Source organism: Kitasatospora sp. NPDC034533 (assembly GCF_055575155.1).
In genome coordinates, this window is sequence record NZ_JBVITE010000011.1 from 114647 (window position 1) to 172317 (window position 57671).

At 73.4% G+C, this 57671-nt stretch carries 45 protein-coding genes, 2 tRNA genes, 1 pseudogene and 1 riboswitch (2 of these 49 running past the window's edge); of the genes and pseudogenes, 14 read left to right on the forward strand and 34 right to left on the reverse strand.

What is annotated here, in order from left to right; all coding sequences use genetic code 11:
- On the reverse strand, window positions 1-905 hold the 5' portion of the coding sequence (locus ACZ55U_RS11100) for an ATP-binding cassette domain-containing protein (RefSeq protein ID WP_465524802.1). The gene continues 160 nt to the left of window position 1, outside the view; the window shows 905 of its 1065 coding nt (coding positions 1-905); the start codon lies at window positions 903-905; its stop codon lies beyond the left edge, outside the window.
- 293 nt (window positions 906-1198) lie between these two features.
- The gene (gene ilvA / locus ACZ55U_RS11105) at window positions 1199-2410 is read right to left on the reverse strand and encodes a threonine ammonia-lyase (protein WP_465524804.1); all 1212 of its coding nucleotides are present in this window, start codon (window positions 2408-2410) and stop codon (window positions 1199-1201) included.
- Between the two features lie 122 nt (window positions 2411-2532).
- On the opposite strand from ilvA, the gene ACZ55U_RS11110 reads away from it, so the two are divergent.
- The gene (locus tag ACZ55U_RS11110) at window positions 2533-3015 is read left to right on the forward strand and encodes a MarR family winged helix-turn-helix transcriptional regulator (RefSeq protein WP_465524806.1); all 483 of its coding nucleotides are present in this window, start codon (window positions 2533-2535) and stop codon (window positions 3013-3015) included.
- Window positions 3016-3040: 25 nt separating this feature from the next.
- Here the strand turns inward: ACZ55U_RS11110 and ACZ55U_RS11115 are convergent, their stop codons facing one another.
- Window positions 3041-4195: a cystathionine gamma-synthase gene (locus ACZ55U_RS11115; RefSeq protein WP_465524808.1), complete on the reverse strand. Its 1155-nt coding sequence runs from the start codon at window positions 4193-4195 to the stop codon at window positions 3041-3043.
- 447 nt (window positions 4196-4642) lie between these two features.
- On the opposite strand from ACZ55U_RS11115, the gene msrA reads away from it, so the two are divergent.
- Window positions 4643-5308: a peptide-methionine (S)-S-oxide reductase MsrA gene (msrA, locus tag ACZ55U_RS11120; RefSeq protein ID WP_465524810.1), complete on the forward strand. Its 666-nt coding sequence runs from the start codon at window positions 4643-4645 to the stop codon at window positions 5306-5308.
- A gap of 57 nt (window positions 5309-5365) precedes the next feature.
- Here msrA and ACZ55U_RS11125 read toward each other — a convergent pair whose 3' ends face one another.
- The 5 genes from ACZ55U_RS11125 to ACZ55U_RS11145 all read right to left on the reverse strand — a co-directional run bounded on the left by ACZ55U_RS11125 (window position 5366) and on the right by ACZ55U_RS11145 (window position 10475).
- Window positions 5366-6148 (reverse strand): hypothetical protein, encoded by a 783-nt coding sequence (locus tag ACZ55U_RS11125; protein ID WP_465524812.1) that lies wholly within the window; start codon window positions 6146-6148, stop codon window positions 5366-5368.
- A complete protein-coding gene (locus tag ACZ55U_RS11130; RefSeq protein ID WP_465524814.1) occupies window positions 6145-6696 on the reverse strand; it encodes a SigE family RNA polymerase sigma factor in 552 nt (183 codons plus the stop codon). Before ACZ55U_RS11130 ends, ACZ55U_RS11125 begins: the two co-directional genes overlap by 4 nt.
- A 73-nt stretch (window positions 6697-6769) precedes the next feature.
- On the reverse strand, window positions 6770-8056 hold the full coding sequence (locus ACZ55U_RS11135) for a L,D-transpeptidase (protein ID WP_465524816.1): 1287 nt from the start codon (window positions 8054-8056) through the stop codon (window positions 6770-6772).
- A gap of 196 nt (window positions 8057-8252) precedes the next feature.
- Window positions 8253-8591 (reverse strand): hypothetical protein, encoded by a 339-nt coding sequence (locus ACZ55U_RS11140; RefSeq protein ID WP_465524818.1) that lies wholly within the window; start codon window positions 8589-8591, stop codon window positions 8253-8255.
- 483 nt (window positions 8592-9074) lie between these two features.
- Window positions 9075-10475, reverse strand: coding sequence for a cystathionine beta-synthase (locus ACZ55U_RS11145; protein WP_465524820.1), 1401 nt, complete (start codon window positions 10473-10475; stop codon window positions 9075-9077).
- Between the two features lie 322 nt (window positions 10476-10797).
- Between ACZ55U_RS11145 and ACZ55U_RS11150 the strand changes: the two genes are divergently transcribed.
- From ACZ55U_RS11150 to ACZ55U_RS11160, 3 genes are all read left to right on the forward strand, one after another.
- Complete coding sequence (locus ACZ55U_RS11150) at window positions 10798-11868, forward strand: SGNH/GDSL hydrolase family protein (RefSeq protein WP_465524822.1); 1071 nt, start codon at window positions 10798-10800, stop codon at window positions 11866-11868.
- A 63-nt stretch (window positions 11869-11931) separates the two neighbouring features.
- A complete protein-coding gene (locus ACZ55U_RS11155; protein WP_465524824.1) occupies window positions 11932-13158 on the forward strand; it encodes an acetyl-CoA C-acetyltransferase in 1227 nt (408 codons plus the stop codon).
- A gap of 291 nt (window positions 13159-13449) precedes the next feature.
- Window positions 13450-14388 (forward strand): hypothetical protein, encoded by a 939-nt coding sequence (locus tag ACZ55U_RS11160; RefSeq protein ID WP_465524826.1) that lies wholly within the window; start codon window positions 13450-13452, stop codon window positions 14386-14388.
- Between the two features lie 153 nt (window positions 14389-14541).
- Here the strand turns inward: ACZ55U_RS11160 and ACZ55U_RS11165 are convergent, their stop codons facing one another.
- The 3 genes from ACZ55U_RS11165 to ACZ55U_RS11175 form a co-directional block, all read right to left on the reverse strand.
- Window positions 14542-14910 carry a hypothetical protein gene (locus ACZ55U_RS11165; RefSeq protein WP_465524828.1) on the reverse strand — a complete coding sequence of 123 codons (369 nt, stop codon included), beginning with the start codon at window positions 14908-14910 and terminating at the stop codon, window positions 14542-14544.
- 83 nt (window positions 14911-14993) lie between these two features.
- Window positions 14994-15881, reverse strand: a complete 888-nt coding sequence (locus tag ACZ55U_RS11170) for a Bax inhibitor-1/YccA family protein (RefSeq protein ID WP_465524830.1) — start codon at window positions 15879-15881, stop codon at window positions 14994-14996.
- 141 nt (window positions 15882-16022) lie between these two features.
- A tRNA-Leu gene (locus ACZ55U_RS11175) sits at window positions 16023-16104 on the reverse strand.
- 291 nt (window positions 16105-16395) lie between these two features.
- Here ACZ55U_RS11175 and ACZ55U_RS11180 point away from each other — a divergent pair.
- Together ACZ55U_RS11180 and ACZ55U_RS11185 are read left to right on the forward strand one after the other, a co-directional pair.
- Complete coding sequence (locus tag ACZ55U_RS11180; protein WP_465524832.1) at window positions 16396-17169, forward strand: ABC transporter ATP-binding protein; 774 nt, start codon at window positions 16396-16398, stop codon at window positions 17167-17169.
- A gap of 41 nt (window positions 17170-17210) precedes the next feature.
- Window positions 17211-19769 carry an ABC transporter permease gene (locus ACZ55U_RS11185; RefSeq protein ID WP_465524834.1) on the forward strand — a complete coding sequence of 853 codons (2559 nt, stop codon included), beginning with the start codon at window positions 17211-17213 and terminating at the stop codon, window positions 19767-19769.
- Window positions 19770-19947: 178 nt separating this feature from the next.
- Here the strand turns inward: ACZ55U_RS11185 and ACZ55U_RS11190 are convergent, their stop codons facing one another.
- From ACZ55U_RS11190 to ACZ55U_RS11220, 7 genes and pseudogenes are all read right to left on the reverse strand, one after another.
- Window positions 19948-21315, reverse strand: coding sequence for an NAD(P)/FAD-dependent oxidoreductase (locus tag ACZ55U_RS11190; RefSeq protein WP_465524836.1), 1368 nt, complete (start codon window positions 21313-21315; stop codon window positions 19948-19950).
- Between the two features lie 428 nt (window positions 21316-21743).
- Window positions 21744-22679, reverse strand: a complete 936-nt coding sequence (locus ACZ55U_RS11195; protein WP_465524911.1) for a Ppx/GppA phosphatase family protein — start codon at window positions 22677-22679, stop codon at window positions 21744-21746.
- Window positions 22680-22849: 170 nt separating this feature from the next.
- A pseudogene (locus ACZ55U_RS11200) lies at window positions 22850-23377 on the reverse strand (DUF501 domain-containing protein); the annotation flags it as partial.
- Window positions 23349-23837 (reverse strand): FtsB family cell division protein, encoded by a 489-nt coding sequence (locus tag ACZ55U_RS11205; RefSeq protein ID WP_465524838.1) that lies wholly within the window; start codon window positions 23835-23837, stop codon window positions 23349-23351. The gene ACZ55U_RS11205 and the pseudogene ACZ55U_RS11200, both read right to left, overlap by 29 nt.
- A 138-nt stretch (window positions 23838-23975) precedes the next feature.
- A complete protein-coding gene (eno, locus tag ACZ55U_RS11210; RefSeq protein ID WP_465524840.1) occupies window positions 23976-25262 on the reverse strand; it encodes a phosphopyruvate hydratase in 1287 nt (428 codons plus the stop codon).
- Between the two features lie 326 nt (window positions 25263-25588).
- Window positions 25589-26488 carry a LysM peptidoglycan-binding domain-containing protein gene (locus tag ACZ55U_RS11215; protein ID WP_465524842.1) on the reverse strand — a complete coding sequence of 300 codons (900 nt, stop codon included), beginning with the start codon at window positions 26486-26488 and terminating at the stop codon, window positions 25589-25591.
- 5 nt (window positions 26489-26493) lie between these two features.
- Window positions 26494-26660: riboswitch (cyclic di-AMP (ydaO/yuaA leader) on the reverse strand.
- A 166-nt stretch (window positions 26661-26826) separates the two neighbouring features.
- Window positions 26827-28245, reverse strand: coding sequence for a cytochrome P450 family protein (locus ACZ55U_RS11220; RefSeq protein ID WP_465524844.1), 1419 nt, complete (start codon window positions 28243-28245; stop codon window positions 26827-26829).
- Between the two features lie 310 nt (window positions 28246-28555).
- On the opposite strand from ACZ55U_RS11220, the gene ACZ55U_RS11225 reads away from it, so the two are divergent.
- Entirely contained in the window at window positions 28556-28978 is a 423-nt protein-coding gene (locus tag ACZ55U_RS11225) for an SDR family NAD(P)-dependent oxidoreductase (RefSeq protein ID WP_465524846.1), read from the forward strand.
- A gap of 11 nt (window positions 28979-28989) precedes the next feature.
- Here the strand turns inward: ACZ55U_RS11225 and ACZ55U_RS11230 are convergent, their stop codons facing one another.
- The 5 genes from ACZ55U_RS11230 to ACZ55U_RS11250 all read right to left on the reverse strand — a co-directional run bounded on the left by ACZ55U_RS11230 (window position 28990) and on the right by ACZ55U_RS11250 (window position 40306).
- Complete coding sequence (locus ACZ55U_RS11230) at window positions 28990-30027, reverse strand: nucleoside triphosphate pyrophosphohydrolase (protein WP_465524848.1); 1038 nt, start codon at window positions 30025-30027, stop codon at window positions 28990-28992.
- Window positions 30028-30519: 492 nt separating this feature from the next.
- Entirely contained in the window at window positions 30520-34149 is a 3630-nt protein-coding gene (gene mfd / locus ACZ55U_RS11235) for a transcription-repair coupling factor (protein ID WP_465524850.1), read from the reverse strand.
- Window positions 34150-34866: 717 nt separating this feature from the next.
- Window positions 34867-36282, reverse strand: coding sequence for a hypothetical protein (locus ACZ55U_RS11240; RefSeq protein ID WP_465524852.1), 1416 nt, complete (start codon window positions 36280-36282; stop codon window positions 34867-34869).
- 267 nt (window positions 36283-36549) lie between these two features.
- On the reverse strand, window positions 36550-39201 hold the full coding sequence (locus ACZ55U_RS11245) for an SUKH-4 family immunity protein (protein WP_465524854.1): 2652 nt from the start codon (window positions 39199-39201) through the stop codon (window positions 36550-36552).
- A gap of 103 nt (window positions 39202-39304) precedes the next feature.
- Window positions 39305-40306, reverse strand: coding sequence for an SMI1/KNR4 family protein (locus ACZ55U_RS11250; protein WP_465524856.1), 1002 nt, complete (start codon window positions 40304-40306; stop codon window positions 39305-39307).
- Window positions 40307-40733: 427 nt separating this feature from the next.
- Here ACZ55U_RS11250 and ACZ55U_RS11255 point away from each other — a divergent pair, with 427 nt between their 5' ends.
- Both ACZ55U_RS11255 and ACZ55U_RS11260 read left to right on the forward strand, forming a co-directional pair.
- On the forward strand, window positions 40734-41195 hold the full coding sequence (locus ACZ55U_RS11255; RefSeq protein ID WP_465524858.1) for a YwqJ-related putative deaminase: 462 nt from the start codon (window positions 40734-40736) through the stop codon (window positions 41193-41195).
- 60 nt (window positions 41196-41255) lie between these two features.
- Window positions 41256-41783, forward strand: coding sequence for an SUKH-3 domain-containing protein (locus tag ACZ55U_RS11260; protein WP_465524913.1), 528 nt, complete (start codon window positions 41256-41258; stop codon window positions 41781-41783).
- Between the two features lie 69 nt (window positions 41784-41852).
- Here ACZ55U_RS11260 and ACZ55U_RS11265 read toward each other — a convergent pair whose 3' ends face one another.
- On the reverse strand, window positions 41853-43121 hold the full coding sequence (locus ACZ55U_RS11265; protein WP_465524860.1) for a sensor histidine kinase: 1269 nt from the start codon (window positions 43119-43121) through the stop codon (window positions 41853-41855).
- Window positions 43122-43380: 259 nt separating this feature from the next.
- On the opposite strand from ACZ55U_RS11265, the gene ppc reads away from it, so the two are divergent.
- A complete protein-coding gene (gene ppc / locus ACZ55U_RS11270; protein ID WP_465524862.1) occupies window positions 43381-46179 on the forward strand; it encodes a phosphoenolpyruvate carboxylase in 2799 nt (932 codons plus the stop codon).
- Between the two features lie 66 nt (window positions 46180-46245).
- On the opposite strand, the gene ACZ55U_RS11275 is transcribed toward ppc, so the two are convergent.
- The 6 genes from ACZ55U_RS11275 to ACZ55U_RS11300 all read right to left on the reverse strand — a co-directional run bounded on the left by ACZ55U_RS11275 (window position 46246) and on the right by ACZ55U_RS11300 (window position 51117).
- The gene (locus ACZ55U_RS11275) at window positions 46246-46569 is read right to left on the reverse strand and encodes a hypothetical protein (protein ID WP_465524864.1); all 324 of its coding nucleotides are present in this window, start codon (window positions 46567-46569) and stop codon (window positions 46246-46248) included.
- A 145-nt stretch (window positions 46570-46714) separates the two neighbouring features.
- Window positions 46715-47293, reverse strand: a complete 579-nt coding sequence (gene pth, locus ACZ55U_RS11280) for an aminoacyl-tRNA hydrolase (protein ID WP_465524866.1) — start codon at window positions 47291-47293, stop codon at window positions 46715-46717.
- A 106-nt stretch (window positions 47294-47399) separates the two neighbouring features.
- Window positions 47400-47987, reverse strand: a complete 588-nt coding sequence (locus tag ACZ55U_RS11285) for a 50S ribosomal protein L25/general stress protein Ctc (RefSeq protein ID WP_465524868.1) — start codon at window positions 47985-47987, stop codon at window positions 47400-47402.
- 279 nt (window positions 47988-48266) lie between these two features.
- Window positions 48267-49244: a ribose-phosphate diphosphokinase gene (locus ACZ55U_RS11290; RefSeq protein WP_465524870.1), complete on the reverse strand. Its 978-nt coding sequence runs from the start codon at window positions 49242-49244 to the stop codon at window positions 48267-48269.
- Window positions 49245-49447: 203 nt separating this feature from the next.
- A complete protein-coding gene (gene glmU, locus ACZ55U_RS11295) occupies window positions 49448-50902 on the reverse strand; it encodes a bifunctional UDP-N-acetylglucosamine diphosphorylase/glucosamine-1-phosphate N-acetyltransferase GlmU (protein ID WP_465524872.1) in 1455 nt (484 codons plus the stop codon).
- 144 nt (window positions 50903-51046) lie between these two features.
- Window positions 51047-51117 (reverse strand) — tRNA-Gln (locus ACZ55U_RS11300).
- Between the two features lie 247 nt (window positions 51118-51364).
- Between ACZ55U_RS11300 and ACZ55U_RS11305 the strand changes: the two genes are divergently transcribed.
- Together ACZ55U_RS11305 and ACZ55U_RS11310 are read left to right on the forward strand one after the other, a co-directional pair.
- On the forward strand, window positions 51365-52405 hold the full coding sequence (locus ACZ55U_RS11305) for an acyl-CoA desaturase (protein ID WP_465524873.1): 1041 nt from the start codon (window positions 51365-51367) through the stop codon (window positions 52403-52405).
- Window positions 52406-52617: 212 nt separating this feature from the next.
- Window positions 52618-53220, forward strand: coding sequence for a TetR/AcrR family transcriptional regulator (locus ACZ55U_RS11310; protein ID WP_224285115.1), 603 nt, complete (start codon window positions 52618-52620; stop codon window positions 53218-53220).
- A gap of 93 nt (window positions 53221-53313) precedes the next feature.
- On the opposite strand, the gene ACZ55U_RS11315 is transcribed toward ACZ55U_RS11310, so the two are convergent.
- A complete protein-coding gene (locus ACZ55U_RS11315) occupies window positions 53314-54105 on the reverse strand; it encodes a methyltransferase domain-containing protein (RefSeq protein WP_465524875.1) in 792 nt (263 codons plus the stop codon).
- Window positions 54106-54216: 111 nt separating this feature from the next.
- Here ACZ55U_RS11315 and ACZ55U_RS11320 point away from each other — a divergent pair, with 111 nt between their 5' ends.
- A complete protein-coding gene (locus ACZ55U_RS11320; RefSeq protein ID WP_465524877.1) occupies window positions 54217-54714 on the forward strand; it encodes a MarR family winged helix-turn-helix transcriptional regulator in 498 nt (165 codons plus the stop codon).
- Window positions 54715-54756: 42 nt separating this feature from the next.
- Here ACZ55U_RS11320 and ACZ55U_RS11325 read toward each other — a convergent pair whose 3' ends face one another.
- The 3 genes from ACZ55U_RS11325 to ACZ55U_RS11335 form a co-directional block, all read right to left on the reverse strand.
- Entirely contained in the window at window positions 54757-55767 is a 1011-nt protein-coding gene (locus ACZ55U_RS11325; protein WP_465524879.1) for a LuxR C-terminal-related transcriptional regulator, read from the reverse strand.
- Between the two features lie 323 nt (window positions 55768-56090).
- A complete protein-coding gene (gene galE / locus ACZ55U_RS11330; protein WP_465524881.1) occupies window positions 56091-57068 on the reverse strand; it encodes a UDP-glucose 4-epimerase GalE in 978 nt (325 codons plus the stop codon).
- Between the two features lie 248 nt (window positions 57069-57316).
- On the reverse strand, window positions 57317-57671 hold the 3' portion of the coding sequence (locus tag ACZ55U_RS11335; RefSeq protein WP_465524883.1) for a response regulator transcription factor. Its footprint extends 314 nt past the window's final position; only the last 355 of its 669 coding nucleotides appear in the window; the start codon falls outside the window, past its right edge; the stop codon is at window positions 57317-57319.

A 57671-nucleotide genomic window follows, 5' to 3' on the forward strand; every position in this document is an offset into this window, starting at 1 on the left:
TCGTCCAGGGTCGGGCGGCGCAGCCCGATGTCGTCGATCTCGATGCCCCGGGAGTCCAGTTCGCGGATCGCGTCGGCGAGCACCCGGGCGCCGCCGCTGACCGGCACGGTGATCCGGCGGGTGTTCTTCTCCAGCGTCGGCTCGTTCAGCGCGAAGCGGGACAGCGCCGCGACCGCGTCGGAGACCAGGCCGGGCTCGTGCACCACGACCTCGATCCGCTCGCCGCCGATCTGCGCCTTGAGGCGGTCGGCGGTGCCGCGGGCGATCACCCGGCCGTGGTCGACCACCGCGATGTCGTGGGCGAGCCGGTCGGCCTCCTCCAGGTACTGGGTGGTGAGCAGCAGGGTGGTGCCCTGCTCGACCAGGGTCTCGATGACCTCCCAGAGCGCGAGCCGGTTGCGCGGGTCGAGGCCGGTGGTCGGCTCGTCCAGGAACATCACCGGCGGCCGGACGACCAGCGCGGCGGCGAGGTCCAGGCGTCGGCGCATGCCGCCGGAGTACGTCTTGGCGGTGCGGTCCTTGGCCTCGGTGAGGTTGAACCACTCCAGCAGCTCCAGCGCGCGGGCCTTCGCCTCGCGGTTGCTCATCTGGTAGAGCTCGCCGACCATGGTGAGGTTCTCGAAGCCGGTCAGGTACTCGTCGACCGCCGCGTACTGGCCGGACAGGCCGATCAGGCTGCGGACCCGGTTGGGGTGCTTGAGCACGTCGACCCCGGCGACCTCGGCGCGTCCGGAGTCGGGCCGGAGCAGGGTGGTGAGGACCCGCACGGTGGTGGTCTTCCCCGCTCCGTTCGGGCCGAGCAGCCCGAGCACCGTGCCCTCGGGGACGTCGAGGCTGACGCCGTCCAGGGCTCGTACGTCGCCGAAGGTCTTCACCAGGTTCTCGGCTTGGATGGCTGGCGCCATGGCCTTGCCTCATCTCCTCGAACGTATGGGGCGATCTGTCCTACTCTGCCCCGTTTTCAGGCAGGCGGGCGACTCCACGGCGCGACCCACGGGACCAGAACGCGATGTATCGCGAGTCTTCCAGCACGCGATATATCGCGTCAAGGGAGAAAGCTCCGCCGCCTCCCGCCAAGGGCACCCGCCCGAGGGGCCCCTGGGACGCCCCGCCCGGGAGGCCACCTGGACGCCCACGCCCGGGGCCGCCCGGCCCCGCGCCCCCGCCCGGCCGCGCGCCCCTGCTGCCCGGCCGCCGCTCAGCCGGAGACCACGTACCCCGCGTCCCGCAGCTCCCCGACCACCAGCGCGCAGTGCTCCGGCCCCTTGGTCTCCAGGTGCAGGTCCACCTCGACCTCGGTCAGCCCCAGCCGCGGGTCGATCCGCACGTGCGCCACGTCCAGCACGTTGGCGTCCACCCTGGTCAGCACGGCCAGCAGGTCCGCCAGCGCCCCCGGCTTGTCCGCCAGTCGCACCCGCAGCGACAGGTAGCGCCCGGCCGCCGCGAGCCCGTGCCGCAGCACCCGCTGCATCAGCTGCGGATCGATGTTGCCGCCCGACAGCACCGCCACCACCGGGCCCTCGAAGGAGTCCGGCCGCTCCAGCAGCGCCGCGATCGGGGCCGCCCCGGCCGGCTCGACCACCAGCTTCAGCCGTTCCAGCCCGAGCAGCAGCGCCCGCGACAGCGCGTCCTCGGAGACCGTGCGGATGCCGTCCGCCAGCGTGTTGACCACCTCGAACGGGATGTCCCCGGGACGCCCGACCATGATCCCGTCCGCCATCGTGGCGTACTGCTCCAGCGACACCGGCCGCCCGGCCGCCAGCGAGGGCGGGTAGGCCGCCGCGCCCGCCGCCTGCACCCCGACCACCCGCACGTCCGGCCGCAGCGGCTTGACCGCCGCCGCGATCCCGGCCAGCAGCCCGCCGCCGCCCACGCCGACCAGGATGGTCCGCACCTCGGGGCACTGCTCCAGGATCTCCAGCCCGACGGTCGCCTGGCCGGTGACCACGTCCCAGTGGTCGAAGGGGTGGATGAACACCGCGCCGGTCGTCTCCGCGTACCGCTGCGCGGCCTGGAGCGCCTCGTCCACGGTGGCGCCGTGCAGCCGCACGTCGGCCCCGTACTCGCGGGTGGCCGCGACCTTCGGCAGCGGCGCCGCCACCGGCATGAACACCGTGGAGCGCACGCCCAGCAGCGAGGCCGCCAGCGCCACGCCCTGGGCGTGGTTCCCGGCGCTCGCCGCCACCACCCCGCCGGCCCGCTGCACCGGCGAGAGTCCCGCGATCCGCACGTACGCCCCGCGCAGTTTGAAGGACCCGGTGCGCTGGAGGTTCTCGCACTTCAGGTGGACCGGCGCACCGATCAGCCCGGAGAGGTGGCGGCTGCCCTCCATCGGCGTCACCCGGGCGACCCCGGCGAGCATCTTCTGGGCACCGCGGACGTCGTCGAGGGTGATCGGCCAGTCGTGCATGGCGCCAGACTACGGGGGCGGGCGACGGCGATCCGGGATGCCGGGCCTGTTCCCGGGCCCGCCCGGCCCGCGTACTCTGCTGCTTCTGAGCCTCCCTCACCGCACGACGATCGTGAGCCGCGATGACGACGACCTCGCCCCAGGCCACCGACCGCACCGACCCCGTGCACACCCAACTCCAGTACCAGCTCGCGGTGTTCGCGCGCCGGATGGAACAGGTCCGGACCTCCGGCGGCGGGATCGGGGCGCTCGACCGGGCCGCCTACCTGTTGCTCGACCGGCTGGAGCGGCACGGGCCCGCCAACGTCAAGGCGCTGGCCGAGGCCCTGGGGGTGGACTCCTCCACGGTGACCCGCCAGGTGGCCCCGCTGGTCGCGGCCGGGCTGGTCGGCCGGGTGCAGGACCCGGCCGACCGCCGTGCCGTACGGCTCGCGCTGACCTCGCACGGCACCGGCCGGCTCGCCGAAGTCCGGGACGGCCGGGCCGAGTTGACCCGCCGGCTGATGGCCGACTGGCCGCCCGAGGAACAGCGGGCGTTCTGCGCCCTGCTGGCCCGCTTCAACCTCGCGATGGAGTCGTACACGGCGGACCAGCAGGGGCAGTGAGGGGCCGCGCGGCCCCTCGGCTTCCTCAGCCCAGCGCCTGCTTGAGGTCGGCCAGCAGGTCGTCGATCGACTCGATGCCGACCGAGACGCGCACCAGGTCGGACGGCACCTCCAGCGGCGAGCCCGCCGCCGAGGCGTGGGTCATCCGGCCCGGGTGCTCGATCAGCGACTCGACGCCGCCGAGCGACTCGCCGAGGGTGAACAGCTCCGCGCGGTTGCAGACCTCGACGGCCGCCTCCTCGCCGTCCGCGACCCGGAACGAGACCATGCCGCCGAAGGCCTTCATCTGCTTGGCGGCGATGTCGTGGCCGGGGTGCTCGGGCAGGCCCGGGTAGAGCACCTGGCTCACCTTCGGGTGGCTCGCGAGCAGCTCGGCGACCTTCTCCGCGTTGGCGCTGTGCCGGTCCATCCGGACGCCCAGCGTCTTGATGCCGCGCAGCACCAGCCAGGCGTCGAACGGGCCGGAGACGGCGCCCATCGCGTTCTGGTGGTAGGCGACCTCCTCGCCGAGGGCCGCGTCGGCCAGCACCAGCGCACCGCCGACCACGTCCGAGTGGCCGCCCATGTACTTGGTGGTGGAGTGGACGACGGCGTCCGCGCCGAACGAGATCGGCTGCTGGAGGTACGGGCTGGCGAAGGTGTTGTCGACCACCAGCAGCGCGCCGGCGCCGTGCGCGATCTCGGCGAGCGCGGCCAGGTCGGTGATGCCCAGCAGCGGGTTGGACGGGGTCTCCACCCACACCGCGCGGGTGTTGGGGCGCAGCGCCTCGCGGACGGTGGCCAGGTCCTGGGTGTTGGCGACGGAGAACTCGACGCCCCAGCGGGTCAGCACCTTGGCGAACAGCCGGAAGGTGCCGCCGTAGGCGTCGTCGGGGATGACGATGTGGTCGCCCGGCTTGAGGATGGTCCGCAGCAGGGTGTCCTCGGCGGCCAGGCCGGAGGCGAAGGCGAGGCCGCGGGCGCCGCCTTCGAGGGCCGCGAGGCACTCCTCCAGCGCGGTGCGGGTCGGGTTGGCGCTGCGGCTGTACTCGTAGCCGCCCCGCAGGCCGCCCACCCCGTCCTGCTTGTAGGTGGACACCTGGTAGATCGGCGTGACGACGGCCCCGGTCTGGGGGTCTGCTTCCTGACCCGCGTGGATGGCGAGGGTCTCGAAGCCCTGAGGAAGCTGGTGCTCGGTCATGGGTCCGAGCCTAGTGGGCGAATGCCGTCAAGCCCTCACGAACCGGAAACCGGGGTGAACCCGCAGGTGGGAACGGGGGTGCCGGGAGTCGCAACTCCGGTGCGCCCGGCCCCGGCGACCGCTACGATCACCACCCGTCGTACACATGTTCACCACGCAACGACCGCGCGCCGCCCTTGCCGTCGCGCCCGGGGGGAGGACCACCGCATGGGCGCGCCCCAGCGTTCCACTGGCATGAGCACGCCGGCATGATCCCGCCACTGCTCGCCCGTGCCGGCCTGCCGCCCCCGCCGACGTGCGGATCGACGCGGTGCAGGGCGCCGTCGCGGCGGCCGGGCGGGATGCCTGACCGTCGCCGCGCACGACCTCGACGGCCGCTCCCGGAATCCGGGGGCGGCCGTCCGCGTTGGAAACGACACCACCTTCCCCGACCCGCTGGAGCAGGCCGTGTTGTTCGACCGCCACAAGACCTCGCTCGTCCCCGCCGACCAGGCGCTGCCCGGCCGGCCCGCCCCGGCCTTCGAGCTGCGCGAGCCGCACACCGTGCTGGGGCACCCGCTGGTGGGCCCGTACCCGCAGGGCCTGGAGGTGGCCGACTTCGGGATGGGCTGCTTCTGGGGCGCCGAGCGCGTCTTCTGGCGCCTGCCCGGCGTCTGGACGACGCTGGTCGGCTACCAGGGCGGGCACACACCGAACCCGACGTACGAGGAGGTGTGCAGCGGGCTGACCGGGCACACCGAGGCGGTCCGGGTGGTGTACGACCCGGCCGTGATCTCCTACGAGCGGCTGCTGAAGACGTTCTGGGAGGCGCACGACCCGACCCAGGGCAACCGCCAGGGCAACGACGTGGGCACCCAGTACCGCTCCGCCGTCTACACCCACTCCCCCGCCCAGGCCGAGGCCGCGGTGGCCACCCGGGACGCCTTCCAGCCGTCCCTGACCGCGCTCGGCTACGGCCCGATCACCACCGAGATCGCCCCGGCCGGCCCGTTCTTCCCGGCGGAGCCGTACCACCAGCAGTACCTGTCGGAGGCCAAGAACCCCAACGGTTACTGCGGTCTCGGCGGCACCGGCGCCTCCTGCCCGATCGGCGTGGCCCGCACCGGGGACTGACCTGCCGCCCCGGCCCGCGCCGGGGCCGGCCCGCGGAGCCGGTCGCCGCGAACCGGCTCACAGCCGGGCCGGGGCCCGCTCCCGGGAGCCGTCGGCCCTGACGCCCGGGTCCTCGGCCAGGAGCCTGCCGTCCGTGTCGTACGCCCCGATCGCGGGACTCACCGACGGCTGGTTCTGGACCGGGGTGTCCACCCGCAGCGGGGGCAGGACGACGTAGTAGCCGATCCACCCCCGCATCCCGGGCGTGGTGACCAGCGTGGCGACGGCCGGCCTGCCTTCCGTGAACGCCACGATCCTGGCCGGCGCGACCGGGCCCAGGTAGATGCCGGACTCGATCGCGTGGTCGCGGTCGCCGTACGACTGGGCGAGGACGGTGGGCCGGTCGTACCCCAGGTTGTCGCTGCGCACGTCCCGGCACCCGCTGCCGGAGTACCAGGCCTCGTCGACCAGGTACTCGTCGCACTTCTCGTTCTCGGTGACCCACATCCGGGCACCGGCGGCCATCTCGACCCGCTCCCCCGGGACGACCTTCCGCACCGGGGAGCGCGGCAGCCGGAGCGTCGGCGGGGTCCCCGTGGCGGTGGGAGCGGGCGTGGAGCCCGGCGCGGCCGTCGGGGTGAACGCCGCCCCGGCGGCGGCCGTCACCTCCCCCACGTGCCGGGCGCTACCCGCCGTCACCGCCGTCAGCCCGCAGATCAGGGCCACCGCGAGCGCCGCGGCCCCGGCCCCCGCCCGGCGGCGGGCCCGGCGGCGCCGGGCACCGGCGAGGACCGCCGACGGCTCCGGCCCGGCCCCGTCCTCCTCCTTGAGCAGTTCTCCGAGCCTGTCCTCGAACGTCATACCGTCACCTCGATGCGCGTCATGGGCTCGGCCGACCCTCCGCAGCGGTCGGCGAGTTCGGGATGTGCGCGCAGCTTCGACATCGCCCGGTGCAGCGTGCTCTTCACCGTGCCCTGGGCGATGCCCAGTTCGGCCGCGATGGCGGCCTCGGTGAGGTCCCCGTAGTACCGCAGCACGACGACCGTCCGCTCCCGTCGGGTGAGCGTTCCCAACGCCTGGTGCAGCAGGGCCCGTTCGGCGTGCCGTTCGGCGAGGTCCTCGGCCAGCGGCCGGTCGGGGGTGTGCTCGGTGGGCAGTTCGCGGTTGCGCAGCCGGCGCCACCAGTCCCGATGCTGGTTGACGACGATCCGCCGGACGTACGCGGTGGGGTCGTCACCGGTGATCCGGTGCCAGTGCAGGTAGGCACGCTCCAGCGCGGACTGCACGATGTCCTTGGCCCGCTCCGGGTCGCCGGTCAGCAGCTCGGCCAGCCTCAGCAGCTGGCGGCCGCTCCCGGCGACGAACGCGGTGAACTCGGCGTCCTGGCGCTGTCTCTGCTCGCGTTTCACACCCGTCCTACTCCTCGGGCGGACCGCGAGGTTCGGTCCGCCCGGGAGGTTTCTTCGGTACGGGTCCGTCGGGTCAGAGGGCGCTGCCGGCCTTCCAGGCGGCCCAGCTCATGTTCCAGCCGTTCAGGCCGTTGTCCGGGGCGACCGTCTTGTCCCCGGAGTTCACGACCTCGACCACGTCGCCGACCATCGAGGACTTGTAGAACTTGTAGCCGTCCGTGCCGCTGTCCTGCGCGCCCTTGGCGTCCTGGAGGCCGATGCAGCCGTGGCTGGTGTTCTGGCCGCCGAAGATGGACGGCGAGGACCAGTAGTTGCCGTGGATGAAGGTGCCCGAGGTGCTCAGGCGCTGGGCGTGCGGCACGTCCGGGATGTCGTACTCGCTGCCCAGGTTGACGGTCTGCGAGTTCATCCGGGTCTGGGTGTACTGCTCGGAGATCACCATCTTGCCGCCCCAGGTGGTGTGTTCGGGCGAGCCGCCGGAGATCTTGTAGACGGCGCTGACCTGGCCGTCGGTGGTGACGGTGAGCTTCTTGGTGGCGAGGTCCGCGACGCTGGTCTGGGCGCGGCCGATGGTGAAGCTGACGTCCTTGGACTGGGTGCCGTACACGCCCTTGGCGCCCTCGACGTCCTTGAGCCGGAGCTTGAGGGTGACCTTGGTGCCCTTGGCCCAGTACTGCTGCGGCCGGAAGTCGAGGCGGGTGCTGGAGAACCAGTGGCCGACGATCTCGACGCCCGGCTCGGCTATCACCGTGATCGCCTGCTGGACGGCCTTGCGGTCGGTGATCGGCTTGCTGAAGTTGATCGAGACCGGCATGCCGACGCCGACCGTCGAGCCGTCCTCCGGGGTGAAGTAGCCGACGAAGGTGTTGGCCGGGGTCGCCGTGGTGAAGACGGCGTTGGAGTCCGCCTCCAGCTTGTCCTTGTCGAAGGCGGTGGCGGCGACGGTGTACTTGGTACCGCTGGCGGGGGCGGCGGCCGAGGTCCAGCTGGTGCCGTCGGCGGAGAGCTGGCCGGCCAGTTCCTTGCCGGCGGTGTCGACGACCTTGACGCTGCTCAGGGTGCCGCCGGTCACGGCGACCTTGACCGGCTCGCTGAAGCTCGCGGCGGCGGCGCCGTCCGCCGGGGTGACGGTGATGACGGCGGCCGAGGTCTTCGGGGCGGCGCTGCTCGCACCGCCGGAGCCCGGGGTGCCGCCACCGCCGCTCCCGCTGCCGCCGGAGCCGCCGTTGCCGGAGCCGGAGGCGCTGTTGTCGTTGCAGGCCGCCAGCAGCAGGACGGGCGCCCCGATCAGCCCCGCGAGGACCCCGCGCCGGCTCCAGTTGCTTCCGGCCACCCGTCCCTGACCGTCCCGTGCCGTCACGTCGCGTCTCCCTGCTGATCATCCCGGGCATTTACGGATACAGAAACGCAATCCACCCGTTCACGGTTCCATCACCGAAGGGTAAGCGATCGTATGAGATGACCCAACTTCCTGACGAACAAGGACGAAACGCCCGGTCCGCGAGGTGGACCGGGCGTTCACGAGCCGTGACGGGCGGGCCGCCACTCAGTGGGCACTACTCGGCGGTCTCGTCCACCTGGTACTCGTCCCACTCCTCGCTGTCCGGGTCGAACTCGGTCTGCGCCGACTCCCAGGTCGCCGAGGCGAGTTCCACACCGGGGACGTCGCCGAGCAGCGCGACGGGGTCGATGAAGTGGGCGAGCGAACCCGACGGGTCCACCTCGATGGCCTCGACGGACTGGGCGCGCTCCTCGTCGTCGAGGTACTCGTCCGCGGTGACGGCCTCCAGGGCGGCGGCCTTCAGCGCGCCCTCGTCGGTGATCTCCGCGATGAGCTCGATCTTGACCCGGACGTAGCGCGGGGCGTCCTGGTCGGTCGTTTCAATGCTGGTCATGCGTGCGAGCGTACGGGACGGCCACGCCCGGCGCGCCGCACGGGCGCCCGCCTGGCGCACACCCCGGGCGCCCCGGAGCGCGCGGGCGAACGGAAGGGGCCGGTCCTCCCGGAGAAGGACCGGCCCCACCGCTCCCCCGCAGTGGCTCCCCCACCCGGGAGCCGCGGGGACGCGCGCCGTGCGGCGCGGTGCTGCCGTGGGAGCCGCCGCATCCTGTCGGCCGGAGCCGGGCAGGAGCGAGACGACGGCGCCTCCCACGGCACGGGACACGACGGGCCGGTCAGGTCCGCCCGGCGTGTCCGGAGCCGACCGCGGTCGCCGGGGAGCCGCTCCCGGACGGTTGCCGTCGCCTCACTCGGCGTCCTGCCGTTGACCACCACGATGCCGGAGCCTTGTTAACCACGTGCTGCGGACAGGTGACGCCGGTGTACCACTTCCCCGGGGACGGTCCCGCGCGTCCGGCCCCGGGGCGGCGGCGTCGCGTCAGTGCTGGCCGCGGCCGGTCAGGAAGCCCAGCAGGTCCTGCCGGGTGACGATGCCCTGCGGCTTGCCCTCGACCAGCACGACGGCCGCGTCGGCCTTCTCCAGCACGGTCATCAGGTTGGTGACGGTCTCGCCCGAGCCGACCACCGGCAGCGGCTTGGACATCACCTTGTCCAGCGTGTCGGTCAGCTCGATGTCCTTCGCGAAGATGCCCTCCAGCAGCAGCTTCTCCACCACCGAGCCGATCACCTCGCCGGCCATGATGTCCGGGTGGCCGGCGCCCGGGGAGACCACCGGCATCTGCGAGACGCCGTACTCGCGCAGCACCCGGACCGCCTCGGCGACCGTCTCGTTCGGGTGCATGTGGACGAACTGCGGGACGCCGCCCTGCTCGATGGACTCCTTGCGGGCCAGCACCTCGCCGATGTGCGCCTCGTCGGTGGAGGAGGGCAGGAAGCCGTAGTCGGCCATCCAGTCGTCGTTGAAGATCTTCGACAGGTAGCCGCGGCCGCCGTCCGGCAGCAGCACCACCACGACGTCGTCCGGCCCCAGCTTCCGGGCCACCTCCAGCGCGGCCACCACGGCCATGCCGCAGGAGCCGCCGACCAGCAGACCCTCCTCCTTGGCCAGGCGGCGGGTCATCTGGAAGGAGTCCTTGTCGGAGACGGCGACGATCTCGTCCGCGACGTCGCGGTCGTAGGCGGTCGGCCAGAAGTCCTCACCGACGCCCTCGACCAGGTACGGCCGGCCGGTGCCGCCCGAGTAGACCGAGCCCTCCGGGTCGGCGCCGATCACCTTGACCCTGCCGCCGGAGGCGTCCTTCAGGTAGTTGCCGGTGCCGGAGATGGTGCCGCCGGTGCCGACGCCGGCCACGAAGTGGGTGATCTTCCCCTCGGTCTGCTCCCACAGCTCCGGACCGGTGGAGTGGTAGTGCGAGGCCGGGTTGTCCGGGTTGGAGTACTGGTCCGGCTTCCAGGCGTTCGGGGTCTCCCGGACGAGCCGGTCGGAGACGTTGTAGTAGGAGTCCGGGTGCTCCGGGGCGACGGCGGTCGGACAGACGACCACCTCGGCGCCGTACGCGCGCAGGGTGTTGATCTTGTCCGTGGAGACCTTGTCCGGACAGACGAAGATGCACTTGTAGCCCTTCTGCTGGGCCACGATCGCCAGGCCGACACCGGTGTTGCCGGAGGTCGGCTCGACGATGGTGCCGCCGGGCTTGAGGGCGCCCGAGGCCTCGGCGGCCTCGATCATGCGCATCGCGATGCGGTCCTTGACCGAGCCACCGGGGTTGAAGTACTCGACCTTCGCCAGCACTGTCGCGCTGATGCCCTCGGTGACCTTGTTCAGCTTGACCAGGGGCGTGTTGCCGACCAGGTCGATGATCGAATTGTGGTACCGCACGGGGGTCCTCCCGGTCTGTGGGCATGCGAGTGCTTCGGTACTGCAAAGCGTAGGGCGTGACACCCGCCCCGTGGCCCCCTGCTTCCCCCCTGCCCCGATGCCCCGCCCCCGGCACCGATCCCCCACCCCGCCCCCTCCTCACCGACGGCCCACCTCCGCCGGTACTCCCGCCCTCCACGGAGCGCGCCACCCACCCCACCGTCCCCACCCCCACCCCCTCCTCACCAATGGCCCACCTCCGCCGGTACTCCCGCCCTCCGCGCGGGTAGAAGCCGGGTACGGCCGGAGGGGTCGGCAGGGAGCACGCGAAGGGGGCACCGCCATGCCAGGGGCACAGGACTCGCGGGCGCGGGTCGCCCGCCGGATCGCCACCGCCGCGGCGTACGGCGGCGGCGGGCTCGGTCTGCTCGGGGTGGGCCTGGTCGGCCTGCTGCTGACCGAGAGCAAGCTCGCCGTCCAGGCCATCGGCGTGCTGGAGACGCAGCCGCCCAAGGCCGACGGCGTCTACGGCGAGGCCTTCGCCGACCGCACCGCCGCCCCGTCGGCCCCGCTCGTGCTGGCCGTGCTCGGCGACTCCACCGGCGCCGGCCTCGGCGTGGCCCGGGCCGGCGAGACCCCCGGCGCGCTGCTCGCCGCCGGCCTCGCCTCGGTGGCCGAGCGCCCCGTCCGGCTGGTCAACGTGGCCCGTTCCGGCGGCCGCTCCGCCGACCTCTCCGGCCAGCTGGAGCAGGCGCTGCGGCACCGCCCGGACATCGCGGTGATCATGGTCGGCGCCAACGACGTGACCCGGCACAGCCCGGCCCAGCTGGCCGTCCGCCAGCTGGGCGAGGCCGTCGCCGCACTGCGCGCCAACGGCTGCGAGGTGGTCGTGGGCACCTGTCCCGACCTCGGGACGATCAAGCCGGTGCGCCCGCCGTTGCGCTGGGTCGCCCGGCGGCTGAGCCGGCAGCTGGCGGCCGCGCAGACCATCGCGGTGGTCGAGGCGGGCGGCCGGACGGTCTCGCTCGGCTCGCTGCTGGGCCCGGAGTTCGCCGCCCGCCCGGAGATGTTCGCCGCCGACCGCTACCACCCGTCCGCCCAGGGCTACGCGACGGCCGCGATGGCCGTGCTGCCTTCGGTCTGCGCCGCACTCGGCCTCTGGCCGCAGGAGGAGCCCGCGGCCGCGACCGTCCCGGGCACCGCGGTGCTGCCGGTCGCGGTGGCCGCCGCCGCCGCGGCCGGGCGGGAGGGCACCGAGGTGGCGGCCGTCCCGGCGGAGGGCGCGAGCCGCCGCTGGGCCCAGCTCAGACACCGGCTGCGGATCGGGCTGCCCCGCCCGGAGAACGGGAAGGAGGCCGGTACGGCCCCGGGGAATACGTCGGCCAGCTCACACGCTGGGGCCGGTGACGCCTGATCTACCAGGCGGTAACTTTCCTCCCGGACGTCAGGTCCGCCGTCACCCAGCGAGGAGCCCGCCATGCCCGAAGCCGTCATCGTCAGCGCCGCCCGTTCGCCGATCGGCCGGGCGTTCAAGGGCTCGCTCAAGGACGTCCGCCCGGACGACCTGACCGCCCACATCGTCCAGGCCGCCCTCGCCAAGGTCCCCCAGCTCGACCCGCGCCAGATCGACGACCTGATGCTGGGCTGCGGCCTGCCCGGCGGCGAGCAGGGCCACAACCTGGCCCGCATCGTGGCCGTCCAGATGGGGATGGACTACCTGCCCGGTGCCACCATCACCCGCTACTGCTCCTCCTCGCTCCAGACCACGCGGATGGCCCTGCACGCGATCAAGGCGGGCGAGGGCGACGTCTTCGTCTCGGCCGGAGTCGAGACCGTCTCGCGCAGCGTGAACGGCACCTCGGACGGCCTGCCGGGCACCATGAACCCGATCTTCGACGAGGCCCAGGCCCGCACCAAGCAGCGCGCGGAGCAGGGCACGGGAGAAGCGGGCTGGCACGACCCGCGCGAGGACGGGCTGCTGCCGGACGCCTACATCGCGATGGGCCAGACCGCCGAGAACCTGGCGGCGCTCAAGGGCATCACCCGCGCCGAGCAGGACGAGTTCGGCGTCCGCTCGCAGAACCTCGCCGAGGCCGCCATCAAGGCCGGCTTCTGGGAGCGCGAGATCACCCCGGTGACGCTCCCGGACGGCACCGTGGTCAGCGCCGACGACGGCCCGCGCGCCGGTGTCACCCTGGAGGGCGTGGCCGGCCTGAAGCCGGTGTTCCGCCCCGACGGCACCGTTACCGCCGGTAACTGCTGCCCGCTGAACGACGGCGCCGCGGCACTGGTCATCATGTCCGACACCAAGGCCCGCGAACTGGGCATCACCCCGCTCGCCCGGGTGGTCTCCACCGGCGTCAGCGCGCTCTCCCCCGAGATCATGGGCTACGGCCCGGTCGAGGCCTCCCAGCAGGCGCTGCGGCGGGCCGGCCTGACCATCGACGACATCGACCTGGTCGAGATCAACGAGGCCTTCGCGGCCCAGGTGATCCCCTCCTACCGGGACTTGGGCGTCGACCTGGACAAGCTGAACGTCAACGGCGGCGCCATCGCCGTCGGCCACCCCTTCGGCATGACGGGCGCCCGGATCACCACCACGCTGATCAACTCCCTCCAGTGGCACGACAAGCAGTTCGGTCTGGAGACCATGTGCGTCGGCGGCGGCCAGGGCATGGCGATGGTCATCGAGCGCCTCAGCTGACCCCTGCGGGCGCCGTCCGAAGGGTCTGGACCACCCATTTGGAGTGACGCAGCGTAATTGAGGGCCGGATCACACCGCGAGGTCGATCCGGCCCTCATTTCTTTCGTTTTCGGCCCGGAAATCGACACTGCGGAGCGGATCAACTCCACTGTGTAGAACGGTGTTACCTAACAATTTGGGGACAAGAGCGAAAGTCCAGGAGGAATTGGACATTCGCCACTGCGGTAACAGCCCAAGATGCGGCAGTGTGGACACGTAACCCCGTTCCGCTCCTCGCTAGGAGTACGTTCCGTGAGCGCCGTCTACACCATCCTGCTGCTGATCCTGATCACCGTGTCGACCGCCGTGCTGCTCCACCTCCGCGGACTCTCCCGCCGACTGGACGCGCAGGCCGCGGCCCCCACCGCGCCCGCCCCGGTGGACGAGGCCGCGATACGCCGGGCCGTCACCGAGGCGCTCGCCGCCGACCGCGAACGGGAGATCACCGAGGCCCGGGCGTTCTGGGCCGAGCAGGAGGCCCGCGCGGCCGAGGACGCGCCGCTGCTCGACTCCCCGTTCACCGGCGCGTTCTCCGGGACCGAGGAGTGGCCGCTCTTCTTCCCCCGCCCCACCGGCCCCCAGGACGCCGTCGACAACGCCGGGACGATGGACCCGGAGTTCGGCGAGGCGCTGCGCTCCGCGCTGGAGGACCTGATCAACGAGGGCGGCGCCGCCGCGGTCGAGCCGGGCGCCGACGGCGGTGTGCCGCTGCGCCCCGGCCACCCGGTCGGCGAGACCAAGGACGCCCGGGCCCGCCGGGAGGCCGACCTGCTGGCCACCGGCCTGGAGGCCGGGCTGCTGGACGCCGAACCGGCCGTCGAGGAGGCCCCGGTCGCCGCGCCCGACCCGCGCCGCCACCCCTCGCACCCCGACTTCGTTCCCAGCCAGGCGCCGTCCCGGGAGTGGACCGACAGCCGGCTGGCCGCGCTCGCCGAGGAGGCCGTCGCCCTGGTCGACGTCCGCCCGGGCCCGCTGGGCACCCTGGACGTGTACGCCTTCGCCGACGGCACCACCCTCTGCGTGGCCCCGGGCGACCGGGAGGCCGCCTACCGGCTGATCGACGCCGTCCGCGCCGGTGAGCACGTCCGGCTGCTCGGCGGCTCGCGCTTCTCCGGCTCGTACTCGCTGACCTTCTCCACCGACGAGGAGACCGTCTACGTGCTCGCCGACCGGGTGGTCGCCAGCATCTGACACCAGCTCACCGGATCATCAGCGCGCCGAAGGCCGGCCGGGTCAAGGGGTTACCGACCCGGCCGGCCTTCGGTGTATCCGCATCCGTCCGCACGCGTCCGCGACCTTCCGCATCCCTCCGCCCGCGCCCGCGCCCGTCCGCGCCGCAGCGGCTCAGCCGCAGAGCGCCGTCGTCTCCCGGACCGCCGCCACCGCGTCGGCCGTCAACTCGGCCGCCGCCACCGGCCCGTCCGGCAGCGCCACCCGCGCACCCCTCGGCAGCCCCGCGAGCGCGGCCGCCAGGTCGTGCCCGGCGACGGCCAGCTGGTCGCCCACCGCGAAGGCCCCGGCGTCCGGGAGCTCCCGCCACGGCTCGCCCTCCACCGCCAGCGCCAGCCCGGCCAGTCGCCGGGCCAGCGCCAACCCGGCCGCGGCCCGGGAGGCGTGCCCGGGCACGGCGCCCAGCAGCCTGCTCTGCGGCAGCGAGCGGAAACGATCCGCCAGTTTGTCGACGGCTTCGACCAGGGACTCCACGTCATGCATGGACAGGAGCGTATGCGAAAGCCGCCGGGCCCCGGAGCGAGTGCTCCGGGGCCCGGCGGCAGTGGTCCACAGCGGGGGGACGGTCAGTCGTCGCCGCGCAGGATCGCGATCAGCCGCAGCATCTCCATGTAGATCCAGACCAGCGACAGCGTCAGCCCGAAGGCGGCCCGCCAGGACTCGCGCTGCGGCGCGCCCTGGGCGATGGCCGTCTCGATCTCGTGGAAGTCCAGCGACAGGAAGAAGGCGCCCAGGCCGATGCCGACCAGGCCGACCACGATGCCCAGCGGGCCGGAGCGCAGCCCCATGTCCGCGCCGAAGGCCATCGCGATCATGTTGACCAGCATCAGCAGCACGAAGCCGAGGGCGATCGCGATGCCGATCCGGGCGTACCGCGCGGTGACCCGGATCCTGCCGCTCTTGTAGGCGAACAGCATCGCCGCGAAGACCGCCGCCGTGCCCAGCACCGCCTGGATCACGATGCCGTTCAGCACCGTGTTGAAGGCGTGCGAGATGGCGCCCATCGCGAAGCCCTGGAGGGCCGCGTAGGTGAGGATCAGCGGCGGGCTGACACTCTGCTTGAAGGAGATCACCAGGCCGACGACCAGGGCGACCAGGCTGGCGCCGACCGCGTAGCCGTAGTTCTCGAACGGCAGCGTGAACCACGCCACCGCACCGGCCGCGACGAGCGTCAGCAGCGTCATGGCGGTGCGGGCGACCACGTCGTCCAGCGTCATCCGCCCGGTGGCCGCCGGGCCGGCGGACGGCCCGTTGTACATCTGGTACAGCTGCTCGTCGGTCAGCGGAGCCTGGCCCTGCGGCTGCTGGGCGTAGGGCGTGCCCGCGTAGGGGTTCTGACCGTAGGGGTTCTGGCCGTACGGGCTCCCGGCCTGCGCGGAGGTACCGAACCCCGCGTAGCCGGCGTCGCGGGTGAAGGACCCCTCCCGCGAGAAGACCGGGTTGCTGCTTCTCATTGCTCATTCCCTCCGTGGCGGCACTGCACCGTCCATTGCACAAGGGTAATGGCTTGGCAAAAATTCCGGGATACGCCGCGAGGAGGATCCGGTGAACGGCGTCCGGCGGGGACGCCGTCGTGCGCCCCCGCCGGGAATCGGTGCCCGGAGCCGGACTCGAACCGGCACGGCCTCGCGGCCAAGCAGTTTTAAGCTGCCCGTGTCTGCGTTCCACCATCCGGGCGTCTGCGAAACCACCCTGAGCCTAGTCGCCCGACTCACTCTTTCGCATGTTCCCTGCCCGGGAAGTTGTCATGTTTGCTTGCCATCTGACGAACTGTCCGGAATTCGGCCACGAAGGATATCCGTTCCGGCCATCCGCCCGCCTCAGGGTTCACGTCATACCGCAGGAGGATGGGCCCACCCCCTCCGTACGCCCAGCGGCGGTAGGCCCAACCGTCCGGCGGAGCGACGCAGGACCATGATCACGTCGCGGACCATGGAGGTACAAGTCCGCTAGCCCGAGGAGCACCCCGTGACCACGTCGACCGCAACCGCCGTCCACACCGGCCTGGCGGCCGCCCGAGCCATCGGCCTGAACAAGGTCTACGGGGAGGGGGAGACCCGCGTCGTCGCCCTCGACAACGTCAGCGTGACCTTCCCGCAGGGCGAGTTCACCGCGATCATGGGCCCCTCCGGCTCCGGCAAGTCGACCCTGATGCACTGCATGGCCGGCCTCGACACCGTCACCTCCGGCTCCTCCACCATCGGCGACACCGAACTCGTCGGCCTCAAGGACAAGCAGCTCACCCAGCTGCGCCGCGACCACATCGGCTTCATCTTCCAGGCCTTCAACCTGCTCCCCACGCTGACCGCCCTGGAGAACATCACCCTGCCGATGGACATCGCGGGCCGCAAGGTCGACAAGGCCTGGCTGGACCGCGTCGTCGACACCGTGGGCCTGTCCGGCCGCCTCAGCCACCGCCCCTCCCAGCTCTCCGGCGGCCAGCAGCAGCGCGTCGCCTGCGCCCGCGCGCTGGCCGGCAAGCCCGACATCATCTTCGCCGACGAGCCCACCGGGAACCTCGACTCCCGCTCCGGCGCCGAGATCCTCTCCTTCCTGCGCAACTCGGTGCGCGAGCTCGGCCAGACCGTCGTCATGGTCACCCACGACCCGGTCGCCGCCTCCTACGCCGACCGCGTCGTCTTCCTCGCCGACGGCCGCATCGTCGACGAGCTGCACCAGCCCACCGCAGACACCGTCCTGGACCGCATGCGCCGCTTCGACGCCAAGGGCCGCACCAGCTGACGCCGCCGCAGTCCGCCCACCGACCCTCCCCAGGACACCTCATGTATCGCACCGCACTGCGCAACGTGCTGGCCCACAAGGGCCGGCTGCTGATGACGGCGCTGGCCGTCATGCTCGGCACCGCCTTCGTGGCGGGCACCATGGTCTTCTCCGACACCTTCGGCAAGGCCATGCGGGACAGCAACTCCAAGAGCTACTCGGACGTCTCCGTCCAGGTCGTGGACCGCGCCGCCGGCTCCGCCGCCTCGGCCAAGCAGAAGAGCGAGGGCGGCACAGCGACGCTCACCGACGCCACCGTCCAGCAACTGGCCGCCCTGCCGGGCACCGCCGAGGCCCGCGGCGTGGTGAGCGGCTTCACCGGCGTCGCCGACCGCAAGGGCGAGCTGATCGGCCAGTTCTGGGCCGCCAAGGGCGCCAACTTCGCGCCCGGCCAGGACGGCAAGGACCCGCGCTACCCGATGGCCGAGGGCCAGGGGCCCAAGAACGCCAAGGAGGTCGCGCTCGACCGCAGGACCGCCGACAAGGCGGGCTACAAGGTCGGCGACACCGTCCGGGTCGCCGCCAACGGCCCGGTCGTCGAGGCGAAGCTCACCGGCGTCTTCACCACCGACGACCCGGTGGTGAACACCGGCGGCACGCTCACCCTGTTCGACAAGGCCACCGCCCAGCAGACCCTGCTGGAGCCCGGCCGCTACAGCAGCATCGTGCTCACCGCCAAGCCCGGCACCAGCCAGGACGCGCTGCTCGCCCAGGCCCGGCCCAAGGTGCCCTCCGGCAACCAGTTCGACGTCGAGACCGGTGACAAGCTCAAGGCCGACGAGCAGGAGATGATCACCAAGGGCACCAGCAACATGCGCACCATGCTCCTGGCCTTCGCCTTCATCTCGCTCTTCGTCGGCATCTTCATCATCGCCAACACCTTCACCATGCTGGTCGCCCAGCGCACCAAGGAGCTGGCCCTGCTGCGCGCCATCGGCGCCAGCCGCAAGCAGGTCACCCGGTCCGTGCTGATCGAGGCCCTGCTGATCGGCACCGCCTCCGCCGTGGCCGGCCTGCTCGCCGGCATCGGGATCGGCGCCGGGATGCAGTCGCTGATCGGCGCGATGGACGAGAACATGCCGAACGGCTCGCTGGTGGTCAAGCCGCTCACCGTCGTGGTGACGGTCGTGGTCGGCATCCTGGTGACGGTCCTGTCCGCCCTGCTGCCCGCCATGCGCGCCGCCCGGATCGCCCCGGTGGCCGCGATGAGCAGCGGCGACCAGCCGGCCTCGCAGAAGAGCCTGGTGGTCCGCAACACGATCGGTTCGGTGCTCACCGGCGGCGGCCTCGTCCTGATCGCCTACGGCGCGTCCACCGGCAACGCCAACGGCCGGATGCCGGTCGCCCTGGGCGCCTTCCTGGCCCTGATCGGCGTGTTCGTCCTGCTGCCACTGCTCTCCCGCCCGGTGGTCGCACTGGTCGGCCCGCTGCTGCGCGGCCTCGGCGGCACCCCGGGCAAGCTCGCCCAGCAGAACGCCGTGCGCAACCCGCGCCGCACCGCGGCCACCGCCGCCGCGCTGACCATCGGCCTGACCCTGGTCACCGGCCTCACCGTGATCGGCGCCTCGGTGTCCGACACCATCGACCGGGCCGTCACCAGCTCGATGAAGGCCGACTACATCGTCGGGGCCGCCAACGGGATGAGCCTGTCCGAGCAGGTGCCCGCCCAGATCGCCAAGGCCCCCGGGGTGGCCGCCTCCTCGGCGATGACGACCTCGTACTGGCAGCTCAACGGCACCACCAAGGCGGTCACCGGCGTGGACGCCGCCGTCCTCGACCAGCTCGCGGACGTCAAGCTGACCAGCGGCTCGACCGCGGGCTTCGGCAAGGGCCAGCTGCTGGTCGACGAGGACGTCGCCAAGAAGCTGAACGTCACCGCCGGCTCGGAGCTGAACGTGTCCTTCCCCGACGACTCCACCGGCCGGCTCACCGTCGGCGGCGTGTACCAGAAGGGCGGCATGCTCGGCCCGGTCCTGCTGGCCAACAGCGAGGTCGCCAAGCACGAGCCCAAGCCGTTCATCGCCGATGTCCTGGTCAAGGGCAAGGACGGCGCCACCGGCGGCCTCAAGCAGGCGATCAAGGACGCCACCGGCGCCAACCCGGTGATCGACGTCAAGTCCAAGCAGGACGTCCGGGACGAGTTCAGCCAGACCATCACCTTCGCGCTGAACCTGATGTACGGCCTGCTGGGGATGGCGGTGCTGATCGCGATCCTGGGCGTGGTCAACACGCTGGCGATGTCGGTCTTCGAGCGCAAGCGCGAGATCGGGATGCTGCGGGCGATCGGCCTGGACCGCGGCGGCATCAAGCGGATGGTCCGGCTGGAGTCGGTGGTGATCTCCCTGTTCGGCGCCGGCATCGGCCTGCTGCTCGGCTGCTTCATCGCCTGGGCGATCAACGGCACCCTGAAGTCCAGCCTGGCCGGCCTGACCACCGTCCTGCCGTACGGCCAGCTGGCGCTGTTCCTGGTGCTGGCCGGGGTGGTCGGCCTGGTGGCCGCGATCTGGCCGGCCCGCCGGGCCTCCAAGCTGGACATCCTGTCGAGCATCAAGACCGACTGACCGGTCGCCGGAACGAGGAAGGTCCCCCGCCGGGGTTCCGGCGGGGGACCTTCCCACTTCTGTACTCCGCCCGGTCGCACGGCCGGCTGAGCACCACGGAGGTCGTGGTCCGGCGACACTGCCGGGCGGAGAGCCTCCGACTCATACCCCGGTGCTCCCACACCGGGGCCTCAGTCGCTTACTTGCTGGCGAGTTCCTTGTCGGCGGCCGGCTTGGCGGCCTCGACGGGCTTGGTGGGCGGAGTGACCTCCTGGATCGGCAGCTGCGGCTTCTCCATCTGGGCGAGGCCGACCATCTCGCGCTTGAGGAACATCGCGAGCGTCCAGTCGGTGAAGACGCGGACCTTGCGGTTGAAGGTCGGCACCATCGCACCGTGGTACAGGCGGTGGAACCACCAGGCCGGACGGCCCTTCAGCTTGTACTTGCCGAAGAGGATCGCCACGCCCTTGTGCAGGCCGAGACCGGCGACCGCACCGAGGTTCTTGTGCTTGTACTCCTTCTGCGGGAAGCCGCGCATGCCGGAGATCACGTTGTCGCCGAGGACGACGGCCTGACGGCAGGCGTGCTGCGCGTTCGGCGGGCACCAGGCGCCCTCGCCGGCGGCGAGGTCCGGCACCTGGGCGTTGTCGCCGGCGGCCCAGACGTAGTCGAAGCCCTGGACCTGGAGGGTCGGCGCGGTGTCGACGTGGCCGCGCGGGCCCAGCGGCAGGCCGAACTCGGACAGCACCGGGTTCGGCTTCACGCCGGCCGTCCACACGATGGTGGAGGCGTCCATCTCCATGCCGTTCTTCAGCATGACGTGGCCGTCGACGCAGGAGTCCATCGAGGTCTCGATGTAGACCTCGATCTTCCGCTCCTCAAGCTTCTCCTTGGTCCACAGACCGAGGTCCGGGCCCATCTCGGGGAGGATGCGGTTGGCCGCCTCGACGACGACGAAGCGCATGTCGTCGCGGCTGACGGTCTTGTACAGCTTGGCCGCGTCGCGGGCCATGTCCTCGATCTCGGCAACGGTCTCGATGCCGGCGAAGCCACCGCCGATGACGACGAAGGTCAGGGCCTTGCGGCGGACCTCCTCGTCCGTGGTGGACTCGGCCTTGTCGAGCTGGGCCATGACGTGGTTGCGGAGGCCGATGGCCTCCTCGACCGTCTTCATGCCGATGCCGTTCTCCGCCAGACCCGGGATCGGGAAGGTGCGGGAGACCGAGCCGGTCGCGACGACCAGGTACTCGAAGGGCAGCTCGTAGCTGTCGCCGGCCGCCGGCTGGATGGTGGCGACCTTGCGGGCGTGGTCGATACCGGTGACGGACCCGGTCAGCACCTCCGCCTGCTTGAGGGTCTTGCGCAGCGGCGCGACGAGGTTGCGGGGCGCGACGTTGCCGCCGGCCGCCTCGGGGAGGAAGGGCAGGTACGTCATGTACGACCGCGGGTCGACGACCGTGACGGTCGCTTCGCCGTAACGCATCTTCTTGAGGATGCGCATCGCGGCATACAGGCCGACGTAACCACCGCCGACAATGAGGATGCGAGGACGCTCCGTGGTGCTCATATCCGAAAGTATCCAGCACCGTCCGGAGCAGCCTTCGTGAGCCCGGTCACAAGTTGACGGACCCTCTGTGCTACACTCCGCGGCCGCAAAATCCGGCCCGGCGCGGGGGTCCGCACCCCGGGGCGGCACCGCGCGAACGCGCGCCGGAGCACCACCGGCCTGAGCAGCAACGATCCGTACGGCGCCCGGGTTCCCGCGCGTGATTTCGATTTTCAAACCTCATGCGAGGCCTGACCTGCGATCCCATGGGCCACCCCGTCCACGGGCCTTCGGTCCCACATTTCGGACGTAGCGGGCGAGCCAATGCAACGATTGACCGTATCGCCATGTGAAGAAATTCACGAACTTTCCCGCGCACCCGGGGCGCGACACGGCCCCGACCCCCCGAAAGGGGTGCCGGGGCCGGTCCGGGCAAGCCCTGGAAGGGGTCAGGAGGCGATGCCCCAGGCGATGCCGTCGAGGATGTCGTGCTCGCTCACGACCAGCTCGTCGGCGCCGGTGCGCTCCATGATCTCCAGCAGCTCCAGCGCCCCGGCCGCGATCACGTCCACCCGGCCCGGGTGCATCGACGGGATGGCCGCGCGCTCGGCGTGGGTGGCGGCCAGCAGCTCGTGGGCGATCTCGGCGACCCGCTCCCGGCTGACCCGCGAGTGGTGGATCGCCGCCGAGTCGTAGCCGGGCAGGCCCTGGGCGATCGCCGACACCGTGGTGACCGTCCCGGCCAGACCCACCAGGGTGGCCGCGCCGGTCAGCGGGACGACCTCCTCGGCCCGGTCCAGCTCGGCGCGCACGTGCGCCCGGGCGGCCTCGATCTGCTCCGCGGAGGGCAGTTCGGCGTCTGCGAAGTAGCGCTCGGTGAGCCGCACGCAGCCGATGTTCACCGAGCGCGCCGCCCGCACGTCGTCCGTGCCGAGCACGAACTCGGTGGAACCGCCGCCGAGGTCGAACACCAGGTACGGACCGGGGAACTGACCGCCCGCCAGCTCCTTGGTGGCGCCCACGAAGGACAGGTGCGCCTCCTCCTCGCCGCTCACCACCTCGGGCTCGACGCCCAGGACGTCCCGCACGCCCTTGACGTACTCGTCGCTGTTCTCGGCGTCCCGGGAGGCGCTGGTGGCGACGAAGCGGACCCGCTCGGGGCCTACGCCGTAGCCGGAGATGATCTCCTGGTACTCCCGGCAGGCCGCGAAGGTGCGGGCCAGCGCGTCCGGGTGCAGCCGGCCGGTCTGGTCCACGCCCTGGCCCAGCCGGTTGACGATCATCCGGCGGTCCAGGTCGGTGATCTCCCCGGTCTCCGGGTCGAGGTCGGCGACCAGCAGGCGGATGGAGTTGGTGCCGCAGTCGATCGCGGCCACGCGGGTCATGGTCACTCCGACTCCCGCCCAGCCGCCTCCGCCGCCGAGTCCGCCGCCGCGGCCTCCTCGGCGGCGCGCTTCTTCGCGGCGCGCTCGGCGCTCTTGCGCGCCTTCTCGGCGATCACCGCCTCGTGGTCCTGCTCCTTGGCGCGGTTGCGGGCGACCCGCTCACCGGCGGCCTCGACCTCGGCCGGGGAGACGCACGGGCCCTTGGCCCACCAGTCCTCCAGCATGCCGATCGCCTCGTCGCCGAGCGGGTTGACGCCCTCGCCGGCCGCCAACGAGTGGCCGACCAGCACGTGCAGGCACTTCACCCGGTCCGGCATGCCGCCGGCGCTCGGGAAGCCCTCCAGCACCTCGATCGCGTCGCGCCGGGCGATGTAGTCCTCGTGCGCCTTCTGGTAGGCCGCGGCCAGCTCCGGGTCCTCGGCGAGCCGGGCGGTCTGCTCCTTCATCACGCCCTCCGCCTCCAGGGTGCCGATCAGCGAGGCGGCCTTGGGGCAGGTCAGGTAGTAGAGCGTGGGGAACGGCGTGCCGTCCGGGAGCCGGGGGGCCGTCTCCACGACGTCCGGGTTGCCGCAGGGGCAGCGGTGCGCCACGCCGCGCAGGCCGCGCGGCACCCGGCCGAGCTGGGCGGCGATGGCCGCGACGTCGGCGTCGGAGACGGTGGGGTGGTTCTCAGTGGTCATGGGGGGAGGTGTCTCCAACGGAGGACGGTGGGAGCGGAAGGGGGTGGGCGGGGGCCGCCGCGGCGGTGTCGGCGGCGTCCACCGAGTCCCAGATGCTGGTGTACCAGGGCTTGGCGGCCTTCGCCGAACCGCCGGCGGCGGGGGTGGCGGGCGCGGAGGGCCGGGCGGCCTGACCGGCCGGGTCCACCGCGATGTACGGGGTCTCCCCCGGCACCGCGTAGTGCAGCCGGGCGCGGGCCTGCGCCTTGACGTACTCCGGGTCCTGCCAGCGGGCCTTCTCCCGGCGCAACTGCTCGACCTGCTGGCGCGCGTGGTCGGCCTTCGCCCGCTGGGCGGAGATCTCGGCGCGCTGGGAGATGAACTGCCGCGTCGGGTAGGCGAGGATCGCCACCAGCGAGCAGAGCACCAGGACGAGGACGGTCGCCCGGCTCGTGAACCGGGGCCGGGCCGCCAAGCCCGGGATCCTCCAGCCAGCCATCTCCCGTATCCCCTCCTGGTCGCGACGGTGCCCCGCCGTCCACCCTACGGGGTGAACGGCGGGGCACCGGTCAGGCGTGCGCCACCGGAGCGCGTGGCCCTCGTACGTGCTCACCGCCCGGTGGAGCGGCGGTGCCCGTTACTCCGCGGAGCGGAAGCGCGGGAAGGCGCCGCGGCCGGCGTACTCGGCGGCGTCGTCGAGGATCTCCTCGATGCGCAGCAGCTGGTTGTACTTGGCGACGCGCTCGGAGCGGGCCGGGGCGCCGGTCTTGATCTGGCCGCAGTTGGTGGCGACGGCCAGGTCGGCGATGGTGACGTCCTCGGTCTCACCGGAGCGGTGCGACATCATGCAGCGGTAGCCGTTGCGCTGGGCCAGCTCGACGGCGTCCAGGGTCTCGGTCAGCGAGCCGATCTGGTTCACCTTGACCAGCAGCGCGTTGGCGGTGCCGGTCTCGATGCCGCGGGCCAGGCGGGCCGGGTTGGTGACGAACAGGTCGTCGCCGACCAGCTGGACCTTGTCGCCCAGCCGGACGGTCATGGCCTTCCAGCCGTCCCAGTCCGACTCGTCCAGCGGGTCCTCGATGGAGACCAGCGGGTAGGCGTCGACCAGCTCGGCGTAGTACTCGATGAGCTCGGTGGAGGTCAGCGCCTTGCCCTCGAACTGGTAGGCACCGTCCTCGTAGAACTCGGAGGAGGCCACGTCCAGGGCCAGCGCGACGTCACGGCCGGGCACGTAGCCGGCCTTCTGGATGGCCTCGACGATCAGGTCCAGGGCCTCGCGGTTGCTGTCCAGGTTCGGCGCGAAGCCGCCCTCGTCGCCGAGGCCGGTGGACAGGCCGCGCTCCTTCAGCACGCCCTTGAGGGTGTGGTAGACCTCGACGCCCCAGCGGACGGCCTCGGAGAAGGACTCCGCGCCGATCGGGGCGATCATGAACTCCTGGATGTCGACGTTGGAGTCCGCGTGCGAGCCGCCGTTGAGGATGTTCATCATCGGGACCGGCAGGACGTGGGCGTTCGGGCCGCCCAGGTAGCGGAACAGCGGCAGGTCGCTGGCCTCGGAGGCGGCGTGCGCGACGGCCAGCGAGACGCCCAGGATGGCGTTGGCGCCGAGCGAGGACTTGTCCGGGGTGGCGTCCAGGTCCAGCATGGCCTGGTCGATCAGCCGCTGCTCGGTGGCGTCGTAGCCGACCAGCTCCGGACCGATCTGCTCGATGACGGCCAGGACGGCCTTCTCGACGCCCTTGCCGAAGTAGCGGTTCTTGTCGCCGTCGCGCAGCTCCAGGGCCTCGAAGGCGCCGGTGGAGGCACCCGACGGGACAGCGGCACGACCCGTGCTGCCGTCGTCGAGGCCGACCTCGACCTCGACCGTGGGGTTGCCGCGCGAGTCGAGGATCTCACGGGCTACGACGACATCGATGGACGGCACGAGGCATCTCCTTGCGGAAGCAGGGGTCCGGTCTGACGGGGTGCAGTCAGCAGGACGATTGCGGAGTCGTTACGACCAGAGCCTAACCGCCCGGGCTCCCGGGACCACCTCGGCCTCGGTTCCGTCTCAGCGTGTGGCCCCTCTACCCACCGGTAGTTCACCTGCTTGTCCCAGCTTGTCCCCCTGGGACGGGCGAATGCGGACGAAGGGGACCGGTAGGCCGGTCCCCTTCGTCCGCGGGTCGCGATACGCGCCGCCGGGCGTGGCGGGTCGCCGTCGGGCACGGCGGCCCGACCTCGGCTCGGGCACGGCGGCCCGACGCCGGATCAGCCGAGGTGCAGCACCTGGCCGGGCAGGATCAGGTTCGGGTCGCCGCCGACGGTGGCGTGGTTCTGGTCGTACAGCGCGCGCCAGCCGCCGGACACGCCCTGGGCGGTGGCGATGGTCGACAGGGTGTCACCGGCGCGGACGGTGTAGTCGTGGCCGGTGGCCCGCGGAGCCGGCTGCACGGCGGCCTGCGGGGCGTACTGCGGCTGGGCGGCGGCCTGGCCGGCGTACTGCTGGTAGACGCTCTGGTGGCTGGTCCAGTACCAGGCGCCGTTGTTCTGGTACCAGTACACCTTGGCGTCGGCGTCCCAGCCGGCCTTGCCGGAGAAGCCCGGGGTCTGCTGGGTCTGCTGCTGCGGGGCGGCCTGCTGGGCCGGCTTGGCGGCGGGCTTCTGAGCCGGCTTCGGGGCCTGCTGCTGAGCCGGCTTCTCGGCCGGCTTGGCGGCGGGCTTCGGGGCCTGCGGCTTGGGGGCCGTCTGGGTCTTGCCGCCCGAGGAGGTGTCGACGGAGGCCGGGGAGCCGCCCTTGGTCAGACCGGCCTTCTTGGAGCAGACCGGCCAGGCGCCGGGGCCCTGCGAGGCGAGGACCTTCTCGGCGACCGCGATCTGCTGGCCCTTGCTGGCCTGGTTGGCCTGCGGGGCGTAGACGGTGCCGCCGTAGGCCTTCCAGGTGCTGGAGGTGAACTGGAGGCCGCCGTAGAAGCCGTTGCCGGTGTTGATGCTCCAGTTGCCGCCGCTCTCGCACTGGGCGACGGCGTCCCAGGTGGAGACCGGGGCGGCGGAGGCGCCGGTGGCGGTGAGGAGCGGCATCGCGAGTCCGACGCCGGCCACACCGGCGACGGCGATGGCCTTCTCGGCCTGGGTACGACGACGGTGGCGGCCAGTTCCAACGAACAGCATGAAGAGGTCCCTCTCCGCACGCCTGCGAGGTGAGCTGTCGGGTTCGGACCGGGAGGTGGCCCGGCCGCCGTGTGCGGAAACGATTCCGCTCGGGCGGCTTCACCCCAAGCCGTGGGGACGGCAACAAACCTGGTTCCCCCGCCCCTGCCCAGGGTTCTGGTCGGTTTCCCGTGGCACGGCGGGCAGGATTCGGCGTTCCGCGCTCGGGGTCCGCAGCTGCGAACCCCAGGAGAGTAGACAGATCTTCAGACCAATCACAAGCTCATATCGCCGATATCACACCAGCATTACGGCGCGTGCCCATTCGCCTACCGACTGCGGCGTTATGTCCGGATTGGTCAGCCTTCATACCCCGTACGGGAGTTGACCGACGGCGTGCCGCCGACGTGATCGGCGCTCGCCGGAGTCACGGTAGGACCCTGCGGAAGCGCGTGCGGAGAGGCGTGCGGAGAGCGGCTCTCCGGGCTGAATTCCACCGGCAGTTCGCGCAGCCCACGCATGATCAGACCGCCTCGCCAGCGCAGGTTCTCCGGACTTTCCGCGAGCCGCAGATCGGGCAGCCGGGAAAGCAGTGTGGCCAGCGCCGTCCGCCCTTCCAGCCGGGCCAGCGGAGCGCCGATGCAGTAGTGGATGCCGTGCCCGAAGCCCAGGTGCGGGTTGTCCGTCCGGGCCAGGTCGAGGGTGTTCTCGTCCGCGAACCGGGCCGGATCGCGGTCCGCCGCGGCCAGCACCACCAGCACCGGGTCGCCGACCGGGATGTCCACTCCGCCGATGCTCAGCGGACGGGTCGCGAACCGCCAGGTCGCCAGCTCCACCGGCCCGTCGTAGCGCAGGAGTTCCTCGATCCCGGTCTCCAGCAGCCCGCTCTCGCCGCGCGCCACCGACTCCTGGAGCAGCCGGCGCTGCTCCGGATTACGCAGCAGCGCGTAGGTGCCGTTGCCGATCAGGTTGACGGTGGTCTCGAAGCCCGCGAACAGGAGGATGAAGGCCATCGCCGCGGCCTCGTTCTCGGTCAGGTGCTCACCGTGGTCACTGGCCCGGATCAGACCCGAGATCAGGTCGTCGCCGAGGTCGGCGCGCTTGCGGTGGATCAGCTCCAGCAGGTACGCCCGCATCCGCCTCACCGCCCGCCCCACGCCGCCGCGTTGGCCGCCGCCCTGGCCCGGCTTGGTGTGCCGCAGCATCATCCCGGCCCAGTCGCGGAAGTCGTCCTGGTCCTCGGCCGGCACGCCCAGCATGTCGCAGATCGCGTAGATGGGGAGCGGGAAGGCGAACTCGTGGATCAGGTCCGCCGAACCGCGCCGGGCGAAGCCGTCGATCAGCCGGTCGGTGAGCTGCTGCACCCGCGGCTCGAACTCGGCCACCCGGCGCGGGGTGAACGCCTTCGACACCAGCCGGCGCAGCCTGGTGTGGTCCGGCGGGTCGATGTTCAGCAGGTGGGTCATCAGGTCGGCCTGCCGCTCCCCCGGGATGCCCACCCGGCCGGTGCGGTGCGCCTGCTCGCTGTGGTGCGCCGGGTTCTTCGACAGCCGGCTGTCCGCGAGCGCCTGACGGGCGTCCGCGTACCGCGTCACCAGCCAGGCCTCGACACCGCTCGGCAGCGTGGTGCGGTGCACCGGGGCGTGCTCGCGCAGCCAGGCGTAGGCGGGGTACGGATCGGCGGCGAACTCCCAGGTGAACAGCTGCGGAGCGGGGGCGCCGGGCGGCGTGGCGGAGGGCGTGGTGGCGGGCCGGGCGGGGTCGGGCTGAGCTGGCATGGACCGACCGTATCCGGTGCGACGGGCGCGCCCCGCTCCGGCGGGCCGCCGCTCCCCCGCCGCCGTTCCCGTCCGTGGCGCCGGCTCTCCGTGGACGGCCCGTGGACCGGCCGGTTGACGGGCCATGGACAGTCCGTGGCCGCCCGGTGGACGGCTCTTGTCCGGCTCTTGGACGGCTCTTGGAGAGGAAGCGGGCGTGAGCCTGGTCACCTGAGGGGTAATCCCTGTTGCGGAGGGTCAGTCCCTGCCTACGATCCTCCGCAGTACGCGTGGGCGCCGGTGCGGTGTCGCCCACAGGGAGGAGCAGACCATGCGGGTCAGCGGATCAGTCGTCGTCATCGCGGTCCTCGACGGCGGGTCGGGCGCGGGACTCGCCCGCCGGTTCGCCGCGGCCGGCGCCGCCGGGATGCTCATCGCCGACCAGCACGTCGGCGTCGCCGAGGACCTCGCCGCCGAACTCGACCGGCCGGGCTGCCCCGTCGTCGGCGTCTGCGGTGACGTCCGCCGCCCCAGCGACGTCGCCGCCCTCGTGGACACCGCCGAGAAGCACCTCGGCCCGATCGACGTCTTCGCGGTGGCCGGACCGGCGGGCGAGCGGGTCGTCTCGCTGGCCGACCTGCCCGACCACCTGGACCTGGAGCGCCTCGCCGAACTCGTCGTCCTCGTCGGCGAGGCCATCGGCGAGCTCGTCCCCCCGCAGCGGCGCCCGGAGGACACCGCCGCGGCGGCCTGAGCCCGCCTCCGTCACTCCGCTTCCAGGCCCTCCGCCGCGCGCACCGCGTCCCGGTAGGCGCGCGCGGCCGACCGCAGTGCGGCGTCCACGTCCACCCCGGCGGTGTGCGCGCGCTGCACCACCGCGAGCAGCAGCCGGCCCGCCGAGTCCGCCGTCAGCTCGGCGGGCAGCTCGTACGCCTCGTCCGGCACCCCGGTGAACTCCGCCCGGCGGACCCGGGACACCAGCTTCGCCGCGTACGCCAGCGAGGGCAGCCCGGCCGGCACGCCGTCCAGCACCGACTCGCGGCCCGCCTTCTCGGCCGCCTTCAGCTGCTCCCAGTTGGCCTCCGCCTCGGTGGCGCCCTCGACCTCCACGTCCCCGAACACGTGGGGGTGGCGGTACATCAGCTTCTCGACGATGTCCCCCGCCACGTCGTCGACGGTGAACGGATCGGTCGGGTGCTCCTCGGCGATCCGGGAGTGGAAGAACACCTGGAACAGGACGTCGCCCAGCTCCTCGCGCAGCGTCGCGCGGTCCCCCTCCTCGATCGCCTCGACCAGCTCGTACGCCTCCTCGACCAGGTACTTCACCAGGCTCTCGTGCGTCTGCTCGGCGTCCCAGGGGCAGCCGCCCGGGGACCGCAGCCGGTCCATCACCGTCACCAGATCCAGCAGCCGGGCGCCCGGCAGGTCGTAGGAGCCGGGCAGCACCTCGATCTCCGGCACCTCACCGGCGTGTTCCACCGCGAGCCGCGCCAGCGCGTCGGACAGCCCCGGATCGCCGTCCGGGCTGCCCAGCCACACCGTCGGGCCGCCCCCGGCCGGCTGCCCGGTCAGCAGCCGCGCCAGCGCCGGCGCGGACCCGGCCGACACCGCCTCCACCACCACCCCGGCCTGCCGCACCGCCGCCACCTGCGGGTGCCCCTCGTCCGCCACCAGCACCCGCCCGGCCGACCGCAGGGCCTCCCACGCCGGCCACGCCAGCAGGCCGGGAGCCACCCGGTGGGTGGTGGTCAGCAGGATCAACTTCGCGCCGGGAGCGTCCGTCGGTGCAGCATTCGTCGTCACACCCCCGAACCTACCCCGGAGCCCCCACCGGCCCCACCGGCCTCACCGGCACCGAGGGGGGCGTGGGGCCGACGCGGGGGCGAAGACCACGCAGGGGCGACCCCGGGCCGGTGGGAAGGCCGCACGAGGTCGGCACCGGGCCGGGACGGGCCGCACCGGGGGCGACTCCGGGCCCGCGCAGGAGCGGCGTCGGGGGCCGGCGCGCAGGCGGCGCGGGGCAGCGCCGGGCTGGTGCGAGGGCCACACGAGGGCGGCACCGGGCCCCGCGCAGGAGCGGCGTCGGGGGCCGGGGCGAAGGCAGCGCCGGGCCGCGCCGGGCCGCGCCGGGCCGGGACGGGCCGCGCCGGGCAACGCCCGGCCCTCACCGGAGGGCGGCGCGCAGGCGGCGCGGGAGGGTCCGGTCCGGCCCCGACGCCGGCTTCGCCGCGCCGCACGACGGAACGGCGGCCCCGGGCAGAGCCCCGGACCGCCGTGAACCGCCCCCGCGGAGCGCTACTTCCTCGCCCCCGCCAGGTCGTCGAACATCGCCGACAGGAACTCGGTGCACCAGCCCAGCAGTTCCCGCCCGACCAGCGGCTTCCCGCCGATCCGCCCGGTGCTCGGGCGCGGCACCAGCAGCTGCTGGGCCGCCGCCTTCACCTGGCTGCGCGGGTAGAGCCGGTTCAGCCGCAGCTGCTGGGACTCCCGCAGCTCCACCGGCCCGAAGCGCACGTTGGAGCCCTGGAGGGTGATGTCCGAGATCCCGCACCGCCGGGCGTACAGCCGCAGCGCCGCGACCAGCAGCAGGTTCTCCACCGGCTCGGGCAGCTTGCCGTAGCGGTCCACCAGCTCGTCCCGGACCTGCTGGATGTCCTCCTCCGAGTTGACCGCCGCGATCGATCGGTACGCCTGCAACCGCAGCCGCTCGCCGGGCGCGTAGTCGTGCGGCACGTGGGCGTCGACCGGCAGCTCGATCTTCACCTCCAGCGGCTCCTCCTCCGGCTCCCCGCCGTTCGCCAGCGACTCGCGGAACTCCGCCACCGCCTCGCCGACCATCCGCATGTAGAGGTCGAAGCCGACCCCGGCGATGTGCCCGGACTGCTCCCCGCCCAGCAGGTTGCCCGCGCCGCGGATCTCCAGGTCCTTCATCGCGACGTACATGCCGGCGCCCATCTCGGTGTGCTGGGCGATGGTGGCCAGCCGCTCGTGCGCGGTCTCGGTGAGCGGCTTCTCCGGCGGGTACAGCATGTACGCGTAGCCGCGCTCGCGCCCTCGCCCGACCCGGCCGCGCAGCTGGTGCAGCTGGGAGAGGCCGAAGGTGTCGCCGCGCTCCACGATCAGGGTGTTGGCGTTGGAGATGTCGATGCCGGACTCCACGATCGTGGTCGACACCAGGACGTCGAACTCCTTCTCCCAGAAGTCGACGACGACCTTCTCCAGCTGGGTCTCCCCCATCTGCCCGTGCGCGGTGGCGATCCGCGCCTCGGGCACCAGGTCCTTCAGCCGGGCGGCCGCCTTGTCGATCGACTCCACCCGGTTGTGGATGTAGAACACCTGGCCCTCGCGCAGGAGTTCACGCCGGATCGCGGCCGAGATCTGCTTCTCGTCGTACGGGCCGACGAAGGTCAGCACCGGGTGCCGCTCCTCCGGCGGGGTGGTGATGGTGGACATCTCGCGGATGCCGGTGACCGCCATCTCCAGGGTGCGCGGGATCGGGGTCGCGGACATGGTGAGCACGTCCACGTTGGCCCGCAGCTTCTTCAGCTGCTCCTTGTGCTCGACGCCGAAGCGCTGCTCCTCGTCGACGATGACCAGGCCGAGGTCCTTGAACCTGGTCTCGGAGGAGAACAGCCGGTGGGTGCCGATGACGACGTCCACCGAGCCCTCGAACAGCCCCTCCAGGACGGCCTTGGCCTCGGTGTCGGTCTGGAAGCGGGACAGCGCCTTCACCGTGACCGGGAAGTTGGCGTACCGCTCGGCGAAGGTCGAGAAGTGCTGCTGCACCAGCAGCGTGGTCGGCACCAGCACCGCCACCTGCTTGCCGTCCTGCACCGCCTTGAACGCGGCCCGCACGGCGATCTCGGTCTTGCCGTAGCCGACGTCGCCGCAGATCAGCCGGTCCATCGGGACGGACTTCTCCATGTCCGCCTTGACCTCGGCGATGGTGGTCAGCTGGTCCGGCGTCTCCGCGTACGGGAAGGCGTCCTCCAGCTCCCGCTGCCACGGGGTGTCCGGGCCGAAGGTGTGGCCGGGGGCGGCCATCCGCGCCGAGTACAGCTTGATCAGGTCGGCGGCGATCTCCTTGACCGCCTTCTTGGCCCGCTGCTTGGTCTTCGCCCAGTCCGCGCCGCCGAGCCGGTGCAGCGTCGGGGCCTCGCCGCCGACGTACTTGGTGACCTGGTCGAGCTGGTCGGTCGGCACGAACAGCCGGTCGCCGGGGTGGCCGCGCTTGGCCGGGGCGTACTCCAGCACCAGGTACTCGCGGGTGGCGCCCTGGACGGTGCGCTGCACCATCTCGACGTACCGGCCGACGCCGTGCGCCTCGTGGACGACGTAGTCCCCGGCGACGAGCGCCAGCGGGTCGATCGCGTTGCGGCGGCGCGAGGGCATCCGGCGCATGTCCTTGGTGGAGGACCGCTGGCCGGACAGGTCGGTCTCGGTGATGACGGTGAGCTTGAGGTTCTCGTCGACGAAACCGTGCTCGATCGAGCCGCAGGAGACGTAGACGACGTCCCTGGTGGGCGCCTCGGCGAGGTCGGCGACCAGCCGGGCCGGGATGCCCTCGTTGCCGAGCACCTCGGCGAGCCGGGAGGCCGGGCCGTGGCCCTCGGTCACCATGACGACCCGCCAGTCGGCGGCCAGCCGCTCCTTGGCGTCGGCGATCGCCCGGGCGGTGTCGCCCCGGTAGGCCTCGACGGCGTGCATGCCGAGGGTGAGCGTGTTGGCGTCGAACTCCAGGATGCCGTCGACCGTCGACTCGCTGGTCGCGAACGGGCTGACGGACCACCAGGGCAGCCCGATCTCGGCGGCGTGCTCGCGCACCTCGGCGAGCGAGCGCAGCGAGGCGGCGGAGACGTCGATCGCCTCCAGGTCGATCGGCCGGTCCCCGCCCGCCGCGGCGGCGACCCAGGAGGCGTGCAGGAACTCCTGGCTGGTCGCCACCAGGTCGGCGGCCCGGGTGCGGACCCGCTCGGGGTCGCAGACCACCGCGACCGAGCCGAGCGGCAGCACGTCCAGCAGCAGCTCCATGTCGTCGACCAGCACCGGAGCCAGCGACTCCATGCCCTCGACCGCGATGCCCTCGGCGATCTTGTCCAGGATCTCGGCCAGCCCGGGGTGCTCCGCGGCCAGCTCGGCGGCCCGGGCCCGCACCTCGTCGGTGAGCAGCAGCTCGCGGCAGGGCGGCGCCCACAGGCCGTGCTCGGCGATCTCCAGCGAGCGCTGGTCGGCGACCTTGAAGTAGCGGACCTCCTCGACCTCGTCGCCCCAGAACTCCACCCGCAGCGGGTGCTCCTCGGTCGGCGGGAAGACGTCCAGGATGCCGCCGCGGACGGCGAACTCGCCGCGCTTCTCGACCAGTTCGACCCGCGCGTAGGCGGCGGCGGAGAGCCGGCGGGCCACCTCCTCCAGGTCGTACGACTCACCGCGCCGCACGGCCACCGGCTCCAGCTCGGCCAGCCCCTTGACCTGCGGCTGGAGCACCGAGCGGACCGGGGCGACGATCACCTGGACCGGCCCGGCCGCCAAGTCGTCGGCCCGCGGGTGCACGATCCGGCGCAGTACGGCCAGCCGGCGCCCGACGGTGTCCGAGCGGGGCGACAGCCGCTCGTGCGGCAGGGTCTCCCAGGCCGGGAACTCGGCGACGGCGTCGGGCGGCAGCAGCGAGCGCAGCGAGGCCGCGAGGTCCTCGGCCTCCCGGCCGGTCGCGGTGACGGCGAGCACCGGGCGGCCCCGGTCCCCGGCGGCCCGGCCGGCCAGCGCGCGGGCCAGCGCGGCGATGGCGAACGGCCTCGCGGCGGGCGGGCCGACCAGGTCCAGGTGGCGGCGTCCGCCGGCCTCGGCTCCGGTGGCGGTGGCCGCCTCGATCGCCTCGGCGAGCGCCGCGTCCCGCGCGACGACATCGAGCAGTCCGGTCAGGCTCATTGGGGTCTCTTCTTCGTCCCGTGGCTGGTGCTGCCCCCGGGCGGCGAAGGCCCGCCGGGGCAACGCGAACGGCCCGGCACGCTGAGCGGCCGGGGGTCTCCAGCGTACGCCGAGGCGCGGACCCGCACGCGGTCCACGACTTCGGCGGTGCCGGACCGGGGCGTACGCGGGCCGGGCCGGGGGCGGAGCGGGCCCCGAGCGGGACGGAGCCGGAGCGGCCGCGCCGCCGGATGTGTCAGGAGCACGTCCGGGAACGAACCACTGGACGGAACACCGGACCGGCCGGTGGACGAACCAACCGGCACGCGTACCGATCCGGGCACGGCTATCCGCCACGAACTGGACATACTCCTGTCACTGGCCGTCCATGGAGATCGCGCACCATGGTGAACGTGCCCGCCGCACCCAACCGTGGGGGATGGCTGTGGCGGCACTGTCGCACCCCCGATGGGGGTCGGAGGTGCGAGGCCGGGCGACCCTGGGTGGGGGCGCCCGCCCAAGCGCCGGGAACCGTGGCGCCCTTTCCTGGAGGGCGCCACGGGTCTCGGCCTCTTTCGTTCCCGGGCCCACCCCGCCGGCCACCGGGCCGTCCCGGGGAGTTTCCGGAGCGCTCGCGCAGCCCGCTCCCGCTCCCGCTCCCGGCACGGCGAAGGCCCCGACCCGCCGGCCACGGGGCCGGGTGGTCGGGGCCTCGGCGACGCGGGGTCGCGCGGCCGGTCAGCGGCGGCGGTAGCTCACCGTGTGGGGGGTCGCGTAGTCACTGCCGTCGTCCACGATGATGATCTTCGGGACGATCCGGGTCTCCTCCTCCGGCGGCGCGCCGGCGTCCCCGGTCCCCCCGCCGGCCTTCGTGTCGGGCTTCGCGTCGGACTTCCCGGCGACCGTCTCCCCGGCGGGCGGCGAGGCCGGCTTCGGCGGCACCGGGCCAGTCGCCACGGGCCCGCCGATGGCCTTGGCGGCGCTGCCGCCGACCACCGGCGTCCGCAGCACCGTCGTCGAGTTCTCCCGCGCGGGGGCCTTGGCCCCGCCGGGAGCCGCCGTCCCGGACGCCCCGCCGCGGCCCTCGGCCTTCCGCAGGTCCGCCACCGGGATCTCCCCGGTGTCCGCCTCCGAGTCCACCCGCGCCGCGACGGCGACGGCGTCCTCCACCGCGTCCGCCGGACCGGAGGCCGAGGCGGCCTTGGCGGCCCGGGAAGCCGTGGACCCCCCGGCCGCCTTCGGGCCCTGGGCCGCCGCGACGGCCTCGGGCTCGATCTGGCCGACCGCCGCCCCGGTGAGCGAGGCCAGCGTGGCCTTGATGTGGTCCAGGTGCTGCTGCACCGTCTCCAGCCGGGCGTCGAACTCGCGCTGCTCGCGCTCGCTCTCCGCGTTGATCTTCTCCGCCTCCCGGCGGGCCTGCTCGATCAGCTGGTCGGCCTTGGCCTGGGCGTCCGCCTCCAGCTGCTTGATCTGGTTCAGCACGGTCTCCCGCTGCTGCTCGGCCTCCTTGACCCGGCGCGCGGCGGTCGCCGAGACCTCGGCGTCCTCGGCGTCGGCCTTGGCCTGGGCGGCGGCGAAGGTCTCGTCGGCCTTGCGGCGCCGGGCGGCCAGCTCGGCCTCGGCCTGCTCGCTGGCCTCGGCGGCGGCCACCCGCACCTTGGCGGCGTAGGAGGTGGCGGCGTCCCGCACCGAGCGGCACTCCCGGTCGGTCTCCGCCCGGATGCCCTCGGCCTCGGCCCGGGTGCGCTCGCTCGTGCGGCGGGCGGCCGCGTCGGCCTCGGCACGGATGGTGGCGGCGTACTCCTTGGCGGCGCGGTCGGCCGCCTGCCCGGCCTCGTAGACCTCGTCGCGCAGGTCCTCGGCGAAGCGCTGGGCCTTCTCCCGGACGGCGCGCGCCTCGTTCTCGGCCATCGCGGCCAGTCCGGCGGCCTGTTCGCTGAGCACCTGGTAGTCGGGCTCCGGGGCCTCCTCGGCGGCCCGGAGGATGTCGGCCAGCCGGGCCTCCATCTGCCGGATGCCGGCGCCCAGGACGCTCAGCCGTTCCCACGCCTCGTCGCGCTGCGCGGTGAGGGCGGCCAGGGCTCGGTCGACCTGCTCGGGCGCGTAGCCCTTGCGGGCCTGGGTGAAGCCGTACTGGGGGACGGCGTCGCTCATGGGCTCTTCCCCTCGTTTCGCGGGCTGCGGAGCCCATGATCGGACGGAACGGACGGATCCGGAACCGGTTCGGAGTCCGGGGCCGGAATCCGTCGCCGTACGGACCGGAATATGTCGAGGACCGGACGCATAGACCCATCCTCTTGACCTATTTTGCGCAGATCCGGGCGAAACCCCAATGAGGCACAGCTGCGGCGGCATGCCGGAGGGGCCGTTCCGGACACCGGAACGACCCCTCCCCACCTGCGAGGATCGGAGACGGCCCCGCTACAGCAGGCCGTCCCAGAACTGCTCCAGCAGCACGGCCCACCAGGTGTCCGCGTTCTGCAGGGCCGCCGGGTCGATCGCGGCGAGCTGGGCCTGGAAGTCGGTCGTCCAGCGACCGGCCTGCTCCGGCGTCAGCCCGTACCGCAGCCGCCACATCCGGCCGAGCAGGGCCAGCGAGCGGACGAACTCCGGTACACCGCTGTTGACGAACCGGGGCGGCTGCCCGGTTCCGTCGACGTCCACGGCCACCACGTTCGCGGTGCCGTACTGGACGCACAGCTGGCGGCCGTAGTCGTTGCCCAGCACCAGGTAGCCGCCGAAGTCCGGGCCCCCGGCGAGGCCCCGCTCGGCGGCCAGCTCGGCGAGCGTCGGGATCGGGCGGCCCTCCTGCGCCTGCGCCCAGAAGAACGGCCCGAAGTCGCGCGGCAGCCCGGCCCACATCAGGGTCTGGGACACCGGCTCGGGCACGCCCTGGCGGGAGACGGCGCGCTGCTCGTAGCGGAACACGTTCTGCCCGAAGGCCGTGCCGATCTCCTGGGCGAGCTGCTGCGGCGGGAGCGGCGGCAGCGGCTGGACCGTCCCGGGCGCGGGCAGCGGCACCCGGAACGGGCGGACCCGCTGGGCGCCGGAGGCCAGCTGGTGCAGCTCGTCCAGGTGGTCGAGCAGCTCGGCCATCCCGGCCTGCCGGGAGACGTGGTCGCGGCCGTACGAGGCGGTGTGGGTGAGCCGGACGTTCGGCCAGGACGCGGCGATCATGCGGTTGCAGTAGCCGCCCGGCAGGTCGCACGACTCCAGTTCGGTGTAGAGCTCCAGCACCTGCTCCGGCGGCACGTTGAGCCGCCGCAGGTCCTGGAGGATCTTCCACTCCGGGTGCGGGGTGCCGGGCTCGCTGCGGTGCAGCAGCTTCTGCTCCGAGCCGTCCGGTCCCCGGTAGCTGAGCGCGGCGAAGTACCCCGGGCCGACCGCGGGCACGCCCGGGGGCACCGGGGCGGGCTGCGGCGAGCCGGGCACGGGCGCCGGCGGGACGACCCCGGCGGCGCCGGCCGCGTTCGGGTAGCCGTAGCCGGCCGCGGGCGCGGCGGGGGCCGCCGGACCGCCGGGCGGCGGCGGGACGGCGGGGCCGCCGGACGGCGGGGTGCCCGGGTCCGCCGGGCCGCTCAGCAGCGCCGGGTCGATCGCGTTCGCCAGCTGGGTCGCCTCGTACGCCGTGCCGGAGGCGGCCGGCCCGCCCGGCGGTACCGGTGCCCCGCCGGCCGGCAGGCCCGCCGGGGGCGGGGGCGGCGGGGCGGAGTCGGCGCCGCGACCGCCGGGGTGGGCGGCGGGCGCGCCGGAGCCCGGGGCGGGCTTCAGCGCGGCGGGCGGGGGCGGCGGCGGGGCCGAGCCCGCGCTGCGGCCGAGGCCGGCGGGGGCGGAGCCCGCACCGGGGGAACCGGCCGGGCCGCCGCGCAGCGCGGCCGGCGGGGGCGGCGGCGGGGCCGAGCCCGCGTTCCGGCCGAGGCCGGGCTGCGGCGCGGCGCCCCCGGGGGCGCCGGAGACGGAGGCACCGGGAGCCGGGGCACCAGGGGCAAGGGCGCCGGGGGCAGGGGTACCGGGGGCAGGGGCGCCGGGGGCCGGTGCGCCCGGCAGACCGGCCAGGCCGGGCTGACCGCCGGGCGGAGCCAGCATCGTCGGCGCGTGCTCCACCTGCGGACCGCCGGCGGGCGGGGCGGCCGGAGCACCCGGCAGGCCCATCAGCCCCGGCACGGCGTCCGGCGGCGCCAGCAGCGTGGGCGCCGGCTCCGCAACCGGGGCGGGGGGCGCGGCCGGGGCCGGAGCCGACGGGAGCGGCGGGGCGACCGGCGGCTGGGCGGCGGACGGCGGGACCGGCGGCGCACCGGGGCCCCCGCCCGTCGGCGGCATCAGCATCGTCGCGGCCTCGGCACCGGCCGGGGCGGCGGCCTCGGGCAGGTCGGAGCCGGTGGTCCGCAGCCCCTCGGACATCAGGACGGCCCCGGCCCCGGCCTCGTCCCCGGCCGGCGCGGGCGCGACCGGCGCGGGCGCGACCGGCGCGGGCGCGACCGGCGCGGGCGCGACCGGCGCGTCCCCGGCGGGCCGGTCGGAGACCGGCGGCTCGGTCAGCGCGGCCCGCGCGGGCGGCACCGCGCCGGGCGGCACCTCGGCGGGCGCGCCGGCAGCGGCGACGGCGGGCGCGTCGGCGGGGGCCGCCTCGGCGGGCGGCGCGGCCGGAGCCGTCCCGAGCCGCTCCGCCTCGGCCGCGATCGCCGCGGCCCCGGCCTCCTGGAGCCACTGCGGCGGGCTGAGCAGGAAGGACGTCGCCTCCACCGGCCCGGGCGCGGGCTTCGCCGCCCCGGCCGGGTTGGCCGCCACCGGCCGCCCGTAGACCTCCTCGTACTGCCGGACCACCTCGTTGACGGGCAGCGCGGGCCACAGCGTGCTGGCGCCCGAGTCCCGGGCGATCACCAGCCGCGCCTTCCCCGAGCTGCCCGCGCCGACCGTGCGGCTCGCGGCGTCCGGGCCGTCGGCGGGCGCCACCGCCCAGCAGACGAAGCCCAGGTCGAACTCCCGGACCCGTACCTCGCGCTGCTGCGAGCGCGGCACCCCGCCGTTGATCCACTCGTCGGCGAGCTCCTGCGCCTGCGCGTACGTCACCACGCCCGGTTCACCCCTGTCCGCATCCTCGTCGTCCCCCGTTCCACCGGCACCGCCGGCACCACCGTGATCACCGCGATCACCGACACCACCGCGACCACGTGCCTCAGCCCACCGGGACGGCCCGGGCGAACCCGCCGTCCACCATCAGCTCCGCGACCGACTCCAGCTCCGGCGGACTGCCCGCCAGCCGCAGCAGGAAGGCGTCGAAGTCCTCGCCGCAGGGCAGCAGCAGCCGCGCGCAGCGGCTCTCCGGGGCCTCCGGGGCGCCGGTGTCGCGCGCGTCGTCGTACAGGTGGAACCAGACCGAACCCGTCCGCTCACCGCGCACCTTGAGCGCGACCAGGCCGCCCTGCGCGTAGGCGATGCCCAGGTAGTCCTTGGTGAGGTGGTCGCGCAGGCACTTGTTCGCGTACACGAGGTCTGTGGTGCCGTACTCCTCGGTGAGCGTCAGGAACGGCTGGTCGAGCAGCAGTCCGAGCTCGGTGTCCAGCCCCACCCCGACCGGGGCGCGGCCGCCGCCCAGCTTGAGGAAGGTGCGGTAGGCGTCGGGCAGCCGGTAGCCGAGGCGCTGCTCGGCGCGCTGCACCAGGTCCTCGGGGACACCGGTCGGGGCGCCGCCGTCCTTGGCCAGCGAGAAGTGCACCGGACGGCGCTCCTGCAACGGGCGGGTGCCGCGGCGGGTGTGGTCGGCGCCGGAGGTGGCCAGGCCGCCGTGGTGCCGCAGCAGCGCCTTGACCTCGACCGGGACGAGCTCCATCCGCCGCCAGCCGGGGGCGGCCCGGCCGACCGCGTGGTGCCAGGTCCAGCCGGCCGGGGTGGCGACGGCGGTCGTCAGGTCGGCCCAGAGCGGGTGGCCCTGGGTGTAGAGCGCGGCGTTCGCCGAGACGTAGTCGGTCAGCCGCAGTTCGTCCACGCCGAAGCCCTCCGGCGGGTCGGCCACCTCGGCCGCGGCGGCGGCGTACGGGCCGAAGTCCGGGTAGCCGTACTCGTCCACCCTGACCCCGCCGGGGTGCCGCTCCGCACGGACCGGGTCAGGGAACTGCACCACCTGACCTGCGTACGCCGCGTTCGGTGCGGCGGCGACGCCGGGCCGACCTGTCGTCATCTGGGAGCCCCCACTGGCTGCTGCAAATACGGTGCTTGCTGGGCACCAGCCTAGGGCCTGCCTTCAACCCCCCGTCCGTCAGGCGGACGCCGGCGACCTCGGGCTCGACCGGTACCCCGGACCCCCGTCCGGGAGGAGCCGGTACGCCCCGAGGACCGGTCGACCGCCGCCAACGGCGCCCGCCCCGGGCCGAGTTGCCCGCACGCCACCGCCCGCCCCGGCCCCGCAGGCCGTTTCGGCGGATCGACGGACGAGTCATGACGAGGTCGTGCACATTCGGTCAGGGTCGGGTGTCCGCCGGGCCGGTCCCTCGCGGCACCGGCCACCGCCGCACCCCGGATGTGCGGTTGTCGGTGTCGTTTGACAGGCTTGCCCCGGACCGGACCGGTCACCCCCGGCCCACGCCGGGTTACCAGGAGGAGGACGGATGACCACCGGTGAGCCGGCGGGCCCGCCCGTGCTGCGCCACCACCGCGACAGCCTGCTGCCCGCCGTCGCCGCCGCGCTGTCGCTCAAGGGCGGCGAGGTGCACACCCTGGCGGGCGACAAGGACCCCCGCCGCCCGGTCCTGCACCACCTGGTCGCCGACTTCCTGGACGCCCTGCCGAAGGAGGCCCGCGAGCGGTTCACCGGCCGCTGCCCGGAGGCCGTCCTGCTCTCCCAGTACCTGACCACGGTCGACGGCAACCGCTCCAAGCGCGCCGCCCGCAAGCCGATGACCCTGCACGAGGCCCGCAAGGCGCTCAAGGGCTCCCGGATGACGACCGTTCGCATCCGCGAGGAGGGCGACCCGGCGCACGGCACCCACGCCCCGCCGTGCCGCTCCTGCGCTCCGATGCTGGAGCACTTCACCGTGCGGAGCGTCGCCGTCGGGCCGCCCGCGAACTGACCGGCCGAGCCGCCGTCACGTCCCCGTCCCCCAGCCCAGGAGCCCGCCCTGAACCCGCCGATCCCTCCCGCGCCGGACACCCTCTCCCCCGCCGGGGCCCGGACCCGCCCGCGCTTCGCCGCCGACGTCGCCGCCGAGCTCAAGGCGGCCGGCTGGCACCCCGGCCGCTGGCAGATCCGGCAGGCCGAGGAGTGGGCCGACACCCTGGTCGGGTACGGCGCGCCCACCGGCGTACGGCACGCGGTGTTCCCGGCGGCGGTGGAGGCCTGGGCCGAGTTCGGCGGCCTCGCCTTCGACCTGTCCGGCCCCGGCCGCCTGCTGGCCCGCACCCCGTTCCTGATCGACCCGCTGTGCGGCCTGCACCAGCCGCGCACCCTGCTCGACCTCGGCCGGGCCCTGGGGACGCAGCTGGCCCCGCTCGGCGAGGAGGCCTACGGGCAGGCGCTGCTGGCCGTCGACGAGGAGGGCCGGGTCTACAGCCTGGACCACGCCGGCGAGTGGTTCCTCGGCCACGGCATCGACCAGGCGATCTCCACCCTGGTCCTGGGCACCGCCCCGGAACGGCTGCGCACCCCGGACGAGTACTGAGCGGCGGTCAGCGCCGGGCGACGCCCGGCAGCGGCCCGGCCCCGTCCGGCGCCACGGCCCCGCCCGGGTTCAGCGCAGCCGCTCCGCCCGCACCGCCAGCCGCGACGGCAGCACCGCCTCGATCCGGAACCCGCCGTCCGCCTCCGGCCCCGAGGAGAAGGTGCCGCCCAGCGCGATCACCCGCTCCCGCATCCCGACCAGCCCGTTGCCCCCGCTGGGCAGCTGCGCCGCGCCCCGCTCCCCGCCCGGGCAGGCGTTCACCACGGCCACCCGCACCCCGTTCGGCGCGTACGACAGCAGCACGGACACCGGTGCGCCGCCGGCGTGCTTGTGGGCGTTGGTCAGGCCCTCCTGGACGACCCGGTAGGCGGTCTGCTCGGCCTCGCCGGTGAACTCCTGCCGGCTGCCGCTGACCGTCAGCGTCACCGCCATCCCGGCCGCCCGGGACTGGTCCACCAGCCGCGGCAGCCCGGCCAGCGAGTCCGGCTCCGGCTGGCGCGGGTCGTCCGTCCGCAGCACCCCGAGGATCTCGCGCAGCTCGTTCAGCGCCTGCCGGCCCACCTCGCCCATCAGCTTGGCGCTCTGCGCGGCCTTCTCGGGGTCCTTGACGACGATCCGCTCCAGCGCCCCGGAGTGCACCACCATCAGCGACACCCGGTGCGCCACCACGTCGTGCATCTCCCGGGCTATCCGGGTGCGCTCCTCCAGCCGGGCCCGGCGGGCGCGCTCCTGGGCCTGCTCGGCCAGCAGGTCCAGTTCGGTCTCCAGGCCGTGCGCGCGGTCCTGGAGCGACTCGATCAGCCGCCGCCGCGCGCCCACGTACAGTCCGGTCACCACCGGAGCGACCGTCAGCCCGACCGCCACCATCAGCGACAGCAGGACCTGCCCCCACAGCGGCGGCGGGTCCACCGGCGGGTCACCGGCCGTCATCAGCGTCATCGCCATCACGGCGGCGGCCTCGGCGAAGGCCAGGGTGGACAGCGCCACCACCCGCCGGCGCCGCGAGGGCCACTCCCAGGTCGACGCCAGCGTGTACAGCGCGACCACCAGCAGCAGCACGCCCAGCATCCCGGGCATCACCAGCAGCGTCACCAGCACCGGGACGGCCGGCCAGCGCCGGCGCACCACCAGCGAGCCGCCGGCCACCGTGCCGAGCACCGCTACCGCGACCGCGCCCGCGGTGCTCAGGTGGATCCGGGAGGAGAGGAAGGCGATCGTGCTGACCGCGCACTCGAGCGCGGCGAGCAGCGCCAGCCCGATGTCCAGGAAGGCGCTGCGCGGCCGCTTCCACCACCAGAACGACCGGACCGGCACGCGCTCCCCAGGCGACTTGCTCATGCCCCACAGGGTAAGCGGCAACCCCCTCCCCTCCCCACCGGGATCGCCCGGTACACCCCTCGAACCCGCCAAGTGGTCCAGACCACGGGTGGTTTTCGGCAGCCCTGTCCGCCATCCGGCCACCTCGCGGACAGCACCGGCCCCGACACCTATGCTGGTCGCGTCGGACAGCGCGGTCCGCACTCGTCACACCCACCACACCGGTGCGGAAACGTGACGATGAGCCGTTGCCGAACCCCACCACCACAGGGAGCCAGCCGTGACCGCTCCGGTCCCCACCCCGGCGGACAACCCCACGCCCGTCGTCGCCGACAATGCCGCCCTGCGTGCGGACATCCGCCGCCTCGGCGACCTGCTCGGCGAGACGCTGGTCCGCCAGGAAGGGCCCCAGCTGCTGGGCCTGGTCGAACAGGTCCGCCTGCTCAGCCGCACCGACGGCGAGGCCACCGCCGAACTCCTCTCCGACATCGACCTGGACACCGCCGCCAAGCTGGTCCGGGCGTTCTCCACCTACTTCCACCTCGCCAACGTCACCGAGCAGGTGCACCGCGGCCGCGAGTTCGCCACCCGCCGCGCCCGGGAGGGCTCGCTGCTCGCGCAGACCGCCGACCAGCTCGCCGAGGCCGACGCCAAGCACCTCCAGGACACCCTGGCCCACCTCGCGGTCCGCCCGGTCTTCACCGCGCACCCCACCGAGGCCGCCCGCCGCAGCGTCCTCAACAAGCTGCGCCGGATCGGCGAGCTCCTCGACCGCATCCACCGCGACGAGGTCACCTCCGGCCTGGCCGCCGCCGACCAGGCCCGCACCAGCAGCGCCAAGCGCTCCGCCGACCGCCGCCTGGCCGAGGTCATCGACCTGCTCTGGCAGACCGACGAGCTGCGCATCGCCCGCCCGGAGCCCACCGACGAGGCCCGCAACGCCGTCTACTACCTGGACGAGCTCTACCGCGAGGCCGTCCCCGAGGTCCTGGAGGAGCTGCACGAGGAGCTCGCCCGGGTCGGCCTCAGCCTGCCCGAGGGCGTCCGGCCGCTGACCTTCGGCACCTGGATCGGCGGCGACCGCGACGGCAACCCCAACGTCACCCCGCAGGTCACCTGGGACGTCCTCAACCTCCAGCACGAGTACGGCATCAAGGACGCGCTCGCCGCGATCGACGACCTGCGCAACACCCTCTCCACCTCCGAGCGGCTGGCCGGCGCCTCGGTCGAACTGCTCGCCTCGCTCAACACCGACCTGCACCTGCTCCCCGAGCTCAGCCCGCGCTACAAGCGGATGAACGCCGAGGAGCCCTACCGCCTCAAGGCCACCTGCATCCGGCTCAAGCTGGAGAACACCCGCGAGCGGCTGGCCGGCGGCACCCCGCACGTCGAGGGGCGCGACTACCTCGGCACCCGCGAGCTGATCGCCGACCTGAGGCTGATCCAGGACTCGCTGCGCGCCCACCGCGGCGAGCTGATCGCCGACGGCCGCCTCGCCCGCGCCATCCGCACCGTCGAGGCCTTCGGCCTCCAGCTCGCCACCATGGACGTGCGCGAGCACGCCGAGGCCCACCACCACGCCCTCGGCCAGCTCTTCGACCGGCTCGGCGAGGAGGCCTGGCGCTACGCCGACATGCCCCGCGAGTACCGGCAGAAGCTGCTCGCCAAGGAGCTCCGCTCGCGCCGCCCGCTCGCCCCCACCCCGGCCCCGCTGGACGAGGCCGGCACCAAGACCCTCGGCGTCTTCAACACCATCCGCGAGGGCTTCGAGCGCTTCGGCGACGAGATCGTCGAGAGCTACATCATCTCGATGTGCCAGGGCGCCGACGACGTCTTCGCCGCCACCGTGCTGGCCCGCGAGGCCGGCCTGATCGACCTGCACGCGGGCCTCGCCAAGATCGGCATCGTGCCGCTGCTGGAGACCACCGAGGAACTCCAGCAGGCCGACCGCATCCTCGACGAGATGCTCTCCGACCCGTCCTACCGCCTGCTCGTCTCGCTGCGCGGCGACGTCCAGGAGGTCATGCTCGGCTACTCCGACTCCTCCAAGTTCGGCGGCATCACCACCTCCCAGTGGGAGATCCACCGCGCCCAGCGCAGGCTGCGCGACGTCGCCCACCGCTACGGCATCCGGCTGCGCCTGTTCCACGGCCGCGGCGGCACCGTCGGCCGCGGCGGCGGTCCCTCGCACGAGGCCATCCTGGCCCAGCCCTGGGGCACCCTGGAGGGCGAGATCAAGGTCACCGAGCAGGGCGAGGTCATCTCCGACAAGTACCTGCTGCCCTCCCTCGCCCGGGAGAACCTGGAGCTGACCCTCTCCGCCACGCTCTCCGCCTCCGCGCTGCACACCGCCCCGCGCCAGGCCCCCGAGTCGCTGGCCCGCTGGGACGCCGCCATGGACCAGGTGTCCGAGGCCGCCCACACCTCCTACCGCGCCCTGGTCGAGCAGGAGGACCTGCCGAAGTACTTCTTCGCCTCCACCCCGGTCGACCAGCTCGCCTCGCTGCACCTGGGCTCCCGCCCGTCCCGCCGCCCCGACTCCGGCGCCGGCCTGGACGGCCTGCGGGCCATCCCGTGGGTGTTCGGCTGGACCCAGTCCCGCCAGATCGTCCCCGGCTGGTACGGCGTCGGCTCCGGCCTGGCCGCCGCCCGCGCGGCGGGCCTGGGCGACGTGCTGGACGAGATGTACGGCGAGTGGCACTTCTTCCGCAACTTCCTGTCCAACGTCGCCATGACGCTGGCCAAGACCGACCTGCGGATCGCCGCCCACTACGTCGAGCAGCTGGTGCCCGGCGAGCTGCACCACGTCTTCGACCAGATCAAGGCCGAGCACGCCCTCACCCTACGCGAGGTGCTCCGGCTCACCGGCGAGAGCGAACTGCTGGAGCACAACCCGGTGCTGAAGCAGACCTTCGCGGTCCGCGACGCCTACCTGGACCCGATCTCCTACCTCCAGGTCGCGCTGCTGCGCCGCCAGCGCGAGGAGCTCGCGGCCGGTCGCCACGACGACCCGCTGCGCGCCCGCGCGCTGCTGCTGACCGTCAACGGCATCGCCGCCGGCCTGCGCAACACCGGCTGACGGCCGGTCCGCGAACGGCCGAGGGCCGGTGTCCCGTCCGGGACACCGGCCCTCGCCGTGAGGTTCCTACTCCGCGCCCTCGCCCGCGCGCCGGCGCTTCAGCCAGAGCGCCGCGCCGCCGGCCGCGACCACCAGGCCGCCGCCGACCGCCAGCAGCCCCGCGTCGGGGCCCATCGAGTCGCCGAGCACCGGCCCGAACTGCGCGGCCGCGGGCTCCGGGGAGACGACCGGATCGGGCTCCGCCACCGGCTCCGCGTGCGCCACCGCGCCGCCCGACAGCAGCACCCCGGCCGCCCCCAGCGCACCGGCCGTACCGACCCGCCGCCCGAGCTGCTTCAGCTTGACCACCCGGCCCCGCCGCACCCGGCGGACCGGACGCAATCCCCGCATCGAGAACTCCCCAGGACTCGTTCGCGTACCAGGCCGACGCTATCCGATCCCGCACAGGGTTCTCACACCGATTCAGGTTTGGACGGGCAAGCGTTGTACGACTGTTGCGTACCCGGCGCGCCGCCTTGACGCGCAGTCAGCGCCCTCAGGAGTTGTACGAGCCCTGCGCCCGCTCCAGCCCCTCGGACAGCAGCGCCTCCACCGCGTCCGCCGAGCGGTCCACGAACCACTCCAGCTCCTTGCGCTCGGTCGAGGAGAAGTCCTTCAGCACGAAGTCCGCGACCTCCATCCGGCCCGGCGGGCGGCCGATCCCGCAGCGCACCCGGTAGTAGTCCGGGCCCAGCGACTTGGTGATCGACTTCAGCCCGTTGTGGCCGTTGTCCCCGCCGCCCAGCTTCAGCCGCAGCGTCGCGTAGTCGATGTCCAGCTCGTCGTGGACCGCGATCAGCGCCGAGGTCGGCGCCTTGTAGAAGTCGCGCAGCGCCGTCACCGGCCCGCCGGAGAGGTTCATGAAGGACATCGGCTTGGCCAGCACCACCCGCCTGCCCGCCAGCCGTCCCTCCGCCACCTGCGCCCGGCTCTTGTGCGCCTTGAACCTGGCGCCCATCCGCTGCGCCAGGAGGTCCACCACCATGAAGCCGATGTTGTGCCGGTTCCGGGCGTACTGCTCCCCGGGGTTGCCCAGCCCCACCACCAGCCACGGGCCCTCGTACTCGTCCGCCATGTCCCTCGCCCTCTCCTTCGCGCTCGTCGTCATCATCCCGGACACACCGCTGCCCCGGGCGCTCCGACGGGAGCGACCGGGGCAGCGGTCACGGCTGGCGCGAGGCTCAGGCCTCGGTGCCCTCGGCCTCGGCGGCCTCCTCCTCGGCCGGGGCGGCCTGGGCGGCGATGACCTGGAGGACGACGGCGTCGGCCTCGACGGCCAGGGTGACGCCGGACGGCAGGACGATGTCCTTGGCGTGGACGGAGGCACCGGCCTCCAGGCCCTCGATCGAGACGGTGACGGCCTCGGGCAGGTGGGTGGCCTCGGCCTCGATCGGCAGGGCCTGGAGGACGTGCTCCAGCAGGTTGCCGCCGGGGGCCAGCTCGCCCTCGGTGTGGACCGGGACCTCGACGGTGACCTTCTCGCCGCGCTTGACCAGCAGCAGGTCGACGTGCTCGATGTTGCGCTTGATGGCCTCGCGCTGGACGGCCTTCGGCAGCACGTACTCGTCCTTGCCCTCGATCGGCACGACCAGCAGGGCGTTCGGGGTCTTCAGGGCCATCATCAGGTCGTGGCCGGGCAGGTTCAGGTGAACCGGGGCGTGGCCGTGGCCGTAGACGACACCGGGGACGAAGCCGGCGCGGCGGGCGCGACGGGCGGCACCCTTGCCGAACTCGGTACGGGTCTCAGCGGCAAGACGGATCTCGGACACGACTGCACTCCTCGTGGAAATGGCGCGGGGGTGCAGGCAACGCGAAAAACCGCCGGGACCACACCCTCAGTACGTTCGGGGGTCACTCGGCGGCAACGGCCTGCCGGCGGACGGGAATCCGGCGCCGGCAGCGCGTCGATCACGGAGCGGGCACCCGGCGAGCGGGCGCACGGCATCCCTCGCCGAGCAGTTTCACGAGTCTAACCGCACCGGCGGCCTCCCGTGAAATCGGCGGCGGCCCCGGTCCGTGGGGACCGGGGCCGCTCGCACGGGCCTTCGTCAGTGCACGCCCTCGAAGAGGCTGGTCACCGAGCCCTCCTCGAACACCTCGCGGATCGCGGCGGCGATCGACGGGGCGATGGACAGGGTGGTGATCTTGTCCAGCTGGAGCGAGGCCGGGGTGGGCAGCGTGTTGGTGAACACGAACTCGCTCACCCGGGAGTTCTTCAGCCGGTCCGCGGCCGGGCCGGAGAGCACGCCGTGGGTGGCCGCGACCACGACGTCCGCGGCGCCGTTGTCGAACAGCGCGTCGGCCGCGGCGCAGATGGTGCCGGCGGTGTCGATCATGTCGTCGACCAGCACGCAGACCCGGCCCTTGACGTCACCGACGACGTCGGCGGACAGGATGGTGTTGGCCTGGGTGATGTCGCGGCGCTTGTGGATGATCGCCAGCGGGGCGTCCAGCCGGTCGCACCACTGGTCGGCGACCTTCACGCGGCCGGCGTCCGGCGAGACGACGGTCAGCTTGGTGCGGTCCACCTTGCCGCCGATGTAGTCGGCCAGCAGCGGCAGCGCGAACAGGTGGTCCACCGGGCCGTCGAAGAAGCCCTGGATCTGCGCGGTGTGCAGGTCCACGGCCATCAGGCGGTCGGCACCGGCCTGGCGCAGCAGGTCGGCGATCAGGCGGGCCGAGATGGGCTCGCGGCCGAGGTGCTTCTTGTCCTGGCGGGCGTAGCCGTAGAACGGCAGGATCGCGGTGATGCTCTTGGCGGAGGCCCGCTTCAGAGCGTCGATCATGATCAGCTGCTCCATGATCCACTGGTTGATGGGAGCCGTGTGGCTCTGCATCACGAAGCAGTCCGCGCCGCGCGCGGAGTCCAGGAAGCGGACGTAGATCTCGCCGTTGGCGAAGTCCAGGGCCTTGGTGGGGACCAGTTCGGTCCCGAGCGCCTCGGCCACCTCCCTCGCCAGCTCCGGGTGGGCACGGCCGGAGAAGAGCTTCAGCTTCTTCTCACCCGACGTCGTGATCCCGCTCACTGCACCGTCTCCTCGCGTTGCGGACGCTGAACCCTCGACCCGGTGGCGGGCAGGCAGGGCCCGCTCGCGGCACGGGTAGGGGAAATGTCGGTACGCCTGGACACGGGCGGTAAGCCCAGTGGCGCACGTATGTCCCCAAGGTTACGCGCCCGCGCAGAAACCGTCCGCCTCGGGACCCGGCCCCCGGGCCCCGAGGCGGTGGCTCAGGCCTGCTCGGCCCCGTCCAGCGCGACCTTCGCGGCCTGCGCGGATGCCGTCCCGGGGCGCTTGCGCTCGACCCAGCCCTCGATGTTGCGCTGCGTGGCCCGGTTCACGCCGAGCGCCCCGGCCGGGACGTCGGTGGTGATCACCGAGCCGGCGCCGGTGTAAGCGCCGTCACCGACGGTGACCGGGGCGATGAACATGTTGTCCGAGCCCGTGCGGCAGTGCGCGCCGATGACGGTGCGGTGCTTGTTCACGCCGTCGTAGTTCACGGTGACCGAGGCGGCGCCGATGTTGGTGCCCTCCCCGATCGTGGCGTCGCCGATGTAGGACAGGTGCGGCACCTTGGCGCCCTCGCCCAGCTCGGAGTTCTTCACCTCGACGTAGGTGCCGACCTTCGCCTTGCGGCCCAGCTTGGCCCCCGGCCGCAGGTAGGCGTACGGACCGGCGGTGGCCAGCTCGCCCACCTCGGCGCGGTCGGCCGTGGTGTTGCTCACCCGGGCGCCGGCACCGACCAGGGTGTCCTTGAGGGTCGAGTTCGGGCCCACCTCGCAGCCCTCGCCGAGGTGCGTGGCGCCCTGGAGCTGGGTGTTGGGGAGCACGACGGCGTCCGGCTCGTACGTCACCTGCACGTCGAACCAGGTGGTCGCCGGGTCCACCACGGTGACGCCCGCGCGCATCGCCCGCTCCAGCAGGCGGTCGTTCAGCAGCCGGCGGGCCTGCGCCAGCTGGACCCGGTCGTTGATGCCCAGGATGTCCCGGTGGTCCTCGGCCACCACGGCGCCGACCCGGTGGCCCGCCGTGCGCAGGATCTCCAGGGTGTCGGTCAGGTACTCCTCGCCCTGCGAGTTGTCCGTGGTGATCCGGGACAGCGCCTCGACCAGCAGCTTCGCGTCGAAGGCGTAGACGCCCGAGTTGATCTCGGCGATCGCGCGCTGGGTGGCGGTGGCGTCGCGCTCCTCCACGATCGACAGGACCGTGCCGTCCTCGTCGCGCAGGATGCGCCCGTAGCCGTACGGGTCGGGGACGACGGCGGTCAGCACGGTGCCGCCGTTCTGCTGGGCCTCGTGCGACTGCGCCAGCTGACGCAGGGTCTCCACGGTCAGCAGCGGCGAGTCCCCGTAGGTGACGATGACGGTGCCGTCCAGCGCCACGCCGTCGGCGGCCAGCGACTCCAGCGCCACGCGCACGGCGTGCCCGGTGCCGTTCTGCTCCGCCTGCACCGCGGTGCGCGCGGCCGGGTAGTGCTCCGCCAGGTGCGCCACGACCTGCTCACGCTGGTGGCCGACCACCACGACCAGCTGGTCGGGCGTCAGTTCCCGGGCCGCCGACACCGCGTGACCCACCAGGGAGCGCCCGCACACCTCGTGCAGCACCTTGGGCAGCTTGTTCGACTTCATCCGGGTCCCGCCACCGGCGGCGAGCACGACAACGGCGGCAAGCGAATTGGCACCCATGCGGGAAGGCTCCTCGGTAGGTTCACGGAGAGGGCAGAGCAGGCCCGGCCCGGACCCAGGCCGGTCGCCATGCGCACAGTCCGCCGAGCAGCACCGACAATACCGGCGCGGGGGGAAGACGCCCGAACCAGAGGCGTGCAAAGGCTCCGCCGCTAGGATTCGAACCCAGACAAAGGCCTCCAAAGGGCCCTGTGCTGCCATTACACCACGGCGGACAGTCGTGTCAGACCCTACCGGAGACGGCCCCGCCGTGGGTATCGACTTGCCATGATCGGCGGGCCCGGTTCCGCCTCCGCCGCCCCGCCCGCGGGGCCCGCGGTTCATCCGTCCGGCCGGGCGAATTCACTCAAGCGCCCCGTACCGGCGTGTTCCCCTGGACACGGAGCGCAACCTACGATGCCGTAGGTTACGCCAACGTAGGTCCTCTTCTGTCCCGCTCCGGGACGCCGCAAAGGGACGCCCATGACCATCCAGGCAGGCGAGGCGCGCGCGGGGAACGCCGCGTCCACCACTCCGTCTCCCGACACCGATCCCGCCGGAACCGCCGAGGCCTCCGACCGCGGCGCTCCCCCGGGCCCCGACACCGCCGCCACCCGGCTGTCCGCCACCCGCGGCGGGGAGAAGCAGGGCCCGGCCGAGCGGATCGCCCTCTCCCTGTTCATCCTGGTGCCGTTCGCCGCCCTCGTCGCCGCCGTCCCGGTGGCCTGGGGCCACGGCCTGGGCTGGACGGACCTCGCGATCACCGTCGCCATGTACTTCCTCACCTGTCACGGCATCACCGTCGGCTACCACCGCTACTTCACCCACGGCGCGTTCAAGGCCAACCGCCCGATGCGGCTGGTCCTGGCGGTCGCCGGGAGCCTCGCGGTCGAGGGCCCGCTGGTGCGCTGGGTGGCCGACCACCGCAAGCACCACCGGTTCAGCGACAAGGACGGCGACCCCCACTCGCCGTGGCGCTACGGGGAGAGCGTCCCGGCGCTGGTGAAGGGCCTGTGGTGGGCCCACATGGGCTGGATGTTCGACGAGGAGCAGACCCCGCAGCTCAAGTACGCCCCGGACCTGGTGCGCGACCCGGCGCTACGGCGGATCTCCCGGCTGTTCTGGCTCTGGACCACCATCTCGCTGCTGCTGCCCGCGCTGGTCGGCGGCCTGGTGAGCCTGTCCTGGGAGGGCGCGCTGTCCGCCTTCTTCTGGGGTTCGCTGGTCCGGGTGGCGCTGCTGCACCACGTCACCTGGTCCATCAACTCGATCTGCCACGCCGTCGGCCGCCGCCCGTTCCGCTCCCGGGACCGCTCCGGCAACGTCTGGTGGCTCGCCGTGCTCTCCTGCGGGGAGTCCTGGCACAACCTGCACCACGCCGACCCGACCTCGGCCCGGCACGGGGTGCTGCGCGGGCAGATCGACTCCTCGGCACGGCTGATCCGCTGGTTCGAGCTGGCCGGCTGGGTCCGGGACGTGCGCTGGCCGGACGCGCGGCGGATCGCCGCCCGCCGCGCCGCATGAAGCGGCGCTTCCAGCATGATGTAGGGGTGAACGGGAGCAGCGCAGACAGCACAGGCGGTCACCAGAGCACGCGGACGGACGCGGCACCCGCTACGGCGCCGGCCCGTCCGCGGGCCGCTGCACCGGCGGCCGGCACCACCGGGGCGAGCCCGGACCGGAGCACCGGCGGCGGCCCGGCCCCGGCCCCGCGCCGCCGGGGCGGCCGGGTCCGGATGACGGGCAAGCAGCGGCGCGAACAACTGCTGGAGATCGGCCGGACGGTCTTCGCGGAGCGCGGCTACGACGGCACCTCGGTGGAGGAGATCGCCGAGCGCGCCGGGGTGTCGAAGCCCGTGGTGTACGAGCACTTCGGCGGCAAGGAGGGCCTCTACGCGGTCGTGGTCGACCGCGAGATGCAGCTGCTGCTGGACATGGTGACCGGGGCGCTGACCGGCGGGCACTCGCGCGAGCTGCTGGAGCAGGCCGCGTTCGCCCTGATGGACTACATCGACACCTCGACGGACGGCTTCCGGATCCTGGTCCGGGACTCCCCGGTGGCCCAGTCGACGGGCACCTTCGCCTCGCTGATCAGCGACATCGCCACCCAGGTCGAGGACATCCTGGGCCTGGAGTTCAAGTCGCGCGGCTTCGACGCCCGGCTGGCGCCGATGTACTCGCAGATGCTGGTCGGGATGGTCGCGCTGACCGGGCAGTGGTGGCTGGAGGTCCGCAAGCCGGACAAGGCGACGGTGGCGGCGCACCTGGTGAACCTGGCCTGGCACGGGCTGGAGGGCCTGGAGCGGCACCCGAAGCTGGTCGGCGAGCGCAAGGGCTGACCGGCCACCTGCTGCCCGCGGCCGCGCCGCCGGCAGCGGGTGCCCGATCAGCTCCAGGCACCCGGCTGCGGATGCCCGCCCGGTGCCTGTCGCTCAGCTCCGGACGCCCACCGCGAAGATCCGCCGGAACGGGAAGACCGTCCCGTACGGCCCGGCCGGGTAGGCCTCGCGCAGCAGCCGCCCGTACTCGGCGAGGAAGGCGGCCCGGTCGGCCGGGTCGGCGAGCCGGGTGAGGACCGGGCGCAGCGCACTGCCCTTGACCCACTCCAGGACCGGGTCCGGCCCGGGCAACAGGGTGCGGTAGGTGGTCTCCCAGACGTCCGGGCGGCAGCCGGCGGCGGCCAGCGCGTCGAGGTAGCGCTCGGGCGGGTGGACGCCGGCCCGGACGGCCCCCTCGCCGAGCGCGTCCCGCCAGCGGGCGCTGCGGCGCAGGTCGGCCAGGATGGTGTGGCTGGGGGCGTCGAAGTTGCCGGGCACCTGGAAGGCGAGCACGCCGCCGGGTTCCAGGGCGTCCGCCCAGCGCGGCAGCAGCGCCAGGTGGCCGTCCACCCACTGGAGGGTGGCGTTGGAGACGATCAGGTCGGGGCCGGCCGGGGCCGGGTCGTAGTCGCGGGCGTCGGCGAGCAGGTACTCGGCGCTGGGTTCGCCCTCGGCCCGGGCGGTGGCGAGCATCGGGGCCGAGTTGTCGACGCCGGTGAGCCGCGACTGCGGCCAGCGCTCGCGCAGCACGGCAGTGGAGTTGCCGGGGCCGCAGCCGATGTCGACGATCACCTCGGCGCCGGGGTGCGGGAGGTCGGGGACGCGGGCGAGCAGCTCACGCAGCGGGCGGGTGCGTTCGTCGGCGAAGCGCAGGTACTGCGCAGGGTCCCAGACGGGGCTGGTCATGGCTCACCTCAAAAGTATCTCGACATCAAGATATCTGGCGTTAGCCTTGCTGGCACATTTCTCGATGTCAAGAGACTTCACATCGACACATCCACCGATACACTGATCGCCATGGAGGACGAGGTCGACAGGCTGGTCGCAGCGTGGCGCAGGGAGCGCCCCGACCTCGACGTGGAGCCGCTGGAGGTGCTCAGCCGGGTCAGCCGGCTCGCCCGGCACCTGGACCGCGCGCGCCGCACCGCCTTCGCCGAGCACGGCCTGGAGCCGTGGGAGTTCGACGTGCTGACCGCCCTGCGCCGGGCCGGCTCCCCGTACCAGCTCTCCCCCGGCCAGCTGCTCACCCAGACCCTGGTCACCTCCGGCACCATGACGAACCGGATCGACCGGCTCACCGGCAAGGGCCTGGTCAAGCGCCTGCCCGACCCGGACGACCGGCGCGGCGTGCTCGTCCGGCTCACCGACGACGGCCGCGACCGCGCCGACCAGGCGCTCGCCGGACTGCTCGTGCACGAGCGCGAGCTGCTCGCCCAGCTCACCTCCGGTCAGCAGACCGAACTCGCCGCGCTGCTGCGGCTGCTGGTCGCCCCGTTCGACAACATCCCGGGCTGACGCCCGCCCGGGCCGGGGGCCACCCGGCCGGCCGGTGCCTCCTCAGGACCGTTCGACGGTGCTCGCCACCGGGGGCGGCGGGGGCGCGGCGGGCTCGGCGGGGCTGACCCCGGCCCGGCGGGCGACCGCGACGGCCGCCAGCGTGGAGTGCACGCCGAGCTTTCCCAGCACGTTCTGCATGTGCGTCCGGACGGTGTGCGGCGACAGGTAGAGCCGCTCCGCCACGGCCTGCCGGCCGAGGCCCGCGACCATGCAGCGCAGGATCTGCTTCTCCCGCGGGGTCAGGGTGTCCACCAGCCGCTCGCTCTCGGTGCGGTCCCGCCGCGCCGTGGTGAGCTCGCGGATCACCCCGGTGAGCAGCGCGGGCGGCAGGTGGGTCTCGTCCCGCAGCACGCCCCGGATCACGGCGAGCAGCCGGGCCAGCGAACTCTCCTTGGCCACCCAGCCGGTGGCGCCCGCGTGCAGGGCGCGGGCGGCGCGGTGCGGATCGTCGGCGGCGGCCAGGACGACGGCGCGCAGCCCGGGGTGGGCGCGGCGGAGCCTGGCCAGCAGGGTGATGCCGTCCGGGGGTGGGGCCGCGGGTCTGAGCTGGTCGCCGCGGAGCGGGTCCACCGCCGGGCGGGTGCCGGGCGGCGGGACGGCCCCCGGGGGAACGGCCGGCCGGCGCGGCACGGGCGGGGCCGACCGCCGTCGGGCCTCCTCGGCCTGCTCGGCGCCGGGGCGGCGGCGGGCGGGCGCGCCGGGGGTTCCCGGCGCTGCCGACGGTCCCGGCGCTCCGGGCGTTGGCGGCGCTCCGGGCGTTCCGTACGGACCGGCCGCTCCGACCGGCCCGGCCGACCCGCTCGCGCCGAACGCCTCGGTGCCGAGGTCGGCGTCGATCAGCGCCACGTCGTAGGCCCGGCCCTCGCCGACCGCCCGCTCCAAGGCCCGCTCGGCGGCGGCGGCACTGCCCGCCGCCCCCACCTCCACGTCCGGCTCGGCGGCGAGCGCCGCGGCCAGTGCCTCGGCGAAGATCCGGTGGTCGTCGACCACCAGGACCCGAATCCGCCCCATCGTCCCTCCCCTGCTCAGAGCGCCCGAGCCCGGGGCGGGACCAGTCCGGCTTCCGCGTTCCGGACCCGCCGCTCCGCCCGCCCACCGGTGGCCGGTGGGGCCGAAAGGGCGCCGGCCCCCACCGGTACCGCACTCAGCGTACGGGGTCGGGAAACGCGCACGTGGCGATTCGGTGAAGTTTCGTCAGAAAGTGCACGGGCCAACGGACTTGAGTCCTATCGCCGCCCGCCCCGGGGTCCGCGTCCGAACCTTCCGGACGCGGACCCCGCCGGCGCTCCTCCCAATCGGCCGCCGCTCGGCGGCCGTCGCTCACCGGCCGCTGCTCACCGACCGTGCTTCGCCAGGGTGAACTCCCAGGCGTCGGCGACGATCTCGTCCAGGTTCGGGCGGCGTGGAGTCCAGCCCAGTGCCTCGTGGGCGCGGGCGGCCGAGGCCACCAGCACCGCCGGGTCGCCGGCCCGGCGGCCCGCCACCCGCACCGGGATCTCGCGGCCGGTGACCCGCTTGACCGACTCGATCACCTCGCGCACCGAGAAGCCGCTGCCGTTGCCCAGGTTGCAGATCAGGTGCTCGCCCGGCTTCGCCGCGTCCAGCGCCAGCAGGTGCGCCTCGGCCAGGTCGGCGACGTGGATGTAGTCGCGGATGCAGGTGCCGTCCGGGGTCGGGTAGTCGTCCCCGTACACCGCGATGTGCGGACGCAGGCCCAGCGCGGCCTGGAAGACCAGCGGGATCAGGTGCGACTCCGGGTCGTGCCGCTCGCCGAACGAGACACCGGAGGAACTGCCGTACGCACCGGCCACGTTGAAGTAGCGCAGCGAGACGGCGGCGAGCCCGTGCGCGACGGCCTCGCTGGTGATCAGGTGGTCCACGGCGAGCTTGGTGGCGCCGTAGGTGTTGGTCGGCGCGGTGCGGGCGGTCTCGGCGATCGGCACCGCCTCCGGCTCGCCGTAGGTGGCGGCGGTGGAGGAGAACACCAGCTTGCGCACGCCCGCCGCGCGCATCGCGCTGATCAGCTCCAGCGAGCCCGCCACGTTGTTGCGCCAGTACTTCTCCGGGTCCGCGACCGACTCGCCGACCTGCGAGGAGGCGGCGAAGTGCAGCACGCCCTCGAAGGAACCGTCCAGCACCTTGTCGGCCTCCTGGATCCGGCCCTCGACGAACTCGGCACCGGCCGGGACGCCCTCGCGGAAGCCGGTGGAGAGGTCGTCCAGGACGGTCACCTGGTGCCCCGCCTCCAGCAGGTGGGCGGCGACCACACTGCCGACGTAGCCGGCGCCACCCGTGACCAGGTACTTACTCATGTTGCGACCTCCAGCGAACGACGGTCCGCCCGGTCGGGCGGGTGCCGTCGACGGAATGCGTACGACTGCGGCCATTCTCCCAATCCGCCGGGATGCTCCGGACCACGCGGACGGCGGCTTCCGGCCTTCTCGTCGACTCCTCAGCCCCGGACGCCCTCGGCGGGCCCACGACCGCTGCCGCCGCCTCCTTCGGGCATTCCTTCACCGGCTCCTTCACCCGGCTCTTTCAGCCGTCTCCTCGGCCGGCCTCAGCCCCCGGCCAGCCGCTCCAGCAGACCGGTGCGCGCCGCCACCGCGGCCGCCTCCAGGCGGGTCCGGGCGCCGAGCTTCATCAGCACCCGCTGGACGTGCGTCCTGGCCGTGCTGGCGGCGATCCGCATCCCGGCGGCGATCGCCGCGGTGTCCTCGCCGTCCGCGATCCGGGCCAGCACCTGCACCTCACGGCGGGTCAGCAGGCGCAGCAGCCGGACGGCCTCGTCATCCGGTTCGGGTGCCGGGCGCAAGAGTTGGTCGAAGGCGCCGCGCAGGATGTCCACCGCGACCGCGGCCTCGCCCGCGCGCGCCCGTCCGATGGCCCGTTCGACCACCTCGATCCGCTCGTCG

Coding starts and splice junctions, on each gene's coding strand:
- ACZ55U_RS11125 (WP_465524812.1), bottom strand. CDS start 6,148: ATGACGTTCGAGGACAGGCTCGGAGAACTGCTCAAGGAGGAGGACGGG.
- ACZ55U_RS11320 (WP_465524877.1), top strand. CDS start 54,217: ATGGAGGACGAGGTCGACAGGCTGGTCGCAGCGTGGCGCAGGGAGCGC.
- ACZ55U_RS11225 (WP_465524846.1), top strand. CDS start 28,556: ATGCGGGTCAGCGGATCAGTCGTCGTCATCGCGGTCCTCGACGGCGGG.
- ACZ55U_RS11190 (WP_465524836.1), bottom strand. CDS start 21,315: ATGAGCACCACGGAGCGTCCTCGCATCCTCATTGTCGGCGGTGGTTAC.
- ACZ55U_RS11110 (WP_465524806.1), top strand. CDS start 2,533: ATGACGACGACCTCGCCCCAGGCCACCGACCGCACCGACCCCGTGCAC.
- ACZ55U_RS11205 (WP_465524838.1), bottom strand. CDS start 23,837: ATGGCTGGCTGGAGGATCCCGGGCTTGGCGGCCCGGCCCCGGTTCACG.
- ACZ55U_RS11240 (WP_465524852.1), bottom strand. CDS start 36,282: ATGAGCGACGCCGTCCCCCAGTACGGCTTCACCCAGGCCCGCAAGGGC.
- ACZ55U_RS11195 (WP_465524911.1), bottom strand. CDS start 22,679: ATGACCCGCGTGGCCGCGATCGACTGCGGCACCAACTCCATCCGCCTG.
- ACZ55U_RS11255 (WP_465524858.1), top strand. CDS start 40,734: ATGACCACCGGTGAGCCGGCGGGCCCGCCCGTGCTGCGCCACCACCGC.
- ACZ55U_RS11215 (WP_465524842.1), bottom strand. CDS start 26,488: ATGCTGTTCGTTGGAACTGGCCGCCACCGTCGTCGTACCCAGGCCGAG.
- ACZ55U_RS11275 (WP_465524864.1), bottom strand. CDS start 46,569: ATGCGGGGATTGCGTCCGGTCCGCCGGGTGCGGCGGGGCCGGGTGGTC.
- ACZ55U_RS11325 (WP_465524879.1), bottom strand. CDS start 55,767: ATGGGGCGGATTCGGGTCCTGGTGGTCGACGACCACCGGATCTTCGCC.
- mfd (WP_465524850.1), bottom strand. CDS start 34,149: ATGAGCCTGACCGGACTGCTCGATGTCGTCGCGCGGGACGCGGCGCTC.
- ACZ55U_RS11140 (WP_465524818.1), bottom strand. CDS start 8,591: ATGACCAGCATTGAAACGACCGACCAGGACGCCCCGCGCTACGTCCGG.
- ilvA (WP_465524804.1), bottom strand. CDS start 2,410: ATGCACGACTGGCCGATCACCCTCGACGACGTCCGCGGTGCCCAGAAG.
- ACZ55U_RS11185 (WP_465524834.1), top strand. CDS start 17,211: ATGTATCGCACCGCACTGCGCAACGTGCTGGCCCACAAGGGCCGGCTG.
- ACZ55U_RS11220 (WP_465524844.1), bottom strand. CDS start 28,245: ATGCCAGCTCAGCCCGACCCCGCCCGGCCCGCCACCACGCCCTCCGCC.
- ACZ55U_RS11250 (WP_465524856.1), bottom strand. CDS start 40,306: ATGACGACAGGTCGGCCCGGCGTCGCCGCCGCACCGAACGCGGCGTAC.
- ACZ55U_RS11150 (WP_465524822.1), top strand. CDS start 10,798: ATGCCAGGGGCACAGGACTCGCGGGCGCGGGTCGCCCGCCGGATCGCC.
- pth (WP_465524866.1), bottom strand. CDS start 47,293: ATGGCGGACGAGTACGAGGGCCCGTGGCTGGTGGTGGGGCTGGGCAAC.
- ACZ55U_RS11315 (WP_465524875.1), bottom strand. CDS start 54,105: ATGACCAGCCCCGTCTGGGACCCTGCGCAGTACCTGCGCTTCGCCGAC.
- galE (WP_465524881.1), bottom strand. CDS start 57,068: ATGAGTAAGTACCTGGTCACGGGTGGCGCCGGCTACGTCGGCAGTGTG.
- ACZ55U_RS11115 (WP_465524808.1), bottom strand. CDS start 4,195: ATGACCGAGCACCAGCTTCCTCAGGGCTTCGAGACCCTCGCCATCCAC.
- ACZ55U_RS11165 (WP_465524828.1), bottom strand. CDS start 14,910: ATGCATGACGTGGAGTCCCTGGTCGAAGCCGTCGACAAACTGGCGGAT.
- ACZ55U_RS11265 (WP_465524860.1), bottom strand. CDS start 43,121: ATGAGCAAGTCGCCTGGGGAGCGCGTGCCGGTCCGGTCGTTCTGGTGG.
- ACZ55U_RS11310 (WP_224285115.1), top strand. CDS start 52,618: ATGACGGGCAAGCAGCGGCGCGAACAACTGCTGGAGATCGGCCGGACG.
- glmU (WP_465524872.1), bottom strand. CDS start 50,902: ATGGGTGCCAATTCGCTTGCCGCCGTTGTCGTGCTCGCCGCCGGTGGC.
- ACZ55U_RS11170 (WP_465524830.1), bottom strand. CDS start 15,881: ATGAGAAGCAGCAACCCGGTCTTCTCGCGGGAGGGGTCCTTCACCCGC.
- ACZ55U_RS11305 (WP_465524873.1), top strand. CDS start 51,365: ATGACCATCCAGGCAGGCGAGGCGCGCGCGGGGAACGCCGCGTCCACC.
- ACZ55U_RS11155 (WP_465524824.1), top strand. CDS start 11,932: ATGCCCGAAGCCGTCATCGTCAGCGCCGCCCGTTCGCCGATCGGCCGG.